General features: G+C 73.3%; 56 protein-coding genes (2 of these 56 cut by a window edge). 35 read left to right on the forward strand and 21 right to left on the reverse strand.

Features of this window, described 5'->3' with window-relative positions:
• Window positions 1-119, reverse strand: the 5' portion of a protein-coding gene (aroA, locus tag GA0070607_RS17340) for a 3-phosphoshikimate 1-carboxyvinyltransferase (RefSeq protein ID WP_089019134.1). 1,183 nt of this gene lie to the left of the window's left edge; the window shows 119 of its 1,302 coding nt (coding positions 1-119); the start codon lies at window positions 117-119; its stop codon lies beyond the left edge, outside the window.
• 101 nt (window positions 120-220) lie between these two features.
• Between aroA and GA0070607_RS17345 the strand changes: the two genes are divergently transcribed.
• The 5 genes from GA0070607_RS17345 to rsrA all read left to right on the forward strand — a co-directional run bounded on the left by GA0070607_RS17345 (window position 221) and on the right by rsrA (window position 3,536).
• The gene (locus GA0070607_RS17345) at window positions 221-931 is read left to right on the forward strand and encodes an SOS response-associated peptidase (RefSeq protein WP_089019135.1); all 711 of its coding nucleotides are present in this window, start codon (window positions 221-223) and stop codon (window positions 929-931) included.
• Between the two features lie 195 nt (window positions 932-1,126).
• A complete protein-coding gene (locus GA0070607_RS17350) occupies window positions 1,127-1,519 on the forward strand; it encodes a WhiB family transcriptional regulator (RefSeq protein ID WP_074314218.1) in 393 nt (130 codons plus the stop codon).
• 48 nt (window positions 1,520-1,567) lie between these two features.
• A complete protein-coding gene (locus GA0070607_RS17355; protein WP_089019136.1) occupies window positions 1,568-2,185 on the forward strand; it encodes an alpha/beta hydrolase family protein in 618 nt (205 codons plus the stop codon).
• Between the two features lie 234 nt (window positions 2,186-2,419).
• Window positions 2,420-3,247, forward strand: a complete 828-nt coding sequence (locus GA0070607_RS17360; protein ID WP_089019137.1) for a sigma-70 family RNA polymerase sigma factor — start codon at window positions 2,420-2,422, stop codon at window positions 3,245-3,247.
• 1 nt (window position 3,248) lies between these two features.
• Window positions 3,249-3,536 carry a mycothiol system anti-sigma-R factor gene (rsrA, locus tag GA0070607_RS17365; RefSeq protein ID WP_089019138.1) on the forward strand — a complete coding sequence of 96 codons (288 nt, stop codon included), beginning with the start codon at window positions 3,249-3,251 and terminating at the stop codon, window positions 3,534-3,536.
• Window positions 3,537-3,653: 117 nt separating this feature from the next.
• Here the strand turns inward: rsrA and GA0070607_RS34155 are convergent, their stop codons facing one another.
• The gene (locus GA0070607_RS34155) at window positions 3,654-3,728 is read right to left on the reverse strand and encodes a 50S ribosomal protein bL37 (protein WP_372433306.1); all 75 of its coding nucleotides are present in this window, start codon (window positions 3,726-3,728) and stop codon (window positions 3,654-3,656) included.
• 222 nt (window positions 3,729-3,950) lie between these two features.
• Between GA0070607_RS34155 and GA0070607_RS17375 the strand changes: the two genes are divergently transcribed.
• Both GA0070607_RS17375 and GA0070607_RS17380 read left to right on the forward strand, forming a co-directional pair.
• A complete protein-coding gene (locus GA0070607_RS17375) occupies window positions 3,951-4,172 on the forward strand; it encodes a biotin/lipoyl-binding carrier protein (protein ID WP_172899197.1) in 222 nt (73 codons plus the stop codon).
• The gene (locus tag GA0070607_RS17380) at window positions 4,169-4,678 is read left to right on the forward strand and encodes a GNAT family N-acetyltransferase (RefSeq protein ID WP_089019140.1); all 510 of its coding nucleotides are present in this window, start codon (window positions 4,169-4,171) and stop codon (window positions 4,676-4,678) included. Before GA0070607_RS17375 ends, GA0070607_RS17380 begins: the two co-directional genes overlap by 4 nt.
• Before the next feature lie 12 nt (window positions 4,679-4,690).
• Here GA0070607_RS17380 and GA0070607_RS17385 read toward each other — a convergent pair whose 3' ends face one another.
• A complete protein-coding gene (locus GA0070607_RS17385; RefSeq protein WP_089019141.1) occupies window positions 4,691-5,302 on the reverse strand; it encodes a TetR/AcrR family transcriptional regulator in 612 nt (203 codons plus the stop codon).
• A 112-nt stretch (window positions 5,303-5,414) separates the two neighbouring features.
• On the opposite strand from GA0070607_RS17385, the gene GA0070607_RS17390 reads away from it, so the two are divergent.
• Window positions 5,415-6,992, forward strand: coding sequence for an MDR family MFS transporter (locus GA0070607_RS17390; RefSeq protein ID WP_089019142.1), 1,578 nt, complete (start codon window positions 5,415-5,417; stop codon window positions 6,990-6,992).
• Between the two features lie 78 nt (window positions 6,993-7,070).
• On the opposite strand, the gene GA0070607_RS17395 is transcribed toward GA0070607_RS17390, so the two are convergent.
• Complete coding sequence (locus GA0070607_RS17395) at window positions 7,071-8,906, reverse strand: tetratricopeptide repeat protein (RefSeq protein ID WP_231931169.1); 1,836 nt, start codon at window positions 8,904-8,906, stop codon at window positions 7,071-7,073.
• A 188-nt stretch (window positions 8,907-9,094) separates the two neighbouring features.
• Between GA0070607_RS17395 and GA0070607_RS17400 the strand changes: the two genes are divergently transcribed.
• Window positions 9,095-10,126: an SIS domain-containing protein gene (locus GA0070607_RS17400; protein ID WP_089019144.1), complete on the forward strand. Its 1,032-nt coding sequence runs from the start codon at window positions 9,095-9,097 to the stop codon at window positions 10,124-10,126.
• Window positions 10,127-10,151: 25 nt separating this feature from the next.
• Window positions 10,152-11,744 carry a PAS domain-containing sensor histidine kinase gene (locus tag GA0070607_RS17405; protein ID WP_089019145.1) on the forward strand — a complete coding sequence of 531 codons (1,593 nt, stop codon included), beginning with the start codon at window positions 10,152-10,154 and terminating at the stop codon, window positions 11,742-11,744.
• A gap of 172 nt (window positions 11,745-11,916) precedes the next feature.
• Here GA0070607_RS17405 and GA0070607_RS17410 read toward each other — a convergent pair whose 3' ends face one another.
• Window positions 11,917-13,401: a glycosyltransferase family 39 protein gene (locus tag GA0070607_RS17410; RefSeq protein ID WP_089019146.1), complete on the reverse strand. Its 1,485-nt coding sequence runs from the start codon at window positions 13,399-13,401 to the stop codon at window positions 11,917-11,919.
• 344 nt (window positions 13,402-13,745) lie between these two features.
• Between GA0070607_RS17410 and GA0070607_RS17415 the strand changes: the two genes are divergently transcribed.
• The 4 genes from GA0070607_RS17415 to GA0070607_RS17425 are packed head-to-tail and all read left to right on the forward strand — an operon-like array spanning window position 13,746 to window position 17,165.
• Window positions 13,746-15,461, forward strand: coding sequence for a nitrite/sulfite reductase (locus GA0070607_RS17415; RefSeq protein WP_089019147.1), 1,716 nt, complete (start codon window positions 13,746-13,748; stop codon window positions 15,459-15,461).
• A complete protein-coding gene (locus tag GA0070607_RS32775; protein ID WP_172899052.1) occupies window positions 15,458-15,619 on the forward strand; it encodes a hypothetical protein in 162 nt (53 codons plus the stop codon). The genes GA0070607_RS17415 and GA0070607_RS32775 overlap by 4 nt, the downstream gene beginning before the upstream one ends.
• The gene (locus GA0070607_RS17420; RefSeq protein WP_089019148.1) at window positions 15,616-16,377 is read left to right on the forward strand and encodes a phosphoadenylyl-sulfate reductase; all 762 of its coding nucleotides are present in this window, start codon (window positions 15,616-15,618) and stop codon (window positions 16,375-16,377) included. The genes GA0070607_RS32775 and GA0070607_RS17420 overlap by 4 nt, the downstream gene beginning before the upstream one ends.
• Window positions 16,378-16,382: 5 nt before the next feature.
• On the forward strand, window positions 16,383-17,165 hold the full coding sequence (locus GA0070607_RS17425) for a sirohydrochlorin chelatase (RefSeq protein ID WP_408630913.1): 783 nt from the start codon (window positions 16,383-16,385) through the stop codon (window positions 17,163-17,165).
• Between the two features lie 105 nt (window positions 17,166-17,270).
• On the opposite strand, the gene GA0070607_RS17430 is transcribed toward GA0070607_RS17425, so the two are convergent.
• Together GA0070607_RS17430 and GA0070607_RS17435 are read right to left on the reverse strand one after the other, a co-directional pair.
• A complete protein-coding gene (locus GA0070607_RS17430) occupies window positions 17,271-17,528 on the reverse strand; it encodes a WhiB family transcriptional regulator (protein WP_007072794.1) in 258 nt (85 codons plus the stop codon).
• 447 nt (window positions 17,529-17,975) lie between these two features.
• Entirely contained in the window at window positions 17,976-18,926 is a 951-nt protein-coding gene (locus GA0070607_RS17435; RefSeq protein WP_089019149.1) for a diacylglycerol/lipid kinase family protein, read from the reverse strand.
• A gap of 43 nt (window positions 18,927-18,969) precedes the next feature.
• On the opposite strand from GA0070607_RS17435, the gene GA0070607_RS17440 reads away from it, so the two are divergent.
• Window positions 18,970-19,359, forward strand: a complete 390-nt coding sequence (locus tag GA0070607_RS17440; protein ID WP_089019150.1) for a hypothetical protein — start codon at window positions 18,970-18,972, stop codon at window positions 19,357-19,359.
• Window positions 19,360-19,392: 33 nt separating this feature from the next.
• On the opposite strand, the gene GA0070607_RS17445 is transcribed toward GA0070607_RS17440, so the two are convergent.
• The 3 genes from GA0070607_RS17445 to sodN are packed head-to-tail and all read right to left on the reverse strand — an operon-like array spanning window position 19,393 to window position 20,755.
• Window positions 19,393-19,800: an ATP-binding protein gene (locus GA0070607_RS17445; protein ID WP_074314190.1), complete on the reverse strand. Its 408-nt coding sequence runs from the start codon at window positions 19,798-19,800 to the stop codon at window positions 19,393-19,395.
• Window positions 19,801-19,832: 32 nt separating this feature from the next.
• Window positions 19,833-20,354 (reverse strand): GNAT family N-acetyltransferase, encoded by a 522-nt coding sequence (locus GA0070607_RS17450; RefSeq protein ID WP_089019151.1) that lies wholly within the window; start codon window positions 20,352-20,354, stop codon window positions 19,833-19,835.
• Window positions 20,351-20,755 carry a superoxide dismutase, Ni gene (gene sodN / locus GA0070607_RS17455; protein WP_089019152.1) on the reverse strand — a complete coding sequence of 135 codons (405 nt, stop codon included), beginning with the start codon at window positions 20,753-20,755 and terminating at the stop codon, window positions 20,351-20,353. Before sodN ends, GA0070607_RS17450 begins: the two co-directional genes overlap by 4 nt.
• Window positions 20,756-20,839: 84 nt before the next feature.
• Between sodN and GA0070607_RS17460 the strand changes: the two genes are divergently transcribed.
• From GA0070607_RS17460 to GA0070607_RS17470, 3 genes are all read left to right on the forward strand, one after another.
• The gene (locus GA0070607_RS17460) at window positions 20,840-21,190 is read left to right on the forward strand and encodes a S24/S26 family peptidase (protein ID WP_231929967.1); all 351 of its coding nucleotides are present in this window, start codon (window positions 20,840-20,842) and stop codon (window positions 21,188-21,190) included.
• A 143-nt stretch (window positions 21,191-21,333) separates the two neighbouring features.
• Window positions 21,334-22,512: an NAD(P)-dependent malic enzyme gene (locus GA0070607_RS17465; RefSeq protein WP_089019153.1), complete on the forward strand. Its 1,179-nt coding sequence runs from the start codon at window positions 21,334-21,336 to the stop codon at window positions 22,510-22,512.
• Window positions 22,513-22,611: 99 nt separating this feature from the next.
• Window positions 22,612-23,574: a zinc-binding dehydrogenase gene (locus tag GA0070607_RS17470; RefSeq protein ID WP_089019154.1), complete on the forward strand. Its 963-nt coding sequence runs from the start codon at window positions 22,612-22,614 to the stop codon at window positions 23,572-23,574.
• 44 nt (window positions 23,575-23,618) lie between these two features.
• Here the strand turns inward: GA0070607_RS17470 and GA0070607_RS17475 are convergent, their stop codons facing one another.
• The 3 genes from GA0070607_RS17475 to GA0070607_RS17485 all read right to left on the reverse strand — a co-directional run bounded on the left by GA0070607_RS17475 (window position 23,619) and on the right by GA0070607_RS17485 (window position 26,180).
• The gene (locus GA0070607_RS17475) at window positions 23,619-24,584 is read right to left on the reverse strand and encodes an alpha/beta hydrolase family protein (RefSeq protein ID WP_089019155.1); all 966 of its coding nucleotides are present in this window, start codon (window positions 24,582-24,584) and stop codon (window positions 23,619-23,621) included.
• Between the two features lie 75 nt (window positions 24,585-24,659).
• Window positions 24,660-25,193, reverse strand: a complete 534-nt coding sequence (locus GA0070607_RS17480; RefSeq protein ID WP_089019156.1) for a nucleotidyltransferase domain-containing protein — start codon at window positions 25,191-25,193, stop codon at window positions 24,660-24,662.
• 81 nt (window positions 25,194-25,274) lie between these two features.
• Window positions 25,275-26,180, reverse strand: a complete 906-nt coding sequence (locus GA0070607_RS17485) for an alpha/beta hydrolase family protein (RefSeq protein ID WP_089019157.1) — start codon at window positions 26,178-26,180, stop codon at window positions 25,275-25,277.
• A gap of 159 nt (window positions 26,181-26,339) precedes the next feature.
• Here GA0070607_RS17485 and GA0070607_RS32780 point away from each other — a divergent pair, with 159 nt between their 5' ends.
• Window positions 26,340-26,513 carry a hypothetical protein gene (locus GA0070607_RS32780; RefSeq protein WP_172899053.1) on the forward strand — a complete coding sequence of 58 codons (174 nt, stop codon included), beginning with the start codon at window positions 26,340-26,342 and terminating at the stop codon, window positions 26,511-26,513.
• Window positions 26,514-26,579: 66 nt separating this feature from the next.
• Here GA0070607_RS32780 and GA0070607_RS17495 read toward each other — a convergent pair whose 3' ends face one another.
• From GA0070607_RS17495 to GA0070607_RS17510, 4 genes are all read right to left on the reverse strand, one after another.
• Window positions 26,580-27,695, reverse strand: coding sequence for an acetate/propionate family kinase (locus GA0070607_RS17495; protein WP_089019159.1), 1,116 nt, complete (start codon window positions 27,693-27,695; stop codon window positions 26,580-26,582).
• Window positions 27,692-29,761 carry a phosphate acetyltransferase gene (gene pta / locus GA0070607_RS17500; protein WP_089019160.1) on the reverse strand — a complete coding sequence of 690 codons (2,070 nt, stop codon included), beginning with the start codon at window positions 29,759-29,761 and terminating at the stop codon, window positions 27,692-27,694. Before pta ends, GA0070607_RS17495 begins: the two co-directional genes overlap by 4 nt.
• 148 nt (window positions 29,762-29,909) lie before the next feature.
• Window positions 29,910-30,089, reverse strand: a complete 180-nt coding sequence (locus GA0070607_RS17505; RefSeq protein ID WP_074314166.1) for a DUF6104 family protein — start codon at window positions 30,087-30,089, stop codon at window positions 29,910-29,912.
• A gap of 206 nt (window positions 30,090-30,295) precedes the next feature.
• Window positions 30,296-34,042: a multifunctional oxoglutarate decarboxylase/oxoglutarate dehydrogenase thiamine pyrophosphate-binding subunit/dihydrolipoyllysine-residue succinyltransferase subunit gene (locus GA0070607_RS17510; RefSeq protein ID WP_089019161.1), complete on the reverse strand. Its 3,747-nt coding sequence runs from the start codon at window positions 34,040-34,042 to the stop codon at window positions 30,296-30,298.
• Window positions 34,043-34,307: 265 nt separating this feature from the next.
• On the opposite strand from GA0070607_RS17510, the gene GA0070607_RS17515 reads away from it, so the two are divergent.
• A complete protein-coding gene (locus tag GA0070607_RS17515) occupies window positions 34,308-34,655 on the forward strand; it encodes a hypothetical protein (protein ID WP_157743174.1) in 348 nt (115 codons plus the stop codon).
• The gene (locus GA0070607_RS17520; protein WP_089019163.1) at window positions 34,652-35,059 is read left to right on the forward strand and encodes a hypothetical protein; all 408 of its coding nucleotides are present in this window, start codon (window positions 34,652-34,654) and stop codon (window positions 35,057-35,059) included. The genes GA0070607_RS17515 and GA0070607_RS17520 overlap by 4 nt, the downstream gene beginning before the upstream one ends.
• Before the next feature lie 87 nt (window positions 35,060-35,146).
• On the opposite strand, the gene GA0070607_RS17525 is transcribed toward GA0070607_RS17520, so the two are convergent.
• The 3 genes from GA0070607_RS17525 to GA0070607_RS17535 all read right to left on the reverse strand — a co-directional run bounded on the left by GA0070607_RS17525 (window position 35,147) and on the right by GA0070607_RS17535 (window position 37,692).
• Window positions 35,147-35,971 (reverse strand): ABC transporter permease subunit, encoded by an 825-nt coding sequence (locus tag GA0070607_RS17525; protein WP_089019164.1) that lies wholly within the window; start codon window positions 35,969-35,971, stop codon window positions 35,147-35,149.
• Entirely contained in the window at window positions 35,968-36,903 is a 936-nt protein-coding gene (locus tag GA0070607_RS17530) for an ABC transporter ATP-binding protein (protein WP_089019165.1), read from the reverse strand. The genes GA0070607_RS17525 and GA0070607_RS17530 overlap by 4 nt, the downstream gene beginning before the upstream one ends.
• Before the next feature lie 141 nt (window positions 36,904-37,044).
• On the reverse strand, window positions 37,045-37,692 hold the full coding sequence (locus GA0070607_RS17535; protein ID WP_089019166.1) for a hypothetical protein: 648 nt from the start codon (window positions 37,690-37,692) through the stop codon (window positions 37,045-37,047).
• A 151-nt stretch (window positions 37,693-37,843) separates the two neighbouring features.
• On the opposite strand from GA0070607_RS17535, the gene GA0070607_RS17540 reads away from it, so the two are divergent.
• The 9 genes from GA0070607_RS17540 (at window position 37,844) to GA0070607_RS17580 (ending at window position 47,245) form a co-directional block, all read left to right on the forward strand.
• Window positions 37,844-38,623: a GNAT family N-acetyltransferase gene (locus GA0070607_RS17540; RefSeq protein WP_089019167.1), complete on the forward strand. Its 780-nt coding sequence runs from the start codon at window positions 37,844-37,846 to the stop codon at window positions 38,621-38,623.
• The gene (locus tag GA0070607_RS17545) at window positions 38,620-39,558 is read left to right on the forward strand and encodes a lysophospholipid acyltransferase family protein (RefSeq protein WP_089019168.1); all 939 of its coding nucleotides are present in this window, start codon (window positions 38,620-38,622) and stop codon (window positions 39,556-39,558) included. The genes GA0070607_RS17540 and GA0070607_RS17545 overlap by 4 nt, the downstream gene beginning before the upstream one ends.
• A 106-nt stretch (window positions 39,559-39,664) precedes the next feature.
• Complete coding sequence (locus tag GA0070607_RS17550; RefSeq protein ID WP_089019169.1) at window positions 39,665-40,489, forward strand: DUF4097 family beta strand repeat-containing protein; 825 nt, start codon at window positions 39,665-39,667, stop codon at window positions 40,487-40,489.
• Window positions 40,486-41,115 carry a PadR family transcriptional regulator gene (locus tag GA0070607_RS17555; RefSeq protein WP_089019170.1) on the forward strand — a complete coding sequence of 210 codons (630 nt, stop codon included), beginning with the start codon at window positions 40,486-40,488 and terminating at the stop codon, window positions 41,113-41,115. The genes GA0070607_RS17550 and GA0070607_RS17555 overlap by 4 nt, the downstream gene beginning before the upstream one ends.
• Before the next feature lie 96 nt (window positions 41,116-41,211).
• Window positions 41,212-41,913, forward strand: a complete 702-nt coding sequence (locus GA0070607_RS17560; RefSeq protein ID WP_089019171.1) for a response regulator transcription factor — start codon at window positions 41,212-41,214, stop codon at window positions 41,911-41,913.
• A complete protein-coding gene (locus GA0070607_RS17565; RefSeq protein ID WP_089019172.1) occupies window positions 41,910-43,466 on the forward strand; it encodes a sensor histidine kinase in 1,557 nt (518 codons plus the stop codon). The genes GA0070607_RS17560 and GA0070607_RS17565 overlap by 4 nt, the downstream gene beginning before the upstream one ends.
• Before the next feature lie 63 nt (window positions 43,467-43,529).
• Window positions 43,530-45,182, forward strand: coding sequence for a trypsin-like peptidase domain-containing protein (locus GA0070607_RS17570; RefSeq protein WP_089019173.1), 1,653 nt, complete (start codon window positions 43,530-43,532; stop codon window positions 45,180-45,182).
• A gap of 178 nt (window positions 45,183-45,360) precedes the next feature.
• Entirely contained in the window at window positions 45,361-46,032 is a 672-nt protein-coding gene (locus GA0070607_RS17575; RefSeq protein ID WP_089019174.1) for a BON domain-containing protein, read from the forward strand.
• Between the two features lie 157 nt (window positions 46,033-46,189).
• Window positions 46,190-47,245, forward strand: coding sequence for a glycosyltransferase family 4 protein (locus GA0070607_RS17580; protein ID WP_231931170.1), 1,056 nt, complete (start codon window positions 46,190-46,192; stop codon window positions 47,243-47,245).
• Between the two features lie 30 nt (window positions 47,246-47,275).
• Here the strand turns inward: GA0070607_RS17580 and GA0070607_RS17585 are convergent, their stop codons facing one another.
• On the reverse strand, window positions 47,276-48,721 hold the full coding sequence (locus GA0070607_RS17585) for a serine/threonine-protein kinase (RefSeq protein WP_089019176.1): 1,446 nt from the start codon (window positions 48,719-48,721) through the stop codon (window positions 47,276-47,278).
• Between the two features lie 165 nt (window positions 48,722-48,886).
• Here GA0070607_RS17585 and GA0070607_RS17590 point away from each other — a divergent pair, with 165 nt between their 5' ends.
• The 5 genes from GA0070607_RS17590 to GA0070607_RS17610 form a co-directional block, all read left to right on the forward strand.
• Complete coding sequence (locus GA0070607_RS17590) at window positions 48,887-49,720, forward strand: patatin-like phospholipase family protein (RefSeq protein ID WP_089019177.1); 834 nt, start codon at window positions 48,887-48,889, stop codon at window positions 49,718-49,720.
• On the forward strand, window positions 49,720-50,736 hold the full coding sequence (locus tag GA0070607_RS17595) for a 1-acyl-sn-glycerol-3-phosphate acyltransferase (RefSeq protein WP_089019178.1): 1,017 nt from the start codon (window positions 49,720-49,722) through the stop codon (window positions 50,734-50,736). Before GA0070607_RS17590 ends, GA0070607_RS17595 begins: the two co-directional genes overlap by 1 nt.
• 9 nt (window positions 50,737-50,745) lie before the next feature.
• Window positions 50,746-51,066, forward strand: a complete 321-nt coding sequence (cutA, locus tag GA0070607_RS17600; protein ID WP_089019179.1) for a divalent-cation tolerance protein CutA — start codon at window positions 50,746-50,748, stop codon at window positions 51,064-51,066.
• Between the two features lie 48 nt (window positions 51,067-51,114).
• The gene (locus GA0070607_RS17605) at window positions 51,115-54,666 is read left to right on the forward strand and encodes an SCO7613 C-terminal domain-containing membrane protein (protein ID WP_089019180.1); all 3,552 of its coding nucleotides are present in this window, start codon (window positions 51,115-51,117) and stop codon (window positions 54,664-54,666) included.
• A gap of 134 nt (window positions 54,667-54,800) precedes the next feature.
• A protein-coding gene (locus tag GA0070607_RS17610) for a fatty acid desaturase family protein (RefSeq protein WP_089019181.1) crosses the window boundary here: on the forward strand, window positions 54,801-55,507 show its 5' portion. The gene runs 346 nt beyond the window's last position; 707 of the gene's 1,053 nt are visible here — the first part of the coding sequence; the start codon lies at window positions 54,801-54,803; its stop codon lies beyond the right edge, outside the window.

The raw sequence follows: 55,507 nt of genomic DNA on the forward strand, positions 1-55,507 counted from the left end.
ACCAGGGCGCGCGCGGTCATCGACTTGGACCCGGGCAGGCGCAGCGTGGCCGCCACCGGATCGGAGGCGGTCGGTGCGGTCCACGGCTGAGGCGGCCGGGTCGCTGTCAGGTTCCCCACGGTTACATTCTGCCGTGTCGGCCGGTGGGCGGCGGTGACCGGCGGTCCTACTCCCGGTTGGCGGGACAGCCGGCGGGTCGCAGACGGGTTAGCGTGTGCCCATGTGCGGCAGGTACGCGACGACCCGGAGCTCCGGCGAGCTGAGCGCGCTGTTCGAGTCCTCCGACGACACCGACGGCCGGATCCGGCCGGACCACAACGTCGCGCCGACCGACCCGGTGCCGCTGGTCCGGGTCACTCCCGAGGGGCACCGCAGTCTCTGCGTAGGCCGCTGGGGCCTCCTGCCGCACTGGTCGCGGTCGGCCGCCGGCGCGGCCCGCATGATCAACGCGCGGGCGGAGACGGTCGCCACCAGCCGGGCGTACGCCGGGTCGTTCGCCCGTCGCCGCTGCCTGGTTCCGGCCGACGGCTGGTACGAGTGGGTCCGCCAACCCAACGGGGGGCGGCAGGCGTACTACATGACCCCCGCCGACGGCTCGGTGCTCGCCCTGGCCGGGATCTGGTCGGTCTGGGAGTCCGAGGCCGAAACCCGGCTCACCTTCAGCGTGCTGACCACCGCGGCGCTCGGTGAGCTGGCCGAGGTGCACGACCGGATGCCGGTGCTGCTGCCGCCCGAGCGCTGGTCGTCGTGGCTGGCGCCGACCGGGGAGCCGGACCGGTTGCTCGCCCCGCCGGCGACCGGTCAGCTGTCCCGGTTGGAGATCCGTCCGGTCGGGCCGGCGGTGGGTGACGTCCGCAACGACGGGCCGCAGTTGATCGCCCGGGTGCCGCTGGCGCCGACGGTGGCAGCGCAGGAGCTGACCCTGTTCTGAGGCGGTCCGCATCGTCGAGCGCCGATTTGGCGGGGTTGCGCGCGATTCGTCGCCTGGCTGTTCAGTCATCTTCCCGGCAGGCCCTTGTCTCGGTGTCCGTAAGTGCGATAGAACACAGCGCCGGTAGTGGGTGTCGATTCGCACGGGGCGGACGACATCCACCGATCTTGCCGGTCCCACGGGGGAGGTGGGTGGATGACACGGGCGCGTATGCCCCGCCCGCATGAGGTGGCCGCGGCGCGGCGAGATCCGCGACTGCTGCGGGCCTTGCGCGAACGCCGAGAGGATGACGCGTGGCGCACCAGAGGGACATGTCAGAGCGTCGATCCGGAAACGTTCTTTCCGGCGCCGAACGAGCCGGCGGACGCCGCAGTCGCGCTGTGCCGCAGCTGCGACGTCCAGGGGTCCTGCCTGGCCTGGGCGCTGGAGGTGGGTGACTGCCATGGCGTGTGGGGCGCCACGACGCCCCGCGAGCGACGGGCGATGCTGGTGGCCTGGCGTGGCCAGGTCGAACCGGATCCGGACGCCGTGGACGAGGCGGGCCCGCCGGTGCGGGACCGTCTGCTCACCCTGGTCCCGCTGAGCTGACCACCGGTCCCGTCCCGGGTGCCGACCGGGGCGGCGCAGAATGGATCGGTGCTGCCCAGCGACGAGATCGGGACCCCGCGCGGTCCGGCGCGGATCGACACGGACCTGCCGGTCGGGCCGGCCGCCGCCCTGCTGGTGCTCGGGCACGGGGCGGGCGGCAGCGTGGACGCCCCCGACCTGCTGGCGGTGCGCGACGCGGCCGTCGCCGCCGGTCTGGCGGTGGTGCGGGTGACCCAGCCCTACCGGGTCGCCGGCCGCCGCGCCCCAGCTCCCGCCGGGCATCTCGACGAGGCCTGGACGGCGGTGCTCGGCGGGCTGCGCGACCGGCAGCCCGACGTCCCGACGCTGCTGGTCGGCGGTCGCTCCAGCGGCGCTCGGGTGGCCTGTCGGACGGCCCGCGCGGTGGGCGCGGCCGGTGTCGTCGCGCTGGCCTTTCCGCTGCACCCGCCCGGGCGGCCGGAGCGCTCCCGGGCCGCCGAGCTGGCCACCGGGCTGCCAACGCTTGTGGTCAACGGCGACCGGGATCCGTTCGGGGTGCCGGAGCCGGGGCCGGCCGTGCGGGTGGTGACCCGGCCGGGGGAGACGCACGACCTGCGCAAGGATCCGGCCGGCACGGCAGCCGTGGTACGGGACTGGCTGCGCGCCCAGGGCTGGGCGGCCGGCTGAACGGCGGCCCGGGTCGGCCGGGCGAACCGTGTCCGGTGGCGGGCGCGGGTCGTTGCATCCGATGGTGCCACCTACCGGATTCGGACGGGCGGGGCCAAATCCTCCCAGGCCCTTCCTGGTCCCAGCGCCGGCCGCCGCCGGGGCCGGGACCAGGAACGGGAGGGCCGGCCGGAATGCCCCACCCGTCTTCTCGCGTTACTACCCGCGGACGACTTTTCTGCGAGGGGGTGGCCGGTGCCGACCGAAACACGGAGCCGGGAACGGGACGAGCGGAACGCCCGGCAGCTGAAGCAGCTGCTGGATGGCCCGGACTGGCCCGCGACGGCGGGACCGGGCGGGGTGGGTGTGGTGAGCACGGGCACACCGGCCGGAAGTGAATCTGTGGGCAGGTCCGTGCGCGTATCCTCGGCGGGAAAGCATCCGACGCGAGGGGATGTGCGGTTGACCACCGAGAAGACGGACGAGCGCAGGGCCCGCTTCGAGCGGGACGCGATGCCATTCGTCGATCAGCTCTACGCTGCTGGGCTGCGGATGACACGTAACCCGGCGGATGCCGAGGATCTGGTCCAGGAGACCTACCTGAAGGCGTACGCCGCCTTCCACCAGTTCGAGCAGGGCACAAACCTGAAGGCCTGGCTCTACCGGATCCTGACCAACACCTACATCAACTCCTACCGCAAGCGGCAGCGCCAGCCGATCCAGGCGCCCACCGAGGAGATCACCGACTGGCAGCTCGCCGAGGCCGAGTCGCACACCTCCAGTGGGCTGCGCTCGGCGGAGACCGAGGCGCTGGACCGGCTGCCGGACAGCGACGTCAAGGAGGCCCTCCAGCAGTTGCCGGAGGAGTTCCGGCTCGCCGTCTACCTCACGGACGTCGAGGGCTTCTCCTACAAGGAGGTCGCCGACATCATGGGTACGCCGATCGGCACGGTGATGTCGCGCCTGCACCGGGGCCGTCGTAATCTGCGCAAGCTGCTCGAGCAGTACGCCGCGGAACGGGGCTTCAGTGCGGCCCGCTCCTCGAAGGGTTCGACCGCTGCCGCTGCCGGCCGGGAGGTGTGACGTGAGCTGTGGGGAGCCGCACGAGACGGACTGCCGTGAGGTGCTCGCGGAGGTCTACCTCTACCTGGATCTGGAGTGCGCCGACGAGCGGCGCACGCTGATCCGGCACCACCTGGACGAGTGCGGGCCGTGCCTGCGCGAGTACGGGCTCGAGCAGGAGGTGCGGGCGCTGGTGGCGCGTTGCTGCGGCAACGAGACCGCGCCGGACGAGCTGCGCGAGCGGCTGCGGGTCAAGCTCACCGAGCTGGTGGTCTTCGAGACCAGCGATTCCCGCGAACTGGCCGACTGACCGTCGGCGTGACGAACGAAACCGGTGGCCCGGGTCGATCTCGACCCGGGCCACCGGCGTTCCCGGCGTCCGCCGGGTGGGGCTGACCGGTGACGGGCCGTCGGCCCGTCGGCCCGTTCAGGAGTTGGGACGCTTGCCGTGGTTGGCGGCGTTCTTCTTCCGTGCCTTCTTCTTCCGGGACTTCTTCGCCATGCTGACCTCCTCGTGATGGGTCGGATCCGCCCTGCGCGCGGCCTCGGCGCCGGTGTACCCACCGGCCGCCCGGCGTCGGGTCCGACCCGCTGATGGTAGTGCGGCCGGCACCCGACGCCTTCCGCCGGGGCGGTCGCGGCACCCGGGCCGCACCGCTCCGGGCCCGCCGTCGGCCGCCGCATGATTGGATACGTCGGCAGGCACATCGGGAAAAGGGAGGGCCTGGACATGGCCGAGGAGATCCGCGCCGAGATGGTGGCGAACGTCTGGAAGGTCGTCGCGTCGACCGGCGACACCGTGTCCGAGGGCGACACCCTGGTGATCCTGGAGTCGATGAAGATGGAGATCCCGGTCATCGCCGAGTCCGACGGTGTGGTCAAGCAACTCGCCGTCAACGAGGGTGACGTCGTGCAGGACGGCGACCTCATCGCGGTGATCGATTGAGCGGCCTGCTGGTCCGGCGCGCCGACCCCTGTGACTTCCCGGCGGTGGCCCGGCTGACGGTGGCCGCGTACGAGGCGGACGGCCAGCTCAAGGGCGAGCACGGGTACGGCGCGGTGCTGGCCGACGTGTCGACCCGGGCCACCAGTGGTGAGGTGCTGGTCGCGGTGGACGAGGCGACCGGCGCGGTGCTCGGCTCGGTCACCTTCGTGCTGCCGGGCACCCCGTTCGCCGAGCTGTCCGGCCCGGGTGAGGCGGAGTTCCGGATGCTCGCGGTCGACCCGGCCGCGCAGGGCCGGGGCGTCGGCGCGGCGCTGGCCGAGGCGTGCGTCGACCGCGCGGCCGAGCTGGGCTGCACGGCCGTGGTGATCTGCGTCCGTGCGGGGATGGCCGTCTCGGCCCACCGGCTGTACGAGCGGCTCGGCTTCGTCCGGTTTCCCGAGAAGGACTGGGCGCCGGTGCCGGGTGTGGACCTGCTCGGCCTGCGGTTGGAGCTGCCCCGGGGCTGAGCCGCCGGCCGGTCAGCCCTGCGAGCTTGCCGAGGCGATCGCCGTCCCACTCTCGTCGGGCTCCGCGCCGATCGCGGCCAGCAGCTCGTCGGCCACCTCCAGCGCGATCCGGCGGCGTTCGTCGTCGGTGATGTTCGGCGCCCGGACGGCGAACCAGCTGCTGTGCACAGCGAACAGCGACAGCACGGCGCGCAGCTGGGCGGTGGGCGAGTCGTCGCCCCGGCAGAGCGCGTTGGCCAGCTGCATCATCCGGCCGCGCATCTGCTGGCCGGAGGCGAGGCTCTTGAGCACGGTCTGGTTCTGTTCGAAGAAGCGCATCACCGACGGCTGGTCGCCGGCGAACATCGTGTCGGCGTACCGGGAGATCAGCGCGCGCCGGGTGGCCAGGGTCGCCGGCTGCGACTCGGCCCAGGTGGTCAGCGCGTCCATCCGCTCCAGCCGGTCCTCGACGAAGCTGGCGACGATGTCGTCCTTGCTCTTGAAGTGGTAGTAGAGCGCGGCCTTGGTGACGTTGAGCCGCTCGGCGATCTCGCGCAGCGAGGTCTTCTCGTACCCCTGCTCGGTGAAGAGCTCCAGCGCGACGGCCTTGATCCGCTCACGGGTGCCGCCTGTGCTCTCCCTCACCCACGCCCCCCAATTGGCTTGACCGTCACTTGCCGCCCAACTTACCGTGCGGCTAGTAAGGTGACTAGCCGGGCGGCAAGTAAGTATGGCAATCCTCGGGGGGAGCTTACCCATGACTCAGGCAACCCAGGCCGGCGCGCGACCCAACGTACGGGTCGTGCTGTTCGGGCTGATGATCGCGATGATGCTCGCAATGCTCGACAACATGATCGTCAGCACCGCGCTGCCACGCATCGTGGGCGAGTTCGGCGGTCTCGACCACTTCACGTGGGTGGTCACCGCGTACGTCCTCGGCACCACCGTCTCCACCCCCATCTGGGGCAAGCTCGGTGACCTCTACGGGCGCAAGTCCGTCTTCCTGACCTCTGTCGGCATCTTCCTGCTCGGCTCGGCGCTCTGCGGCATGGCCGGCTCCGGAATGCTGGGCGGTCCCCAGGACGGCATGGTCCAGCTCATCGCCTTCCGGGCCGTGCAGGGTCTGGGCGCCGGTGGCCTCATGGTCGGCGTGATGGCGATCATCGGTGACCTGGTCCCGCCCCGCGAGCGCGGGCGCTACCAGGGCATGATCGCCGGGATCATGGCCATCGCCATGGTGGCCGGCCCGCTGGTCGGCGGCTTCATCACCGACCACCTCTCCTGGCGCTGGGCGTTCTACGTCAACCTGCCGCTGGGCGGTGTCGCGCTACTTCTGCTGATCACCACCATGCACCTGCCGAAGTACCGCACCGAGCACCGGATCGACTGGCTCGGCGCCGGGCTGCTCTCGGTAGGCATCACCGCGATCGTGCTGATCACCACCTGGGGCGGCAACGAGTACGACTGGTCGTCACCGCAGATCCTCGGCCTGGCCGTGCTGTCCGTGCTCGCGCTTGTGGCATTCGGCCTGGTCGAACGCCGTGTCGCCGAGCCGATCCTCCCGCTGGCCCTCTTCGCCAACCGCAACTTCGCACTGATCTCGCTGATCGGCTTCCTGCTCGGCTTCGCGATGTTCGGCGCGATGAACTTCCTGCCGCTCTACCAGCAGACCGTGCAGGGAGCCTCGGCCACCAACAGCGGCCTGCTGCTGCTGCCGCTGATGTTCGGCATGCTGGTCGTCTCGCTGGTCATCGGGCGGGCGATCACGAAGACCGGCAGGTACCGCGCGTACCCGATCGTCGGTGGCGTGGTGATGACCACGGGCATGGGGCTGCTGACCATGCTCGACACCGACACGAGCAAGCTGCAGTCCTCGCTGTACATGGTCGTGCTGGGTGCCGGCATGGGCTTCCTCATGCAGACCTCCATGCTGATCGCGCAGAACAGCGTGGAGCAGAAGGACCTCGGCGCGGCCAGCGGCGCGGCCACCTTCTTCCGGTCGATCGGCGGCTCGTTCGGCATCTCCCTGTTCGGCGCGATCTTCGCCAGTCGGCTGGCCGGCTCCAGCGCGGGCGGCGCCTTCGGCGGCGAGGGCGGCGGGATGGACCTGGAGAAGCTCAAGGAACTGCCCGCCCAGGCGCGCGAACTGGTGCTCGGCGGTCTCGCCGACGCGATCTCGCACGTCTTCCTCTGGGCGGTGCTGTTCACCATCGTGATCCCGGTGCTCGCCTGGTTCATCAAGGAGATCCCACTGCGCACCGCGAACGAGGCGCCGGCGCAGGCCACCCCGGAGGAGGAGGCCGAGATCGCTCTCGGCAAGGCCCCGGTCGCCTGACCCCGACACCCACCCACGCCGCGCCGTCCCTCCAGGGACGGCGCGGCGCGTCGTCGTACCGGATCGCGGGGGTGAAGCTCAGGGACGGCGGCGCGCGGTGAGGCGTCGCCAGAGGCGGCGGAGCGGGTTGCGGGGACGCGGGAGCCGGGGCGGCGGGTCGCCGAGCAACTCGATGGCGAGCGCGGCGGTGGCCGGGTCCAGTGCCGGAGCGGCCAGCGCCAGGTGGGCCAGTGAGACGGCGATTGGGACCGGCCGGGACCGGGCCACCGCGGCCGCGTCGGCCAGCCGCTCGGCCACCACCCGGGCCACGTCCGATCGCACCCCCGGGTCCACCCAGGCGGCGGTGACCAGGGCGAACAGTGCCGCCTCGGTCACCCAGTCCTCGACGCCCCAGACCAGGTCCAGCAGCACCCGGCGCCGGGTCGAGTCCTCCCAGGGCTCGTCGGTGCTGTGGTGCAGCAGCCCCAGGCAGGCCCACACCTGCACGCCGCGTACCCAGACCGACGGGTCCTGGGCGGCCAGGAGCCGGCCCAGCGCGTTGGCCGGCGCTGCCGGCGGATGCACCAGCAGCCCGAGCAGGTCGGCCACGTCCAGGCCGGCCAGGCCCACCGCCGCGTCGTAGGCCGCCGGTGGGTGCGGCCACGCCGGGTGGGCAACCTGACGGATCCGCTCGACCGCCGCCGCCGAGGGTGCCGGCAGCGCCGGCGTCGGGAGCGTGTCCGCGTAGTGCCACAGGCGTCGGGTGGACGCCCGTCGCGGTTCTCGTGGGTCCGGCTCCACCGTGCCGGTGACCTCGATCCGCAGCCCGGGTGCTGCCGACGTGGCCGTCCGCACGGCGCTCGGCGGGGCCGCCGCCGGCAGGCGTACGGCAGTGCCGAGACCGTTGTCGTCGTCGGCCACCGCCTGGCGCAGAGCGTCGACCAGCGGGCCGCCGGCCGGCGTCAGCTGGCCGAGCCACGGCCGGCCCCGGCAGCACTGGGCCAGGTCGCCGTGCTCGTGGCTGTCGTCCGGGTGGTCACGCACGAAGTCGGCGAGCGCGACCAGGTGGGCGAGGTCGCCGTCGCGCTGGTGCCGCAGGCGGTGGGCGGTGTGCACCGCGCAGTCGAACGACGGGTCCCGGGCGAGCGCCCGCTCGGTCCACTCCAACGCCTCGTCCAGCCGGCCGGTCTCGGCCAGGGTGCCGGCGATGTCGGCGTAGATGGCCAGGTCGTCGGGGTCCAGCGCGACGGCCCGGCCGAGCGCCGCGAGGGCCTCGCGGGTGCGGCCCGCGCTGCGGTACGCGTACCCCAGCCAGACCTCGCCCATCTTCGACGGCTGGGACCGTACGCCGCGGGTGGCCCAGCGGATCGCCAGCGTGACCTCGCCGAGCCGTCTGGCCAGCGCGGACGCCGCGCCCAGCAGCAGACCGTGCTCGGGGCGGACGGTGACCGCGTTGCGGGCCAGCGTGAGGTACGGCGCCAGCGCGCCCCGGCCGGCGCGTGGCACCGGGTCGGGCAACGCGCCGCAGACCTGCATGAGGATCCGGGCGATGTGCTCCGGGTCCAGTCGCTCGGCCAGTTCGGGTGCGATCACCCACGGCACGCCGGCCCACTCCGTGCCGGGCGCGTACCCGGTGGCCGCGGCCAGCAGGTCGAGCCCCTCGGCCGGTCGGCCGGCGGCGGCCAGCAGGTGGGCGCGGGCGACGACCGCGCCGACGAAGGTGTGGTGGTTGATCGGGAAGAGGTCGAGCCCGCCCCCGCCGACCGCGGCCAGCAGGGCCAACGTCTCGTGCACCTCGGGCAGGGTCGGCGCCCGGGCCAGCGCGCCGGCGAGGTGGCCGGCGGCGTGGTGGAGGTCACCCTCGTCCAGTGCCAGCCGGGCCAGGGCCAGCTCCTCCGTCGCGGAGAGCGCGTGGTCGTCCCTTCCCTCGGGCACATCGTCCTTCCGTCGCAGCGACACCTGTTGAAGCGGGACAAGCCTAGTTGATATTGAGATCATTCGGTGATCAACTGCGCAGTGCTGCTCGTTCGGTTGTTCAGATACTTTGAAAGCTGCAAGACTGAGCAGGAAACGCGCGGGAACCGCGCAAGAGGGGAGTGTCCGTGACGCGTGCAGGGGCCGGGATGGCCGCCGACATCGAGGAGCAGCCGGCCGGCTACACGCGCCTGCTCTCCACCGCCAACGCCGGGGAGATCGCCCGGGTGGCGGCTGCCGTCGCCGAGCGCCGGCCGCGGCACGTGGTCTTCACCGCCCGGGGCACCTCCGACCACGCGGCCCTCTACGGGGCGTACCTGGCCGAGATCCGGCTCGGGCTGCCCGCCGGGCTCGCCTCGCCCAGCGTCGTCACCCTGTTCGGCGCCCGCCCCGACCTGTCCGACGCGCTGGTCGTCGGGGTCAGCCAGAGCGGCGGCTCACCCGACCTGGCCGAGGTGCTGCGCGCGGCGCGGGCCTCCGGCGCGCTGACCCTCGCGGTGACCAACGCCCCGGAGTCCCCGCTGGTCGAGGTCGCCGAGCTGAGCATCGACATCGCCGCCGGGCACGAGCGGGCGGTGGCCGCCACCAAGACGTACACCGCCGAGCTGCTCGCTCTGCTGATGCTCGTCGAGGGAATCCGTGCCGGCGACGGCGTGCTCCCGGCGGCCGAGCGGGAGGCGCTCGACGCGCTGCCCGAGCTGGCCGCCCGCACCCTGGCCGACGACACCCCGGCCCAGCTCGCTCCGCGCTACCGCTTCGCCCGCCAGCTGGTCACCACCGGGCGCGGGTACGCCTACCCGACCGCGCGGGAGGCCGCTCTCAAGCTGATGGAGACCTCGTACCTGCCGGCGCTCGCCTTCTCCGGCGCCGACCTGCTGCACGGCCCGCTCGCGATGACCGACCCGGAGGTCCCGGTGCTCGCCGTGGTCGGCTCCGGCCCCGGCGGCCGGTCGATGGGCGAGGTGCTGCCCCGCCTCGGCGAACGCCGCGCCGACGTCGTGGTGGTCGGCTCCGCCGACGTGCCGGGCGCCACCCGACTCGCCGTCCCCGAGGTCGACGAGCGGTACGCCCCGCTGCTGGACATCCTGCCGTTGCAGCGGCTGGCGTTGGCGTTGGCGCTGACCCGGGGCGAAGATCCGGACGCGCCGCGCGGGCTGAAGAAGGTCACCGCGACGATGTGAGACGCGGCGTGGCACGCTGGTCACCGTGTCCACGCTGCGCGACCTCGCCGAGGAGCACACCCGTCTCCGTCCGGCCGACATCGACCACCTGCACCGGATCGCCGGCGACTGGCAGCTGCTGTCCGACCTGTCCTTCGCCGACCTGCTGCTCTGGGTGCCGGTCGACACGGACGGCACGTTCCTCTGCGTCGCCCAGGTCCGCCCGACGACCGCGCCCACCGCGTACCAGGACGACCAGGTGGGACGGATCGTCGGCGGGCCGGAGGTCGCCCACCTGGGTGTCGCCTACTCCCAGGGCCGGATCTGGCGGGAGGGCGACCCGGTCTGGTACGGCGACGTACCGGCCCGGCACGAGGCGATCCCGGTCCGGCTGCGCACCGCCGAGGGGGAGGCCGGCGAGGTGATCGCCGTGGTCGGCCGGGACACCAACCTCTCCACCGCGCGTACCCCCAGCCAGCTGGAGCTCAACTACCTGACCACGGCCGACGACCTGGCCCAGATGATCGCGGACGGCACCTTCCCGCCGCCGCGGCACCCGGGCGAGACCACCTCCGCGCCCCGGGTCGGCGACGGCCTGGTCCGGCTCGACGCCGGCGGCAAGGTCACCTACGCCAGCCCGAACGCGCAGTCCGCGTACCGCCGGTTGGGCTACGCCTCCCACCTGGTGGGGGAGGATCTGGCCGCGCTGCACCGCCGACTGGCCGGCGACCCGCTGGACGGCACCGAGGCGGCGAACGGGATCCTGGCCGCGCTGCGCGGCGAGGCGCCGCCCCGGCGGGAGATCGACGCGCGGGGCGCCACGATGCTCACCCGGGCGCTGCCGCTGATGCCCGCCGGGGTGCCGATCGGCGCGCTGGTGCTGGTCCGGGACATCACCGAGGTCCGCCGCCGGGACCGGGCACTGATCACCAAGGACGCCACCATCCGGGAGATCCACCACCGGGTGAAGAACAACCTCCAGACGGTGGCCGCGCTGCTGCGGTTGCAGGCCCGCCGGGTGGCCATGCCGGAGGCCCGGGTCGCTCTGGAGGAGTCGGTCCGCCGGGTCGCCTCGATCGCCCTGGTGCACGAGACGCTCTCCATGTCCAGCGACGAGGCGGTCGAGTTCGACGGCATCGTCGACCGCGTGGCGAGCGCGGCGACCGAGGTCGCGGCGACCGAGGTGAGCGTCGGCATGCGCCGGCGGGGCAGCTTCGGCGTGCTGCCGGCGGAGATCGCCACCTCACTGGTGATGGTCCTCAACGAGTTGCTGCTCAACGCCGTCGAGCACGGCTTCCCACCGGCCGACGAGGCGGACGAGGTTCCGGTACCGGCGGCCTCCGGCATGGTGCCGGTCGCCGCGCCTGAGGTCGACCCGTCGCTGCGACCCGAGGTGGTGGTCTCGGCGCACCGGTTCCGCAAGATGCTGCACGTCTCGGTGGCGGACAACGGGCGCGGGCTGCCACCCGACTTCGACGCCGAGAGCGGCAGCCGGCTCGGCCTCCAGATCGTCCGGGCGCTGGTCACCGGCGAGCTGCGCGGCACCATCGAGTTGCGCGCCGGCGTCAACGGTGGCACCGAGGCGGTGCTCGTCGTACCGCTGGCCCGCAGCGGGCCCGACGGCCGCTCGCAACCCTGACCTACCAGCCCCTGCCGCCGCGGCGGGTGTTCCGGGCCCGGGCGGGTCGGCTCCGGGCGCGGACGTGCGGACGAGCGCGATACCTGTGAGTCATAAATATTCCTCAGAGGTATCACGCTCACCAGGGTGAGACGACCCGACGACCCACAGCCGGCGCGCGCCGGCGGCCAGGTCAGCGGCCGGGGAGGCCGGTGAGCAGGGCGACGGTCAGGCCGGGGCGCTGCCAGACCCGCGCGATGGTGAAGTCCGCGCGCAACGCCTCGCCCTTGGCGCCGGCCACCGTGGCCAGCGGGTCGGCGTGCCGCCCGGCGACCACCAGCCAGACCCGTGGCGTGCCGGCCAGGCACTGCGCAGGTCGCGGGCACTCGGCCGCCCACAGATCGCCCCGGCGGACCTCGTCCTCGGTGACCAGCACGTCCCGCGGCGGGTTCCCCAGGTGGTAATCGACGCCGAGATCGAGGAAGAGCCAACTGTCCCGGGGCGAATAGACCACGGCGTCCCCGGGCCGTTGCCCGTCGGCGATCACCCGGGCGGCGCCCGCGTAGTCCACCGGGGCGGTGCGCGGCCACTCGTGGGTCCGGCGCAGCGCCGCCTGGTCGGGCAGGCCGAGCAGCCCGGCGAGGACAACCACGGCCAGCGCGGCCGGGACGGCCACACCGGCAAGCGCCGCGCCGGCCAGCAGGCAGGCGAAGGGCACCACGAAGACCAGATACCGGGGTACCCACAGCGGCACGGCCGTGCCGGCGGCGAAGAGCAGCAGCACGGGCAGCAGCACCGCGCCCACCGGCAGCAGCGCCCGCCGGCCGAGGCGGGCCGCACCCAGCGCGGCGATCCCGACCAGCAACCCACCCACCACGGAACTCTGGGCCACCCCACCGGGCAGCGCGCTCAGGTCGTCCAGGCGGGCCGACGCGACCCAGTCCAACTGTCGGGAACGCTGCGTGCCGGCCTTCAGCAGCAGCGGGCTCACCAGCAGCGCGGCCGGCACCAGCGCGACCACCCACCGCCACACCCGTCGGTCCGACCGACCCGCCTCGCCGGTCCCGTCCGACTCGATCACCCCGGCTGCGGCGGAGCCGCGCCACCAGGTGACCAGCACGACCAGCGCGTGCGCGGCGAGCAGGGTGAGCGCGATCAGGTGGGTGAGCCCGAGCGCGGCCACGGCGGCGGCGTACCCGGCCCACCGCGCCCAGCCGGGCCGGCGCAGCGCGGTCACCAGCAGCAGGGTGGCGAGGACCGCGAGCGCGGTCGCCAGGGCGTACGGGCGGGCTTCCTGGCCATAGCGGGAGGTGCCGGGGAGCAGCGCGAAGAGCAGCCCGGCGAACAGACCGGTACGTCCGTCGACCAGCCGCGCGCCGAGCAGGGCGAGCAGTCCGGCGGCGGCGGCCATCGCCAGCGCCGCCGGCGCGCGCAGGGCCACCGTGGAGTCGCCGACGAGCGCGAGCCAGCCGTGCATCAGCAGGTAGTACGGGCCGGTGGCGGCGTCGATGGTGCCGGCCAGCCGGGCCAGGTCGCCGGGTGACCGGGTGGCGGCGCTCCAGGTGGCCAGTTCGTCGCGCCAGAGCTGGGCCGAGCCCAGTCCGGTGCCGGTGACCACCAGGGTCAGCCCCGCCGGAGGAAGCCAGACCGGTACGCGGTGCAGCCGACTCCGCACCACCCCGGGTGACTTTTCGGACAATATGCCCACGGCCCGAGCCTGTCACGGCCGGCCCGGCCCGTGATGTGGGATCCGGCACGCGCTCATTGGCCGGCCCCCGTGCGGTGTGGCAGCATGAGCCCATGACCGCCGCTGTCGTCCGCCGCTTCGTGGCTCGTCGCCACGTTGATTACGGCCGCGTGCGCAGCGCGATCTGTCCGGCCAACTGACGACGCCCGACCCATCTGTCTCGGGCGCGCTCCGCGCCGGCTGTCTCAGACACCGTTGTCCCGCCCGCTCTCGACGGGCCGGCCGCCGCGCCCCGCGCCCGCCCCGAGGCACAGCAGACAACGGAGGACGCCGCGATGGCGGTCAGCAGCATGCCGGCCCGTTCCGAGGACCCGACGACCCGCCCCGCCCGGGCGGTGACGCGCCGGCCACGGGGTGAGGGTCAGTGGGCGCTCGGGCACCGCGAGCCGCTCAACCCCAACGAGCGGATCAAGAAGGACGACGACCCGCTCAACGTCCGGGCCCGGATCGAGACCATCTACGCGCACCGCGGCTTCGCCTCCATCGACCCCCAGGACCTGCGCGGCCGGTTCCGCTGGTGGGGCCTCTACACCCAGCGCAGGGCCGGCATCGACGGTGGGCGCACCGCCGTGCTGGAGCCGCACGAGCTGGAGGACGAGTTCTTCATGCTCCGGGTCCGCATCGACGGCGGTCAGCTCAGCCTGGCCCAGCTGCGGGTCATCGCGGACATCTCCCGGGAGTTCGCCCGGGACACCGCCGACATCACCGACCGGCAGAACATCCAGTACCACTGGATCCGGGTCGAGGACATGCCGGAGATCTGGCGCCGACTGGAGTCGGTCGGCCTGCAGACCACCGAGGCGTGCGGCGACTGCCCCCGGATCATGCTGGGCAGCCCGGTCGCCGGGGTGGCCCGCGACGAGCTGCTCGACCCCACGCCGGCGATCGACGAGATCGTCGCCCGGTACGTCGGGGACAAGCAGTTCTCCAACCTGCCCCGCAAGTTCAAGACGTCGATCTCCTGGCTGGTGGACACCCCGTACGAGTCGAACGACATCGCCTTCCTCGGCGTCGACCATCCCGAACACGGCCCCGGCTTCGACGTCTGGGTCGGTGGTGGCCTCTCCACCAACCCCATGCTGGCGCAGCGACTCGGCGTCTGGGTGCCGCTGGCCGAGGTGCCGGACGTGTGGGCCGGCGTGGTCGGGATCTTCCGCGACTACGGCTACCGGCGGCTGCGTAACCGTGCCCGGTTGAAGTTCCTGGTGGCCGACTGGGGCATCGAGCGTTTCCGCGAGGTCCTGGAGAAGGACTACCTCGGCCGGACGCTGCTCGACGGCCCGGCGCCGGACCTGCCGGCGAAGCCGATCGACCACGTCGGCGTGCATGAGCAGGCCGATGGGCGGCACTACGTCGGGGCCGCCCCGGTGGTCGGGCGGGTCTCCGGCGGGCAGCTCGCCCAGCTGGCCGACGTGGTCGAGGCGCACGGCAGTGACCGGGTGCGGCTCACCCCGTACCAGAAGCTGCTGGTGCTCGACGTGCCGTCGGAGCGAACCGAGTCGTTGGTCGACGCCCTGCGCGCGATCGGCCTGGAGGCCCGGCCGTCGGCCTGGCGGCGCGGCACCATGGCGTGCACCGGCATCGAGTACTGCAAGCTCGCCATCGTCGAGACGAAGGCTCGCGGCGAGGAGCTGGTGGCCCGGCTGGAGCAGCGGCTGCGCGACTTCGACGCCGACATCTCGATCCACATCAACGGCTGCCCGAACGCCTGCGCCCGCACACAGGTGGCCGACATCGGGCTCAAGGGCCAGCTGGTGGTCGGCCCGGACGGTCGGCAGGTCGAGGGCTTCCAGGTGCACCTGGGTGGCGGCCTGGGCATGGCGCAGGGGCAGACCGCCGGCTTCGGGCGCAAGCTGCGTGGCCTGAAGACCACCGCCGAGGAGCTTCCGGAGTACGTGGAACGACTGGCCCTGCGCTACCTGGCCGGTCGCAGCGAGGGCGAGACGTTCGCCAACTGGGTGATCAGAGTCGACGAGGAGGAACTGCGATGAGCAGCGAGAACCGAGCGGCACCTCTGTACTGCCCGTACTGCGGCGAGGAGGATCTACGGCCGCACGAGGCGGGGCACGGCGCCTGGGAGTGCCACGCCTGCGCCCGGGTCTTCTCGGTGAAGTTCACCGGGCTGCTCTCGCGGGCGGTGAACCGGTGAGCCTTGTCTCCGCCGCCGGCCTGGGCCTGGTGGGTCCGGGCGGTCCGACCCCGGCCGATCCGGCCCGTCGCAGCCCCGACGAGCTGCGGGCGCTGGCCGAGCAGGCTGCTCGGGAGCTGGAGGGCGCTCCGGCGCTGGAGATCGCCCGCTGGGCGGCGCAGACCTTCGACGACCGGTTCTGCGTCACCAGCTCGATGGCCGACGCCGTGCTGGCCCACCTGGTGTCCCGGGTGGCCCCGGGGGTGGACGTGGTCTTCCTCGACACCGGCCTGCACTTCCCGGAGACCCTCCGGGTGCGGGACGAGGTGGCGCGGACGCTGCCGGTGAACGTCCGGTCGATCCGCCCTCGACTCACCGTCGGTCAGCAGGACGGCCAGTACGGTCCTCGGCTGTTCAACAAGTCACCCGACGACTGCTGCCAGCTGCGCAAGGTGGAGCCGCTGGAGCGGGCGCTGACCGGGTACGACGCCTGGGCCGCGGGCCTGCGCCGGGACGAGTCGCCGACCCGGGCCAACACGCCGGTGGTGACCTTCGACGGGCGGCGGGGCAAGGTCAAGGTCAACCCGATCGCGGCCTGGTCGCAGGGCGACGTGGACGCCTACATCGCCCGCTGGAACGTGCCGGTCAACGAGCTGTTCAAGCAGGGCTACGGCTCGATCGGCTGCTGGCCGTGCACCCGCCGGACCAAGGCCGGCGAGGACGCGCGGGCCGGCCGGTGGGCCATGTTCGAGAAGACCGAGTGCGGACTGCACGGCTGACCTCGGTGACGACCCCGACCGGCCGCCGTGCGGCCGGCGGGGCGGATCCGGTGGTGCTGGTCGCGCACGGCAGCCGTGATCCCCGAGCGGCCGAGGCCACCCGGGCGCTGGGCCGGGCGGTGTCGGCCGCCCGTCCGGACACCCCGGTGTGGACGAGTTGGCTGGACCACACCGAGCCGGGGCCGACCGAGGTGCTGCGCGGGCTGGCGGCGGCCGGCCACCGCCGCGCGGTGCTGGTGCCGCTGCTGCTGACCGCCGCGTACCACCATCGGGTCGACATCCCGGCGGCCGTCGCCGCCGCGACGCGGGCCGGGCCTTCGCTGGAGGTACGGGTGACCGACGTGCTCGGCCCGGCGGACGGCACGGTGGAGACGACTCTGCTGGCCGGGCTGCGGCGCCGGCTCGGCGAGTCCTGGACGGGTCGCTTCGACGCGCTGGTGCTGGCGGCGGCGGGCACCCGGGACGCGCGGGCGCGTGGCTCGGTGGGCCTGGTGGCGGACGCGCTCGGCGCGGAGTTCGGGGTGCCCTGCCGGGTGTCGTACGCCTCGGCGGCCCCGCCGGAGACCGGTGTCGCGGTGGCCCGGCTACGGGCGGCCGGCGCTCGCCGGGTGGCGGTCGCCGGATACTTCCTGGCGCCGGGCCTCTTTCACGACGCGGTGGCCGAGGCGGCCCGGACGGCCGGCGCGGTGGCGGTGGCCGATCCGTTGACCGACGCCCCGGAGCTGGTCGAGCTGGTGCTGCGACGGGTCGACGAGCGGTCCGGCAGAGTCCTGGCGCCGGCGGTGTGATCGAGGTCGCCGGCTGCGCATGATCAGCGGTGCGGGCCAGCGGGGGTGGGAAAGCGGAACGCCCCGGCGGGCGGACCCGCCAGGGCGTTCAGCTGTGTCGTGGGATCAGGCGGAGTGAGCGCGCAGGACCCGGAGGCCGCCGCGACGCTTGACAGCACGCCGCTCCTCTTCGCTCATTCCGCCCCAGACGCCGGCGTCCTGACCCGACTCGAGCGCCCACTGCAGGCACTGGTCGGTCACGGAGCAGCGCCTGCAGACGGCCTTGGCCTGCTCGACCTGCAGGAGAGCCGGTCCGGACGTCCCGATAGGGAAGAACAGCTCCGGGTCCTCGTCGCGGCAGACAGCATGGTGACGCCAGTCCATGGCGGCAACACTCCTCATTCTGGATGGGGTGGCAATTATTGCTTGTAGTGCTTTTCCTATATGCATCCGCAGTGCCGATGGTGACAGTTCGCGTCGGTCCATTCGGCAGTGCGTGAGCAGGCGGTTAGCCCTGGGGACCTGCTGGAACAGCTCAACCTGACGAGCATATCCAGGCAATGTCCCGGTAACTCAAGTTCGCTTGTGAATACTTTCACGAACACTCGCGATGTCAAGGGTGACGCTCGGAAAAACTCCGGGCGGTGAGCAAGCCCACAACCTATTTGTCCGGGTTCCAGTGCCTTCCTGGTTACCCGCCGTGCCACAGCCGAGGATCAATATAGTACAGTCCGCGTGACATTGCTGACATTTCCGGCACCTGCCCCTCGGTGTGGCGGCGACCGCGTCGATGCAGTGGTGGCCGCGTCGACCTAGGGCAGTACCCGAGACCTAGCAGATTACTCTCAGTGCGGCGGGAACGGATGTGAATCTGACTTTCTCCCGCTCGCCCAGGTAGTCACCGTCCAGCTGGAACGCCTGCGGACGGTTGGAGAGCAGCGTGAACTCCGCCGTGTCATGGAGTCGTAACACCTGCCGGCCGCGTGGATCCGGCCGGCGGGACAGGAACTGCGTCACCGTCCGTGTCGTGCTGGCCACCCGCAGCTGACGCAGCGCCAGCACGTCCAGCCCGAGGTCGAACGACGCCTCCGGGTTCGGGTTGATCTCCCGGTCGCCGAGGTACGTCCAGGGCGCCGTGTTCTGGATGATGACGGTGGCCAGCTCACCCTCCGCGGACTCACCGGGACGCTCCAACCTGATCGCCGGGTGCCGTCGGTCCGAGGCGAGGAAGTACTGGTTCATGATCGAGCGCAGGTAGAGACCCGGAGTGGAGACGCGACCCCGACGGCGTGCCTGCTCCACGCGGTGGATCACGGCGGCATCCAGGCCGAACCCGGCGCAGAAGGTGAAGTAGCGGTCGTCCGCACGCCCCAGCCCGATCGTCCGGTGCCGACCCAGACGCAGCCCTTCGAGGATCATGCTGGTCCCCTCCGGCCACTCCCGGGGAAGGCCCAGCGCGCGGGCGAACACGTTGGTCGAGCCACCCGGAACGGTCGCCAGCGCGGGCAGCCGCTCCGCCAGCGTGGCCCCATCGGCGCTGGCCGGCGGCTCGGCCGTCATCAGGCCGTTCACCACCTCGTTGACGGTGCCGTCGCCACCCAGGGTGACGACCAGATCGACCCCCTCCGCAGCGGCCTCCCGGGCCAGCGCCATGGCGTGCCCACGCCGGCGGGTGTAGCGCACGCTGAGGTCGACTTCGCTGCGCAGTGCCCGGACAAGCACGTCCCGGCTGCGTTCGCTGGTGGTGGTGGCCTTCGGATTGACCACCAGGACGGCCCGCATGGGCGGCACTGTACCTCCCGGTAGCCCGGGTATCGTGGCGCGCGTGACCATCGACTCGGCCCCGATTCCCGTCACGCTCCGCTGGGCGGTGCGTCTGCTGTGGGCGGAGGCGGTCGCCGTCGGGCTGATCGCCGTCTGGCTGGTCTGGGCCGATCTCACCGCCCCCACCCGCGATCTGCTGTCCGGTCTGCTGGTGACCGCGTTCGCCCTCGGCGCGGCCGTCGCGCTGTGGGCGCTGGGCCGCGCGCTGCTGCGCCGCCAGGCCGGCGCGCGCGCCCCCGCGATCGTGCTTCAGCTGATGCTGCTGCCGATCGGGTGGTTCATGATCCAGGCCGGGATGGGCTGGCTCGGCGTGCCGCTGATGGCACTGGGCCTGGGCGTCAGCTGGCTGTTGGTGAGCCCCCCGACGACCCGGGCGCTCGGCTTCGAGTGACCTGGCTCCGCGCCCGACCGGGCGACGGATCGGTCAGTAGCCGCTGGAGCGGCGGGTCAGCAACGAGATCGTCGCCCGGCCGTCGGCGGCCGTGGCGGACGCCGACGTGGTCAGCGCGGTGAGCACCTTCCAGGCGAAGGACGACTCGGCGGGCAGGGTGGCGCCGCGCACGGTCGGCACGGTCACCTCGACGGTCAGGGCGTCCTCGGTGACCGAGAACCGGCACTCCAGCTCAGCGTCGCGGGTGGCGATGGCGAGCAGCATGGCGCACGCCTCGTCGACCGCGATCCGCAGATCCTCGATCTCGTCGAGCGCGAACTGCAACCGGGCCGCGAGACCGGCGGTGGCGGTACGGAGCACGCCGAGGTAACCGCCGTCGGCGGGCACCGTGAGGTGCACCACGTCGTCGTCGGTCGCTGGCTGGCCGGTCAGTTGAGTCACGCCTCATCCCCCCGGTCGGGGACTCTACCCGGTCAGTCGCCCGGACGCGTGCCGGCGGCGGCGGCCTGGCTGGCGAGGTCGCGCAGCGCGTCGCCGCTGAGCCGATAGGGGACCCACTCGCTCATCTGCTCCGCGCCGATCGAGGCGTAGAACCCGGCGGCCGGATTCCAGTCGATCATCCACCACTCCAGCCGCCGGTAGCCGCGTCGTACGCAGATGTCGGCCAGGGTGGCGAGCAGCAGCCGGCCCGCGCCGGTGCCCCGGGCGGACGGTCGGACGTAGAGGTCCTCCAGGTAGATGCCGTGCACGCCGGCCCAGGTGGAGAAGTTGAGGAACCACAGCGCGAAGCCGATCGGCTGGTCGTGCTCGTCGACCGCGACGTGGCCGAAGAGCGCCGGCGCAGTCGAAAACAGGGCCGAGGTCAACTGTTCGGTGGTGAGGTGGCACTGGTCGGGGGCGCGTTCGTACTCCGCCAGCTCGTGAACCATGGCGACGACGGCCGGCACATCCTCGGGACGTGCCGGCCGGATCGTCGGGGTGACGGGTGAGGTCACGCCTTCTTGGTCTCCCAGAAGATCTTCGAGATCTCGTCGATCTTCGCGAGCAGCTTGTCGGCGGTCGCCGGGTCGAGGCTGCCCTTGACGCCACCGGCGCCGGCGAGCTTGGTGGCCTCGTTGAACATCTGGTGCAGCTGCGGGTACTTCTCGAAGTGCGTGGCCTTGAAGTAGTCGGTCCAGAGCACCCACAGGTGGTGCTTGACCAGCTCGGCGCGCTGCTCCTTGATGATGACCGCCCGGGTGCGGAACTCCGGGTCGGTGTTCGCCTGGTACTTCTCGCAGATCATTTTGACCGACTCGGCCTCGATCCGGGCCTGGGCCGGGTCGTAGACGCCGCACGGCAGGTCGCAGTGAGCGCTCGCGGTGACGCGGGGCGCAAGGATGCGTGGAAGTCGCATCGGGATCCTCCATGGGAAGTTTGCGATGATCAAAGGCGACATTACTCCTGGGAATGCTCCCCGAAGCGGGTGGAGGTGAAACCAGTGCGGGCCGATCACTCGGCGGGGGCTCCCCGGCTGCGCGGGCCGCTGACCGCCGTCCTGGTGACCGGTCCGTCCATGGCGCCGACGCTGCGGCACGGCGACGCGGTGCTGGTCCGCCCCCACGGTCGCCCGATCCGCCCCGGTGACGTGGTGGTCGCGGTCTTCCGTAGCCGCCCCGAGCTGCTGGTGGTGAAGCGGGTGGTCCGGGCGCAGGACGGCGGCTGGTGGCTTCGGGGGGACAACGACCTGGTCACCGACGACTCCCGCGCGTACGGGGTGGCCGACGTGCGGGGGCGGGTGGTGGCCCGCTACTGGCCGCGCCCCGGACGGGTCCCGCGTCGGCCGTTATGACCCTGCTCACATCCGAGGGGCAGTGTCGACACTATGCTCGGAAAGTGCCCGGGTGACCCCCCGCACCGCGTGCCACCGCTCGCCGCCCACCTCGCGGCCGGGCCGGCCGCCCCGTCTGCTCGACAGATCCTGGAGTCACCGCCATGCCTTCGTCCACCGTGGACCCCGCTGATCCCGTCTTCCAGCTGCACCGGGGCGGCAAGATGGCCGTCACCTCGACGGTGCCGCTCACCAGCCGGGAGGACCTCTCCCTCGCGTACACCCCGGGGGTGGCCCGGGTGTGTGAGGCGATCGCCGCCGACCCCGACCTGGCCGACGACTACACCTGGGTGTCGCACGCCGTCGCGGTGGTCACCGACGGCTCGGCGGTGCTCGGGCTCGGCAACATCGGCCCGCGTGCCGCGCTGCCGGTGATGGAGGGCAAGGCGGTGCTGTTCAAGCAGTTCGCCGGGGTCGACGCGGTGCCGGTCTGTCTGGACACCCAGGACGTGGACGAGATCGTCGCCGTGGTGCGGGCGCTGGCCCCCTCGTTCGGCGGGATCAACCTGGAGGACATCAGCGCGCCGCGCTGCTTCGAGGTGGAGCGCCGGCTCGACGAGGCGCTGGACATCCCGGTCTTCCACGACGACCAGCACGGCACCGCGATCGTGGTGCTCGCCGCGCTGCGCAACGCCGCCACCCTGCTCAACCGCAAGCTCGGTGACCTGCGGGTCGCGGTGAGCGGCGCCGGTGCGGCCGGCGTGGCCGTGACGAAGATGCTGGTCGCCGGGGGCGTCAACCCCGACCAGGTGGTGGTCTGCGACTCCAAGGGGATCATCGGCCGGCACCGTACCGAGCTGACCGGCACCAAGGCCGAACTGGCCGCGAGCACCAACGCCGACGGTCGGCAGGGCGACATCACCGAGGCGCTGCGCGGCGCGGACGTGCTGATCGGCGTCTCCGGCGGGCAGATCCCGGAGGCCGCGGTCGCCGGCATGGCGCCCGGCGGGATCGTGTTCGCGTTGGCCAACCCGACTCCGGAGGTGCACCCCGAGGTGGCCGCCCGGCACGTCGCGGTGGTCGCCACCGGGCGCAGCGACTACCCCAACCAGATCAACAACGTGCTCGCCTTCCCCGGTGTCTTCCGGGGCGCGCTGGACGCGCGGGCCACCCGGATCACCGAGGGCATGAAGGTCGCCGCCGCGGACGCGATCGCCGGCGTGGTGGCCGAGTCGCTGACCGCCGAGGCGATCGTCCCGTCGCCGCTGGACCCCCGGGTCGCCCCGGCGGTGGCCGAGGCGGTCGCCGAGGCGGCCCGCCGTGACGGCGTCGCCCGCCGGTAAGGAAGGGCACCTTTTTAACGCCTGGTGCATAGGAAGGGTCCCTTCCTAACGCTGGGTGTGTGGAAGGGTCTCTTCTTAACCGGCGCTCGGCTTGTTACCGTGCCGATCATGCGTGCTGCCTTCGCCTCCCGCTTCGACGACGCCGATCCGCTCGCCGCGCTCACTGTCGGTGAGCGGCCCGAGCCGACCCACCCGGCCGACGACTGGGTGACCGTGCAGCTGCGCGCCACCTCGCTCAACCACCACGACCTCTGGTCACTGCGGGGGGTGGGGCTCACCGAGGCCCAGCTGCCGATGATCCTCGGCTGCGACGCGGTCGGCGTGGACCCGGAGGGCAACCAGGTGGTCGTCTACCCGGTGGTGGTCACCCGGGGTGACCCGCGCGGCGTCTCCATCCTCTCCGAGCACTTCCCCGGCACCCTCGCCGAGCGGGTCGCCGTACCCCGGTCGAACCTGGTCCCGCTGCCCGACGGGATGGCGGCGACCGACGCGGCCTGCCTGCCGACGGCCTGGCTGACCGCGTGGCGGATGTTGACCACCAAGGGCCGCGTCGAGGACGCCGACAGCGTGCTCGTGCAGGGCGCGGGCGGCGGCGTGGCCACCGCGGCCGTCGCGCTCGCCGTCGCGATGGGCAAGCGGGTGTACGCGACCAGCCGCGACGCGATCAAGCGGGAGCGGATCACCGCCCTCGGCGCCACCGCCGTGGAACCCGGTGCCCGGCTGCCGGAACGGGTCGACGTGGTGATCGAGACGGTCGGCGCGGCCACCTTCGAACATTCGATGAAGTCGGCCGCGCCGATGGCCCGGATCGTGGTCTCCGGCGCCACCGCCGGTCACGAACCGTCGGTCAACCTGCGCCGGATCTTCGCCATGCAGCTGGAGATCCTGGGCACCTCGATGGGCACCCCCGGCGAGCTGTACGAGCTGCTGGCGTTCTGCGCGGACAGCGACGTGCGCCCGGTGGTGGACAGCGTGGTCCCGTTCAGCCGGGTCGAGGACGCCTTCGCCCGGCTGCACTCCGGTGACGCCTTCGGCAAGGTCGTCGTCGACCACACCGCCTGACCCGTCCGCGGCGTCGCTTTCATGATCCGCCTTCGCCCGGCCACCTACAGGTGGTCGTCGAAGGTGGCGATGTCGCCGCGGGTCGCGTCGGTGGAGATGCGCTTCTTGGCCGCCGGGTCGCCGTAGAGCGTCCAGCGGAGGAACTCGACGGAGGTGTCCGAGACCACCCGCAGCGCCGCGCCGTCGCTGAGCAGCGCCCGCCCGTGGTCACCCTTCGGCAGGCTCAGCATCGCCTTCGGCCAGGGCACCTTGTCGTACGCGGCCCGGCCCGCCGCGTAGTCGACCACCTCGTCCAGCTCGCCGTGCACGAACAGTTGGGGCGCGGCCGCGCCGGCGAACGCCGTACCCACGCCGAGGGCCGTGCCGGCGAACACCACGCCGGCGTCCAGCCGTTCGTCCCGGCTGGCGGTGAACAGGCCGATGGTGGTCACCCCGCCGGCCGAGTGCCCGGCCGCGGCCACCCGCTCGGCGTCCAGCCGGCCGCGCAGCGGGTCGCCCGCCGCGCCGTCGAGCGCCAGCACCTTGGTCAGCGCGTAGGACACGTCGGCCGGCTGGTTGAGCACGTCGAGGACATTGCCGTCGGCACCCCGGGAGGTGTGCGGGAAGGCCGGCGCGGCCACCACGAAGCCCGCCGCCGCCCACCGGGTCAGCAGCGTGGCGTAGTCGTCCGGCCGCCCGCCCAGGCCGTGACTGAACATCACCACGGGGAACCGGCCAGCCGCTGCCGCCGCCGACCGCTTGGCCGCCCCACCGGCCTCCCCGGCCGCCGGATACCAGAGCGTCACCGGCAGCGCCCGGCCGTCCCGGTTCAGCTTGAGCTGGCGTACGCCGACGGCGAAGGCTCGCTGTGGCGCGGTCCCGGCGGGTACCCGCGGCGTCGCCGAGGCGACGGCGGAGGGCTCGACCGGTGCCGGCCCGCTCTCGGCCTTCCGGGCGTCCGCGGAGCAGCCGACCAGGCCGGCAGTGAGCAGGGCGCCGGCCAGCAGCGCGGGGGTGACGCGACGGGACATGAATCCAATTGTGCCCTGCCCGGCTGACCCGATCGGCCGGGTTCGGCGTGGCGTGGTCACCCGCTCACCCAGCGCTCAGCCTTCCGGAGGCGGCGGGACGGTGGCACGCAGCCGGGCCAGGTCGTCGGCGTCCTTCGGCCGGCGCTGACGCTCCGGCATCCAGATCGGGTACATCTGCTTGAACTCGATCTGGGCTGCCACCGAGATCGTCGGCACGGTGAGCGCGCCGATCCGGCCTGGCGGCGCGTCCAGCATCCCGGCCGGCAGCGGCGTGCCGGCCCACGATCCGGCTCCCACCGTCGGCCGACCGGCCCGATCCCGACCCAGGTACGCGAAACTGACCTCCACGTCGCCGGCGTACAGGTCGAGCTGTTGCTCCACCGGCATCCGGGGATCGGGCCGCCAGTCTCGGGCCAGCAGCAGGGTGGCCAGCCGCTCCGCGTCGCCCCGCCAGCAGTACCAGTCGACGTCGACGTGCGGGCGGGTCACCGAGCCGAGGTGGAAGTCCATCGCCCAGCCGCCCCGTAGCCACACCGGTATCGCGGCCGACCCGGTCACCGCGATCACCTCGGCGATGCTCGCCAACTGGCGGCGCGCGAGTTCGTCCACCGCGCCACCGTACCGGCGTCGTCCCCGCTGGCATCCGGGCTGCCCGCTCCGACATCCGGGCGGGCGGGTGTGGCGGGGTCGTCAGCGGGCCGGGCGGGATTCGTAGCTGGTCAGGGTGGGGGCGCGGGCGTCGGCGGGGAGGCGGGCGCCGGCCGCGCTGTCGTCGTAGAGGGTCCAGCGGAGGAAGTCGGTGGTGGTGGCGAGAACCGGGGCGAACCCCGGACTGCTTGGGACGAGGTACGCACCGTGGTCCTGGCCGAGCAGGCTGAGAAAGGCGGCCGGCCCGGGGGTACGCCGGTACGCGGCCCGGCCGACCGCCACCGGCACCACCGGGTCGGCCGTGCCGTGCACGAAGAGCAGGGGCGCGGCCGGCCCGGCGAAGCTGCCGGGCAGTCCGCCCCCGGCGATCACGATCCCGGCGCGCAGCCGGGCCGGATGGCCTTCGCTGAACATGCCGGCCGTGGTGAAGCCGCCGGCCGAGTGACCGGCGGCGGCGATCGATGCCAGGGCCAGGTGACCGGCGAGCGGATCAGCGGGATCGGTGTCGAGGCGGCTCAGGTGCCGGATGAGCCGCCAGCAGTCGGCCGGCTGGTTGCGGACGTCGGCCCGGGTGAACCGGGCGGCACCGCGCCGGGTGTGCGGGAACGCGGGAGCCGCCACCACGAAGCCGGCCGCCGCCCAGCGGCTGGTCAGCCCTGCGTGCAGCCCGGGCCGGCTGTCCAGGCCGTGGCTGTAGATGATCACCGGGAACCGCCCGGCGGCCACCCCGTCGGGTGACGCCGGGTACCAGATGGTCACCGGCAGGGGGCGCGCCGAGCGGGGATCGAGGGTGAGCGTACGCACGCCGACGACGTACGACCCCTCGGGCGCCCGGCGCGCCGACGGCCCGTCCGGGGCGGCGGTGGGCCCGCCCGCCACGGCCGTGGCCGGCGCGCAACCGGCCAGCAGCGCTGTCACCAGCACGGCGATCAGCCGCCCCGACCCCATCGTTCCACGGTAGGTGCCCGGGTGTGGGCAGCGACCCCGCCGTCCGGTCCGGCTGCACCCGCCGGCCGGGTCGGGTCAGCTCCGCCGGCCGGGTCGACACCACCGGGTGCCATGGGCGGGGGGCGGTGCGCCGCGACCGGCTTCGCTAGGGTCACCGGCATGCCTGAGAACTACACCGACCCCAGCGGTAACACCGAGGCGTTCCGCGCGTTCACCCAGACGCCGGAGGCCAGCGCGCCGGCGGAGTCCCCGTCCCGCCTGCCGCTGATCATCGGTGCGGCGGTGGTCGTCGTGCTGCTGGTTGCCCTCGTCGCCTGGCTGGCGCTGGGCTGAGCCTGCCGGTCCGGCCGGGTGTGACCGGCGGGCGAGGCGCCCGCGTGACGAGCGGCCGGAGTGGCGTCAGCCGGCCTCGACCACGGCCCGTGCCTGCCGGGCGATCTCCCGTTCCTCGTCGGTGCGAATGACGCAGACGGTCACCTCGGCGCCCTCGGGCGAGATCACCCGGTCACCGTTCCCGGCGTTGCGGGCCGGGTCCACGACGATGCCGAGCCGGTCCAGCCCGGCCAGCGCGGCGGCCCGCACCGGCGCCGCGTGCTCGCCCACCCCGGCGGTGAAGGTGATCGCGTCGACCCGGCCGAGCAGCGCGTAGTACGCGCCCACGTAGCCGGTGATCCGCCGGCAGTACACGTCGAAGGCCAGCTCCGCCGCCTGGTCCCCGGCCGCCCGGCGCTGGAGCACCTCGCGCATGTCGTTGACGCCGGTCAGCCCGAGCAGGCCGCTGCGGTGGTTGAGCAGGTCGTCGATCTCGTCCACCGACAGCCCACCCTCCCGGCGCAGGTGGAAGATCACGGCCGGGTCCAGGTCGCCGCTGCGGGTGCCCATCACCAGCCCCTGCAACGGGGACATGCCCATCGAGGTGGCGACGCTGCGGCCGTCCGCCACCGCGCAGGCGCTGGCCCCGTTGCCGAGGTGCAGGGTGATCGTGTTGAGCTGCTCGTACGGGCGGCCCAGCAGCTCGGCCGTGCGCCGGGAGACGTACGCGTGTGAGGTGCCGTGGAAGCCGTACCGGCGGATGGCGTACCGCTCGGCGGTGTCCCGGTCGATCGCGTAGGTGGCGGCGGCCTCCGGCAGGGTGTGGTGGAACGCGGTGTCGAAGACGGCGACCTGCGGAACGTCCGGCAGCGTCTCGCGGGCCATCTCGATGCCGGCCAGGTTGGCCGGGTTGTGCAGCGGGGCGAGCGGGACCAGGTCCCGGATCGCGGCCAGCACCGCGTCGTCGACCAGGACCGGCGCGGTGAACGTCCGCCCGCCGTGCACCACCCGGTGCCCGACCGCCGCCAGTCCGCTCAGGTCCTGCCCGGCCAGGATCTGCCGGACGGCGCTGGTGTGGTCCGCCGGGCCGCCACCGGGTTCACCGACCCGCTCGACGGTGCCCTGGCCGAGCACCCGGTCACCGTCGTAGCGGCGCCACTTGACCGACGACGACCCGCAGTTGAGCACCAGCACCCGACTCACGAGGCCTCCTCGGTGGCCGCCTGGATGGCGGTGATCGCCACCGTGTTGACGATGTCCGGCACGGTCGCGCCCCGGGACAGGTCGTTCACCGGCCGGCGCAGGCCCTGCATCACCGGGCCGACGGCGACCGCCCCGGCGGAGCGCTGCACCGCCTTGTACGTGTTGTTGCCGGTGTTGAGGTCGGGAAAAATGAAGACCGTGGCGTGGCCGGCGACCGGGCTGCCCGGCAGCTTGGCCGCCGCCACCGCCGGGTCGATCGCGGCGTCGTACTGGATCGGCCCCTCGACCAGCAGGTCGGGCCGGCGCTCCCGGACCAGCGCGGTGGCCGCGGCGACCTTCTCCACGTCCGCGCCGGCGCCCGAGCTGCCCGTGGAGTACGACAGCATCGCCACCCGGGGTTCGATGCCGAACCGGGCGGCGGTGTCGGCGGACGAGATCGCGATGTCGGCGAGCTGGGCGGCGTCCGGGTCGCGGTTGACCGCGCAGTCGCCGTAGACCAGCACCCGGTCGGCGAGCAGCATGAAGAAGACACTGGAGGCCACCGAGACCTCCGGCACGGTTCGGATGATCTCGAACGCCGGCCGGATGGTGGCGGCGGTGGTGTGTGTCGCGCCGGAGACCATGCCGTCGGCCCGTCCGGTGGCCACCATCAGGGTGCCGAAGTAGTTCGGTTGGGCGACGATGTCGTGCGCCAACTCGGCGGTGACGCCCCGGTGGGCGCGCAGTTGGGCGTACTCGACAGCGAACTCGTCCCGCCACCCGCTGGTGACCGGATCGACCACGTGCGCGTCGCCGAGGTCGACGCCCAGCTCACGCGTACGCCGGGCGACGTCGTCCGGCCGGCCGAGCAGGGTCAGCTCGACCACCCCGCGACGGAGCAGGATCTCCGCCGCGCGCAGGATCCGCTCGTCGGCGGCCTCCGGCAGCACGAGGTGCCGGCGCTGCGACCGGGCCCGGTCGATCAGCTCGTTCTCGAACATCAGGGGGGTGACCCGGGTCGACCGGCTGACGCGCAGCCGGCGGGCCAGGTCGTCGGTGTCCACACAGCGCTCGAACGCGCCGAGCGCGGCCTCCACCTTGCGCGGGTTGGCCGCGCTGGGCCGGCCCTCGATCCGGCTGGACGCGGCCACCGTGTCGTAGCTGTCACTGCGCACGGAGAGCACCGCCAAGCCGGTGTTCAGCCCCTCCACCAGCCGCATCGCCCGGGGGTCGGGCTGCTCGCCGAGGGTCAGCACCAGCCCGGCCACCGACACCTGCCCGGCCACGTGCGCGGCGCTGGCGGCGACGAGCAGGTCGGCGCGGTCTCCGGGGGTGATCACCAGGGCGCCCTCGGTGAGGTGGTCCAGCAGGGTGGGCACGTGTGCGGCGCCGACCACGAAGTCCAGCACGTCCCGCCCGAGCGCGGCGTCGTCCCCGGCGAGCAGGGTGGCGTCGAGGGCCGCGGCCACCTCGGCCACCGTCGGCGCCGACACGCTCGGCACCTCAGGGATGGCGTACGCCGGCACGGGCAACTCGGGCAGGCTCATCGGCCCGGGCACCCGGTTGGCGATCACCGCGAGCACTGTCGCGCCCAGGTCGGCCAGATCGTGGTACGCCCCCCGCACGGCGGCCGCGACGGCCGCCGGCTCCTGCCCGAAGCCGTCCACCACCGGCACCACCACGCTGCCGAACTCGGTGGCCAGCCGGGCGTTGAAGGCCAGTTCCCGGGGACGGGCCGGGTCGCCCGGGTCGTCGAAGTCGCTGCCCACCACGACCACCGCCGGGCACTGCCGCTCCACGGCCCGGTAGCGCTCGACGATGGCGGAGATCAGCTCCTCCCGCCGGCCGTCGGCGACCAGTGCGGTGGCCTCGGTGTAGCTCATCCCGGCCAGCTCGGCCAGCGGCTGCTCGATCCGGTAACGCTCGCTGAGCAGGGCGAGGATCGGGTCCGGGCCGGAGTCGGCGACCAACGGCCGGAACGCGCCGATCCGCCCGACCTGGCGGGACAGCAACTCGGCCAGCCCGAGGGCGACTGTCGACTTACCCCCGCCCGATCCCACACTCGTCAGATACACGCTCCGGGCCACGTCCCCACCCTAGAAGATCGCGCACCCCCCGACCCGGGCCCTCCGCCCCCTCCACCCCCGCGGCTTTCTCGGTTGATCATGAAGTTATTGCCCGTGTTGCCGGCGAGTCGTGGCAATAACTTCATGATCAACGCGCGGGGGGGGGGCGTTACTCGTCGTCGGGGTCGTCGAGGCGGGCCAGGTAGGTGGCCAGGCGCTCGATGGGGGTTTCGAAGTCGGGGTTGAGGTCCACGAAATCACGCAGGCGCTCGCCGAGCCATTCCAGGGTCACCTGCTCGTCACCCCGGCGCTCAACCAGTTCCTCGATACCGCGGTCGGTGAAGTACATCGGAACGTCCTCGCTCCTCGCTGATGCGTGCGTCTCTGGTGCGTGCGTCTCTGCTGCGTCGATCTCTGCTGCGTCGATCTAGGGCTTATCGTCGCGATTCGAGATCGACTCACGACGATAAGCCCTAGATCGCGGCGGTGGGAAAGGGCGCCGGTCCCGCCCGCGGGGAGCGGGCGGGACCGGGGTGTCGCAGGGATGGGTGGAGCTCAGGGGCGGGGGAGTGCCGCCTCGATCAGGGCGTTCTGCTCGACCTCGTGGGTCTTCGCCGAGCCGACCGCCGGGGCGGCCGCAGCCGGGCGGGAGATCCGCCGAAGCCGGACGTCCGTGAGGTGCTCCAGCAGGTTGAGCGCGACGAACGACCAGGCGCCCTGGTTGGCCGGCTCCTCCTGCACCCAGGCGAAGTCCTCAGCGTTCGGGTACTGCGCCAGGGCGGCCCGGATCTCCTCCACCGGCAGCGGGTACAGCTGCTCGATCCGGACGATCGCGGTGTCGGTGACGCCGCGCTCCTGCCGGGCCTGGAACAGGTCGTAGTAGATCTTGCCCGAGCAGAGCAGCACCCGCTTCACCGCCTCCGGCGCCGGGGCTGCCGTGTCGCGCAGCACCGGCTGGAAGGTGCCGGTGGTGAAGTCCTCCACCGACGAGACGCAGAGCTTGTGCCGCAGCAGCGACTTCGGGGTGAAGACCACCAGCGGCTTGCGCTTCGGCGACAGGGCCTGGCGGCGCAGCAGGTGGAAGTAGTTCGCCGGGGTGGTCGGGATGGAGACCCGCATGTTGTCCTCGGCGCACATCTGCAGGAACCGCTCGGGGCGGCCGGAGGTGTGGTCCGGGCCCTGGCCCTCGTGGCCGTGCGGCAGCAGCAGGGTGACCGCGGAGCGCTGACCCCACTTCACCTCGCCGGAGGAGATGAACTCGTCGATCACCGACTGGGCACCGTTGACGAAGTCGCCGAACTGGGCCTCCCAGGCGACAAGCGCGTTGATGTTCTCCACCGAGTAGCCGTACTCGAAGCCCATCGCGGCGTACTCGCTGAGCAGCGAGTCGTGCACGAAGAAGCGGGAGCGTTCGCCATCGCCGGTGAGCGACTTCAGCGGCAGGTAGTCGTCGCCGGTGCGGGCGTCCACCACCGAGGCGTGCCGCTGGACGAAGGTGCCGCGACGTGAATCCTGACCGGCGAGCCGGACGGTGATCCCGTCGTGCAGCAGCGCGCCGAGCGCGATGATCTCGCCGAAGCCCCAGTCGATGTTGCCCTCGACGGACATCTTGGCCCGCCTGTCGAGCAGCTGCTGGATCCGCTTGTGCGGGGTGAAGCCCTCCGGCAGGTTGATGTGCGCCTCGCCGATCGCCTTCACCACGGAGGCGTCGGTGGCGGTGTCGACCTGCGGCTCCGGCTCCTCCTCGCGGCGCGGCCGGTTGAGCTGGCGCGGCGCGGACGCGGCGTCCCGGGTGGCCTTGAAGACCTTCTCCAGCTGCGCCTGGTAGTCGCGCAGCAGCTCCTCCGCGTCCTCCACGGTGATGTCGCCGCGACCGATCAGCTCCTCGGTGTAGAGCTTGCGGACCGAGCGCTTCGAGTCAATGATCTTGTACATCTGGGGGTTGGACATCGACGGGTCGTCGCCCTCGTTGTGCCCGCGCCGGCGGTAGCAGACCATGTCGATCACGACGTCCTTGTTGAACGCCTGCCGGTACTCGAAGGCCAGCCGGGCCACCCGGACCACGGCCTCCGGGTCGTCGCCGTTGACGTGGAAGATCGGCGCCTGGATCATCCGGGCCACGTCGGTGCTGTAGAGGCTGGACCGGCTGTACTCCGGGGCGGTGGTGAAGCCGACCTGGTTGTTGACCACCACGTGCACGGTGCCGCCGGTGCGGTAGCCGCGCAACTGCGAGAGGTTGAGCGTCTCGGCGACCACGCCCTGCCCGGCGAACGCGGCGTCACCGTGCACCGCCAGCGGCAGCACGGTGTAGCCCTCCAGCTTGAGGTCGATCCGGTCCTGCTTGGCCCGGACGATGCCCTCCAGCACCGGGTCGACGGCTTCCAGGTGCGACGGGTTGGCCACCACCGACACCTTGACCGCGTGCTCGCCGTTGGGGGTGGTGAACTTGCCGTTCTGGCCCAGGTGGTACTTCACGTCGCCGGAGCCCTGCGTCGAGCGCGGGTCCAGGTGACCCTCGAACTCGGAGAAGATCTTCTCGTACGGCTTGCCGACGATGTTGGCCAGCACGTTGAGCCGACCCCGGTGCGCCATGCCGATGACGACCTCGTCCAGCCCGTTCTCGGCGGAGGACTCCAGCACCTCGCCGAGCAGCGGGATCAGCGACTCGCCACCCTCCAGCGAGAAGCGCTTCTGGCCGACGTACTTGGTCTGCAGGAAGGTCTCGAACGCCTCGGCGGCGTTGAGCCGGTTGAGCACGTGCTTCTGCTCGTCCGGGGAGGGCTTCTCGTACTTGCGCTCGATCCGCTCCTGGATCCAGCGCCGCTCCTCCGGGTCCTGGATGTGCATGTACTCGATGCCGACCCGGCGGCAGTACGAGTCGCGCAGCACGCCGAGGATCTCGCGCAGCTTCATCCGCTGCCGGCCGGCGAAGCCGTTCACCGGGAACTCGCGGTCGAGGTCCCACAGGGTCAGCCCGTGCTGAAGTACGTCGAGGTCCGGGTGCTTGCGGATCTTGAACTCGAGCGGGTCGGTGTCGGCCATCAGGTGCCCGCGCACCCGGTAGGCGTGGATCAGTTCGTGCACCCGCGCGGTCTTGTTGATCTGGCCCTCGGAGTTGACCGCGACGTCGCGTACCCAGCGGACCGGCTCGTACGGGATCCGCAGCGAGGTGAAGATCTCGTCGTAGAAGCCGTGCTCGCCCAGGATCAGCTCGTGCATCACCTTGAGGAACTCGCCGGACTGCGCGCCCTGGATGATCCGGTGGTCGTACGTGCTGGTCAGCGTGATGATCTTGCTGACCGCCAGCTCGGCCAGGGTGGCCTCGGACATGCCCTGGTAGGGCGCCGGGTACTCCATGGCGCCGACGCCGATGATCGCGCTCTGCCCCTGCATCAGCCGCGGCATCGAGTGCACTGTGCCGATGCCGCCCGGGTTGGTCAGCGAGATCGTGGTGCCGGAGTAGTCCTCCATGGTCAGCTCGTTGCGCCGCGCCCGCCGGACCACGTCCTCGTACGCCTGCCAGAACTGCCGGAAGTCCATCTGCTCGCAGCCCTTGATGGAGGGGACCACCAGGTTGCGGGTGCCGTCCGGCTTGGCCAGGTCGATGGCGATGCCGAGGTTGACGTGCGCCGGGCGGACCACGGCCGGCTTGCCGTTGGCCTCGGCGAAGGAGTTGTTCATCTCCGGGTGCTGGACCAGCGCCCGGACCATCGCGTAGCCGACCAGGTGGGTGAAGCTGACCTTGCCACCGCGCCCACGGGCGAGGTGGTTGTTGATCACGATGCGGTTGTCCACCAGCAGCTTGGCCGGGACCGCGCGCACGCTTGTCGCGGTGGGCACGCTCAGCGAGGCGTCCATGTTCTGGACGATCTTCGCGGCGACCCCGCGCAGCGGCGTGGTCTGCGGGCCCTCGGCGGTCGGCGCGGCAGCCTTCTCGGCCGGCTTGGCCGGTGCGGCCTTCGCCGGCGCGGCGGCCTTCGCCGGTGCGGGCTTGGCCGGCGCCGGCTGGGCGACGGCCGGCTTGCTGGCGGCCGCCGGCTTCGCCGGGGCGCTGGGCTGGCTGACCGACGCGGCCGCCTCGGGCTGGCCGTCCGGCTCCGGTGCTGCCGGCGTGCCCGTCGACTCACCGCCGCGCGGGGTGGCGGCACCCGGCGCCGGTCGGTAGTCGGCGAAGAAGTCGTGCCAGGCCGAATCGACACTCGTTGGGTCGGCGAGGTAGCGCTGGTACATGTCCTCGACGATCCACTCGTTCGGGCCGAAACCCGCCAGTGGGTTATCCTGCGAAGTCTGCTGGGTCGACACGGCCGGTAATCGCCTCTTTCACGCGGGTTTGTGTGTCACGCGGTGTCCGTCGCGCCCGGTTCGGAGCACGGACAGGACGGCTCCCAGGCTACGCCGTACCGATCGCGCAGGCATTTCCGCCTCGGTGGCGTGGTCCGATTCACAGAAGATGCCAGAAGTCCAGCAAGCGCTGCGGGTCGCTCCGACGGCTGCTAGGGCGGCCGGCGTCGGCGCCTGAGTACCTGTACGGATGTCCGCCACGGCGCTCCCCGGCAGGATCGGCCGCGTGGATGGCACGGGGGTACGGGAGCGGTACGGCAGGAGCATGGCGGTCGCGTTCGGCTGGTATGCCACCGTGATCGCGGCGGTGGTGGTGGGCACGACCAGCGTGCCGAGCGCCCCGCGGCAGGACTGTTCGGCGATGTTCAGCTGCCTCTCTCCGGCGGAGTCACTGGCGCTGGCCGGACTGGTCTGGGGCGGGCCGGTGCTCTTCGGGCTGCTGATCGTCACGGCGGTGGTTGACGCGCTGGTCGTCCGCCGGATCACCTCGGCTGTGCTGGCCGGCACCCTGTCCGTGGCGGTCAGCGTCGCGATCTGCGCGGTCGTGGCCGCCGCGTACCTGGGCCGCTCGTGAAGCGCCTGGGCCTCGGTGGGCTCTTCTTCGCCTGGCTCTACGGGGTGCCGTTCCTGCTCGTGGTGGGGCTGATCCGGCGGACGTCCACGCCGTACACGCCGACCCAGGACATGGCGCGGGCGTTCGGCGCGACGACCGACGCCCTGCTGACCGCCGGGCTCGTGCTGAACGCGGCGCTGCCGCTGGTCGGCCTGGTGCTCGCCGGGTGGGCGGGGGAGCAGGGCTGGCGGCGGCACTTCGGCTGGTCGCTCGGCGGGATGGCGCTGCTCTATCTGGCGGTCGCGCTCGCCGGCAGCATGGCGACCAGCAGCCTGGTCGGGCACACCCCGGCCGACCAGGAGCCGGACCCGCCGGTCGGCCACTGCGTTCCGGTCAGCGGCGGCCGGGGCTGCCCGGGCGGGTGAAGTCGACCGGGCCCCGAGCCGCGGTGGCGGGGGACCGAGACGCCCCGGGGTGGCGACCGAGCCGCCGCCATCCCGGGACGGTCCGGGTCAGGAGATGTCGCGCCGGCGCATCAGCAGGGTGCCGACCAGGCCGGTGATCACCGCGTACCCGACCAGCACGAGGGCGCCGGCCCAGCGCGGCGGGTTGCCGGGGATGTCCGCCCCGGTGACCATCAGCGACGAGGCGAGCGACGGCACCAGCAGTTGCAGGTTGTTGATCCAGTCACCCCAGCGGGCGGCCAGGATGCTGATCACCACGATCGCGCCGATCGAGCCACCCAGGTAGAGCAGGATGCCGGTCACGGTGGCGCCGATCTGGCTGCGGATCAGCACCCCGATGCCGACGCCGAACACGGCCCAGAGCAGGTACGCGAGCAGGTTCAACCCGATCGCCCGCCAGGCCGCGTCGTTGCCCAGTTGCGAGCCCACCCCCACGGCGTTCAGCACCGCCGCGCCGGCGATCAGGTTCAGCGCGGTGGTGACCAGCCAGAACAGCAGCGCCAGCACACCGGCCGCGGCCAGCTTGGCGCTCATCACCGCGGTGCGGTGCGGCGTGGTGAGGAACGTGGTGGTCACCGTCTGGTGGAAGAACTCGCTGGTCACCACGATGATGCCGAGCAGCATCACGATCAGCAGGCCGAAGAACTGCCCGGTGGTGAACAGGTTCGACGAGAGTGCGTCCGGACTGGCCGCGGCCTCGAACTGGGCCGCCTGCTCGGACGACAGGTCGCCGATGTTGTTGCTGGTCAGGGCGTCGGCCTGCAACCAGTTGATGAGCAGGGTGAGCGCCCAGAGCGGCAGGCTGATGAGCGCGAAGATCCACCAGGTGTTGGTGGTGCGGATCTTGAGCAACTCGGCTCGGATCAGGTTCATCGGATGCCCGCCTTTCCGGCCGTCAGCTCCAGGAAGACCCGTTCCAGGTCGGGCCGTTCGGTGGTCAGTTCGTGCAGCTCGACCCCGGCGGCCAGGGCGGCGCGGCCGATCGTCGGGGCGTCCACCCCGCCGACCAGCAGGACGCCCTGCTCGTCGGTGTCGACGGTGGCCGACAGCGCCTTCAGCGCGGTGATCAGCGTCTCGGCCTGCGGGGTGCGGACCCGGACCCGGGCGCCCTGCGCCATCGACCCGAGGACCTGGTCGACCGGTCCCTGGCGGACCAGTTGCCCGGCCGCGATGATCACCACGTCGTCGGCGAGCAACTGCATCTCCGACAGCAGGTGGCTGGAGACCAGCACGGTGCGGCCCTCGTGGGCGAGGTTCTTGAGGAACCCCCGCATCCACCGGATGCCCTCCGGGTCGAGCCCGTTGGCCGGCTCGTCCAGGATCAGCACCCGGGGGTCGCCGAGCATCGCGGCGGCGATGCCGAGCCGCTGCTTCATGCCGAGCGAGTAGCCCTTGAACTTGCGCTTCGCCGCCGGGGTCAACCCGACCAGGGCCAGCGCCTCGTCGGCCCGCTGCTTGGGCAGCCCCGCCGCCGCGCAGATCACCCGCAGGTGGTTGATGCCGGTGCGGCCCTTGTGCGCGCTCGACGCCTCCAGGATCGCGCCGACGTGCCGCAGCGGGTCGGTGAGGTCGGCGTACCGGTGACCGCTGATGGTGGCCGTACCGGCGGTCGGCGTGACCAGGTTCAGCAACATGCGCAGCGTGGTGGTCTTGCCGGCGCCGTTCGGGCCGAGGAAGCCGGTCACCCGCCCTGGCGCGACGGTGAAGGACAGGTTGTTCACCGCCCGGACGTTCTTGTACTGCTTCGTCAGACCGGACACCACGATCTGACCGTCACTGGTGGGGCTTCGCTGCCCGTCAGTCATCGTTCTCCTCCCGTGTGCGGCGTCGAGGTACGCCGTGGCACAGCGTGACGGCCCCGGGCAACAAGGTCAATCAGGCGCGGTCCGTACGGCGTGGTCCGCCTGGGGGTGGAGGCGGGTCCTCCCTGCGGACGACGGAGCGGGTCAGCGGGCGATCCAGGTGGCCCGGGCCGCGCCGAGCAGCGCGCCGTCCGGTCCGTACAGGCTGGTGTGCACGAGGGCCTTGCGCCCCTCGGCGCGGATCAGCGCGCCGGTCACCACGCACTCGTCACCGGGCGACGGCAACGCGGTGACCACGGCGGCGATCCGGCCCAGCAGGTACGGGCGACCGGGCGTCAGCACCGTCCAGCCGCCCGGACAGTCCAGCGCCGCCCAGACCGTGGCGTCGCTGACCTGCTCGGGCGCCCGGAACGGCGCGGCGGTCCGGCCGTCCGGCAGGCGGCCGGGGAAGATCCGCAGCCCGTCGGCCCGGTGCGGACCGCAGACGTAGCAGTCGGGGAACGGGTGCTCGACCAGGCCGGGGTAGCGGGTCGAGGCGTCGATCGCGGTGTCCCTGTCGACCGGCGGTACGACGGCGTCCACCGTTCCGACCGGGCGCACCTCGGCCACCAGTTCGCCGGCCGGGTCACGGACCTCGCCGTCGACCATCGTCAGCGCCGTCTCCAACGGCGGTGGCCGGCGCAGCGTCACCTCGACCGGGCCGGGCCCGCCCGCCGAGGCGGCGAAGACCCCGGCGCTCCAGCCGCCGTTGCCGGAGCCGGACGGCCCGTTGTAGCGAGACTCGATGCGCATCGTCGACCTCCGGTGGGGCGTGCCGGCGACGTCGCCGGGTCCGTCCGGCAGCCTCGCACGGCCGCCGTCGGGCGCATCCGCCGGCCGGCGTTCACCCGATCGACACCGGTGGTCACCGCCGATGGCAACCCCGGGCACCTACACAGGTCCCATGGCTGTTCTGCATGCCGCTGGCGCACCCCTGACGACCAGCGGATACACCCTGCTGATCGCCGACGACCCGACCCAGGTCGCGGCCGCGCAACGCCTGCGTCACGAGGTGTTCGCCACCGAGCTCGGCGCCACCCTCCGCCCGGGCGGGGCCGGGATGGACGTGGACCCCTTCGACGCCCACTGCGACCACCTGATCGTCCGCCAGGAGAGCACCGGCGAGGTGGTCGGTACGTACCGGCTGCTGCCGCCCGGCCGCACCGACCGGCGGTACGCCGAGGGCGAGTTCGACCTCGCCGCGCTCGATCCACTCCGCGACGATCTGGTCGAGGCGGGGCGGTCCTGTGTGCACCCGGTCCACCGCTCGGGCGCGGTGATCAATCTGATGTGGGCCGGCATCACCCGGTACCTGCACCTGCGCGGCTCACGCTGGCTCGGCGGCTGCGCCTCGGTGCCGGTGGCCGACGGCGGCCGGGCGGTGGCCGAGGTATGGGGGCAGGCCCGGGCCCGGCACCTGGCGCCGCCCCCGCTGCGGGTCCGCCCGCTGCGGCCCTGGTTCGCCGAGCCGGCCGCCGCCGCGGCTCCGATGATGACCGTCGATCCGGTCGGCCGCGCAGCGGTGCCGCCGCTGCTGCGTGGCTACCTGCGGCTCGGCGCATGGATCTGCGGCGAGCCGTCGTACGACCCCGACTTCGAGGTCGCGGACTTCTACGTCTTGTTCTCCCTGGACCGGATGAACCCGCGCTACCTGCGGCACTTCCTGGGCGGGGCGGAGCGGTGACCGCCGCGCCGCACGACCTCTGGCGGCCCTCGTCCGGCTGCGACGACGAGTGCCTGCCGGTGGCCGGCGAGGTGCCCACGGTGCCGGTCGCCCGCCGGGTGCTCCGGTTGGTCGCGGCGGCCGGCATGCTGCTGGCCGGGGTGGGCCTGGTGGTACTGCTGCCCCTGTTGCCGGCACCGGAGCGGCAGGCGGCGGTCCGCGGCTGGGCCCGGGGCACCGCGCGCGCCTTCGGCGTCCGACTGGTGATCCGGGGCCGACCGCCCCGGCGGCGCGCGCTACTGGTCGCCAACCACGTCTCGTGGCTGGACATCCTCGCGGTGCTGGCGGTCGCGCCGACGCGGATGGTGGCCAAGCGGGAGATCCGCTCCTGGCCGGTGGTGGGCCTGCTCGCGGCGGCGGCCGGCACCGTCTTCGTGGACCGGTCCCGGCCGCGGGCGCTGCCGGGCACCGTGCGCCGGGTCGGCGACGCGCTGCGCGCCGGCCGGTCGGTCGCGGTCTTTCCGGAGGGTACGACCTGGTGCGCCGGGGACCGCGCGGTTGACTGCCGCCCCGGCGGCGGGTTCCGACCCGCCACGTTCCAGGCGGCCATCGACACCGGCAGCCCGGTGGTGCCGCTGCGACTCGTTCACCTGTGCGAGGCCACCGGGACGGCCACCACGGCCGGCGCCTTCCTCGGTGCGGACACCCTGCTGCGCTCGGTCGCCCGGGTGGTGGCGGCGCGGGAGCTGGTGGTGATGGTGACGGTCGGTGCCGCGCTGCATCCGGCCCGCGACACCGACCGGCGGTTGCTGGCGCGGGCCGCCGAGTCGGCCGTACACCTGCTTCCCCCGACCGGTGCCGGGGCGTGGGCCCGGCGGCGTCCGGTGCGCACCACGAGCCCGACGGCTCCCGTGTCGTCGCCGGCCGACGGCCGGGGGCCGGACCTGGCGGCCTGAGGGGAGCGGCCGCGCGGACTCGCGACAGTCTTGTGCTGTCGCGATGTATCGCGTTACTGTTCCTCTCGTCGGACGCGCGTCGGCGCGTCGTCGAGGGGAGGACGCCATGACCGGATGGACGGTCGACAGCCCGCAGCGGCTCACCGTGGACGGCCCGGTCACCCGGCTCGACGTCCGCCTGGTGAGCGGGCGGCTCAACGTGGTCGCCACCGACGGCCCGGCCCGGATCGACGTCACCCGTGTCGGCCGCCGCCCCGTCCTGGTCACCCACTCCGATGGTCGGCTCACCATCCGCCAGGAACGCGGCCGGGGCTGGGCGGACGCCCTGCGCTGGCTCCGGTCGATCACGCGGTACCCGCGGGTGGACGTCTCCGTCGCGGTGCCCGCCGACGTCGTCGCCGACCTGGGTCTGGTCGCGGGCTCGCTGGTCGCCTCCGGGCTGCGCCAGCAGACCACGGTCGATGTGACCGCCGGCCAGATCACCCTGATGGGGCTGCGGGGCAGCACCTTCGCGAAGATCACTTCGGGCCCGGTGGAGGCGCTCGGCGTGGGCGGCGACCTCAGTCTCGAGACGGTCTCCGGTGAGGTGATCCTCGCCGACAGCGCCGCCGACCGGGTGCGGGCGCAGACCGTGTCGGGAGCGATCACCTGCGACCTGGACAACCCCCGCCGTAGCGAGATCCGGCTCACCACCATCTCGGGCAGCATCACCGTCCGGATCCGGCAGGACAGCGACCTCGACGTACGGCTGCACACCGCGTCGGGCCGGATCACCAGCGGGTTCCCCCAGCTGCGCACCTCGACGTTCCCGCTGGCCAACAGTGCGGGGGTGCTCGGCGCGGGCGAGGGTAAGCTCTGGGCGTCCGCGACCTCGGGGAGCATCGCGCTACTCGCCCGGCCGGTGGACGACGACCAGGAGGAGCTGCCGTGACCGCCGTGTTCAGCCACGGCCGGCTCCGGCTCTACCTGCTCAAACTCCTCGACGACGGTCCGAAGCACGGCTACGAGCTGATCCGCCTGCTGGAGGACCGGTTCCTCGGGCTCTACGCGCCCAGCGCCGGCACCATCTACCCCCGTCTGCAACGGCTGGAGGCCGAAGGGCTGGTCAGCCACACCGCCGCCGGAGGCCGCAAGACGTACGGCATCACCGACCTCGGCCGCGATGAGCTGCGCCAACGGGCCGGCGAACTGAGCACCCTGGAGGCGGACATCGCCGCCTCGGTGGCGGACCTCTCCACCCTGGCCGGTGAAATACGCAGCGAGGTGAGCGGCTCGGTGCGCGACCTCAAGCGGGAGCTGAGTGCGGCGGCCCGGCAGACCCGCCGGACCCGTTGGGAGCCTCCGCCCGCGACGCCCGGTCCGGCCCCGACGCCCGGCCCGGCGGCGGCGAACGGCACCCGCGCGGGACTGCTCGACGAGCTCGACCAGCGGCTGGCCGCGTTCACCACGGAGGTCGGCCGGCTGGCGCGGGCCCGGCAGTTCAGCGACACCCAGCTGCGCACCGCGATCCGACTGCTCGACGGCGCGCTGGACGGGCTGCGCCGACTGCTGCGCTGACCGGCGCCGCCCGCACGATCGGGGCGGCCGGCGACTCACAGGATTTTTGCAGGAAGCATCCAGCGCCGGTGCAGTGAGGTCACCGATGATTGGCACATGCCCGCTACCCAGACCGAGGCGCGACTGCTCGTCGTCGAGGACGACCCGAACATCCTCGAACTGCTCTCCGCGAGCCTGCGCTTCGCGGGCTTCGACGTGGCCACCGCGACCAGCGGCAGCGCGGCCCTGAACGCCGCGAAGGACCACCGACCCGACCTGGTCGTGCTCGACGTGATGCTGCCGGACCTCGACGGCTTCGAGGTCATCCGGATCCTCCGCGAGGGCGGTACGCGTACCCCGGTGGTCTTCCTGACCGCCCGGGACGCCACCGACGACAAGATCCGTGGGCTGACCCTGGGCGGCGACGATTACGTCACCAAGCCGTTCAGCCTGGAGGAGCTGACCGCCCGGATCCGCGCGGTGCTACGCCGCACCACCACCGGCGAGCAGGCCCCGTCCCGGCTCACCTTCGCTGACCTGGAGCTGGACGAGGAGACCCACGAGGTGCACCGGGCCGGGCAGCGGGTGCAGCTCTCGCCGACCGAGTTCAAACTGCTGCGCTACCTGATGCTCAACGCCAACCGGGTGCTGTCCAAGGCGCAGATCCTCGACCACGTCTGGAACTACGACTTCCGCGGCGACGACAACATCGTCGAGTCCTACATCTCGTACCTGCGGCGCAAGGTCGACACCACCCAGCCCCGGCTGATCCACACCCTTCGTGGCGTCGGGTACGTGCTGCGCAAGCCGGCGGCGTGAACGCGGTCCAGCAGGCGAAGGGACGGGTTCGCAGCGTTCCGCTGCGGGTGAAGCTGGTCACCTCGGTGCTTGCGCTGGTCGCCGTCGCACTGCTGGTGATCAGCTCGCTGACCGCCTATTTCCTTCGCAATTACCTGCAGGGCCAGGTGGACGGGCAGATCAGGTCGACCGCCCAGGGCCTCGGACAGTTGCTCCCGAAGCTGCGCAGCGGGCAGATCAACGCCATGCTGCCCAGCGACTACGTCGTGTCGCTGGCCGACGAGCAGCGGGTCTACCGGGCGATCTACGACGACATCAGTCTCGATCCCGAGCAGCTGCCGACCTTCCCCGACAGCCGTGACGGCTTCGAGGACCTGGAGGGGGAGCCGCGGACCGTCCTGTCTCATGACGGCTTCACCCGGTGGCGGGTCTACTACGCGGCCCAGCCGGACGGCTCGGTGCTCGCCGTGGGTCAGCCGCTGACCGAGGTGGATCGGGCGGTGAAGCAGCTCGTCTGGATAGACCTTCTGGTCGGCGGCGCGGTGCTGATCATGCTGGCCTCGGTCGGCGCGGCGATCGTGCGGACCAGCCTCAAACCGCTGGTGGAGATCGAACGGACCGCCGGCGCCATCGCCGGCGGCGATCTGACCCGCCGGGTGCCCGACCCGGAGGAGGGGCAGGAGCATCCCACCTCCGAGCTGGGCCGGCTCTCCCGCGCCCTGAACGCGATGCTCACGCAGATCGAGGCGGCGTTCACCGCCCGGGCCGCCTCAGAGACCGCCGCGCGTTCGGCCGAGAGCGCCGCCCGGGACGCGGCGTTCGCCGCGCAGGCGTCCGAGGCGCGTGCCCGGCGCTCCGAGGAACGGATGCGGCAGTTCGTCGCGGACGCCTCGCACGAGCTGCGAACCCCGCTGACCACCATCCGTGGCTTCGCCGAGCTGTACCGGCAGGGCGCGGCCCGGGCGCCGGAGCAGACCGCCGGCCTGCTGCGCCGGATCGAGGACGAGGCGGCCCGGATGGGACTGCTGGTGGAGGATCTGCTGCTGCTCGCCCGGCTGGACCGGGAACGGCCGCTCTCACTGGCCCCGGTCGAGCTGCCGGTGCTGGCCTCCGACGCGGTGCAGGCCGCCCGGGCGATCGACCCGGACCGGCGGATCGAGCTGGAGATCGAGCCCGGCTCGGGTCCTCTCGTCGTCTTCGCCGACGATGCCCGGCTGCGTCAGGTGATCGGCAACCTGGTCACCAACGCGCTGACCCACACCCCACCGGACGCCGAGATCACGCTGCGGCTGCGTGCCGAGCCGGGAAACCTCGCCGTGGTGGAGGTGTCCGACACCGGCCCGGGGCTCTCCCCGGAGCAGGCGGAACGGGTCTTCGAGAGGTTCTACCGGGCCGACGCGGCGCGGACGCGGCGGGCCGACGGCAACACCGGCACAGGCCTGGGCCTGGCCATCGTGGCGGCGTTGGTCGCCGCCCACCACGGCGCGGTCGAGGTGGTGGAGACTCCGGGCGGCGGCGCGACCTTCCGGGTCCGGCTGCCGCAGGTGCCTCAGGCGGACGACGCGGGCGAATGATTTTTCAGGCAACTTCCAGGACGGTTCCAGGTTGGTCGCAGTGGCCGGGGAGAAGGTAGTTCCATGACCGAGTTCGAGTCCGACCCGCAGCGCCGGCCGGCCCCCACCGACGCCGAGCCGTCGCACCCCACCGCCGAGTTGCCGCGCGACGAGCGCGCGCAGTCCGACTCCCCGACCACCCCTGTACCGGTCGTCTCGACCAGCGACGACGCGGCGACCACCGCCGCCAACCCGGCCGTGCCCGCCGAGCCGACGGTGTCCTCCGGGTACGCCGGCCAGCAGGCCAGCGCTCCGCCGGCCGCCGCGCAGCCGACCGGGTACGAGCCCCCCGCCGGCACCCACTCCGCGCCGCCGTACCCGGTCTCCGGCCACCCGGCGACCGGCCACCCGGCGACCGGCCAGCCGGGCTACCCGCAGCCGACCGCCGCCGGGTACCCCGGTGCGCCGTGGTACCCGGGGCAGCAGTCCGGCTGGGCCGCCGGGGGTCAGCCGGGCGTGGCGTACCAGCAGCAGCACCCGGGGCACCAGCAGCACCCGGGGCACCAGCAGCACCCGGGGCACCAGCAGCACCCGGGGCAGCACCAGCAGCACCCGGGGCAGCACCAGCAGCCCGTGCCGCCCTGGGGCCCGCAGGCCACGCCGCCCGGCACCGGGCCCCGGCCCGGTCGGATCGCCAAGTTCGCCGGCGCCGGCGTCGCGGTGTTCGCCCTCATGCTCGGCTCCGGTGTGGCCGGCGGCGCGCTCGCGCTCGCCCTCGACGGCGACGGTGGCGGCGTCACCCGCACCTACTCCGCGGCCCCGGTGCTCAACAGCGCCGACCTGCCGAAGATCGCCGCCGCCGTGCAGGACAGCGTCGTCTCCATCGCCACCACCAGCGGCGAGGGCTCCGGCGTGGTGCTCAGCGCCGACGGCTACGTGCTCACCAACAACCACGTGGTCGCCTCGGCCGCCGGTGACACAGTGCAGGTGGTCTTCGCCGACGGCAAGAACGCGCAAGCGAAGATCGTCGGTACCGACCCGAAGACCGACCTGGCCGTGGTGAAGGCCGACGGGGTGAGCGGCCTCAAGCCGGCCACCTTCGGCGACAGCGACGGCATGCAGGTCGGCGACCAGGTGCTCGCCCTGGGCAGCCCGCTCGGCCTGCAGGGTTCGGTGACCTCCGGCATTCTCAGCGCCCGCGACCGCACCATCCGGGCCGGCGAGGGCCAGCCGCAGGACCCGAACCAGCAGGGCCAGGCGGTCAGCTCGATCTCCGGCCTGCTCCAGACCGACGCCCCGATCAACCCCGGCAACTCCGGCGGCGCCCTGGTCAACACCCGTGGCGAGGTGATCGGCATCAACACCGCCATCGCCACCTCCGGGCAGAGCACCGGCAACATCGGCGTCGGCTTCGCCATCCCCAGCAACAAGGCCAAGGACGTCGCGGGCAAGCTCCAGCGCGGCGAGAAGGTCAGCCACCCGTCGCTCGGGGTCGGCGTCAACCAGGCCGAGGGCGGCGGTGCCCTGGTCGCGTCGGTCACTCCGGGCAGCGCCGCCGAGAAGGCCGGCCTCCAGCGTGGCGACGTGATCACCCGGTTCGGCGACAAGGCCGTCAACGACTCCGACGACCTGGTCGGCGCGGTGCAGGCCGGCAAGGTCGGCGACCGGGTCCAGGTGCAGTTCAAGCGCAACGGCACCGAGAAGACCGCGACCGTGACGCTCGCCGAGACGTCCTGACCGTCATCTGAACCTGCCTCCTCCCTCCGGCGGCGGGTGGCGGGGCCAAGGGGGTTGGCTCCGTCACCCGCCGCTCTTTTCCGCCCTGACGGCGGTTCACCCGATCCGGGTGAGCCGCCGTCACCCGTACGCCAGGCACGTTCGGCAGGCGAGCCGGCGACGTACGGGGGGTGAAGCCATGAGCACGGCGACGGATGTCCGCGACGACCAGCGGATCCAGCGCGACGTCCTGGCCGAGCTGGCCTGGGACGCGCGGCTGCAACCGAACGAGATCGGCGTGACCGTCGACCAGGGTGTGGTCACCCTCACCGGGTTCGTGGACGGGGCCGCCCGCGGTTGGGCGGCGGTCCGCTGCGCGCAGCGGGTCCGCGGGGTCCGGGTGGTGGCCGACGAGATCGAGGTGCGGCTGCCGGGGACACCGGGGCGTACCGACGCGGAGATCGCCATCGCCGCCAGCCGCGCGCTGGAGTGGGACAGCTTCGTGCCGGCCGAGCGGCTGGACGTGACCGTCGCCAACGGCTGGCTGATGCTCCGCGGTGAGGTCGAGTTCGGGTGGCAGCGCCGCACCGCCGAGGGGGAGCTACGCCGGTTGGACGGCGTGCGGGGGATCACCAACCTGGTCGAGGTGCGTCCGCCGACGCCACCGGCCGCTGACCGGCTACGACGGGACGTGCAGCGCGCGCTGCGGCGGACGCTCGGCGCCGACCGGGTGACGGTCGAGGTCGACGGCGACACGCTGGTCCTCGCCGGGGTGGTCCGCTCGTGGTGGGAACGCGACCAGGTCGAGCGGGTGGCCTGGTCCGCGCCCGGGGTGCGGATCGTCCACGACCAGCTCCTGGTCGGCGGGTGATCGTCCGTCCTGTCCGGTTTACCGCCGACGACACGGGGAAACCGCCGCGGACCATTCCGACCGGCGGCGACACCGGACCGGGGAGCAACGGGGAGGACTCGTGGCCGTGAACCACCCGCCCGCCGCCCGTGCCTCGGAGCGGCCGTTGCGCATCGCGATGGTGGTGCCGCCATGGCTGTCCGTGCCGCCGCCCGGCTACGGCGGCCTCGAGCAGGTGGTCGCCGGGCTGGTGGACGCGCTGACCGGGCACGGGCACGAGGTGACCCTGTTCGGTGCCGGCGTACACCACGGCACCGCCGCCGGCGGCTTCGTCTCCACCGTTCCCGAGGTCCAGTACGCGCGACTCGGCGAGTCGTTGCCCGAACTGGCCCACCTGGCCCGGGTGAATCGGATGATCACGGCAGGCGACTTCGACGTGATCCACGACCACACCACCATCGGCCCGCTCGTGGCCGGCCGCCGGTCCGTGCCGACCGTGGCGACGGTGCACGGTAACCCGGTGGGGGAGTACGGCGACGTGCTCAGCGAGGTCGACCGGGGGGTCGCCCTGGTGGCCATCTCGCACGCCCAGCGCCGGCTCAACCCGGTCCTGCCCTGGGCCGGCACGGTGCACAACGCACTGGACCCGCGCGGGTTTCCGCGCAAGACGGCGCCCGGCCCAGGGCCGGTGCTGTGGTTGGCCCGGTTCAGCCCGGACAAGGGCCCGGACGTCGCCATCCGGGCGTGCCGGGCGGCCGGGCTGCCGCTGCTGCTGGCCGGCAAGTGCAACGAGCCGGCCGAGCGCCGGTACTACGAGCAGGTAGTCGCGCCGCTCGTCGGCGACGACGTGACAGTCGTGTTGAACGCCGACCGCGCGGAAACCCTTCGGATGCTGGTCGACGCCCGCTGCCTGATCATGCCGATCCAGTGGGAGGAGCCGTTCGGCATGGTGATGTTGGAGGCGATGGCCACCGGTACTCCGGTGGTCGCCTTCGACCGTGGTGCGGTGCCGGAGCTGGTCCGGCCCGGAGTGACCGGCCTGGTCTGCGAGCAGCCGGAGGAGCTGCCCGCGGCGTTGCTTGCGGCGAAGGGACTCGACCCGGCGGCCTGCGTGGCGCACGTCGCGGAGAACTTCTCGGTCGAGCGGTTGGCGTACGGCTACGAGGAGATCTTCCGACGCTTCCTCGCCGGCCGGCACGACGTCCGCGAGTCGGTCCGGGTGGCGGCCCGCTGACCGGCGCGCTCCGTGTCGGCGGAGCCCGGATCAGACCCGGGCGGCACCCAGCTCGGCGATGGCGGCGTCCAGCCGCTCCGCGTACGCCTGGCTGATGCCGCCCTCGCCCCGCCGGACCGTGACCTTCTCGCGCAGCCGGGCCACCGGCGGCGCCAGGTCGTTCCGGCCGGAGCCGACAGTGGCGGTCAGGTTATGCAGCTCGTTGCGCAGGTCGAGGCCGACGTCGGCGCGGATCTCCCCGGAGGTCAACCCGGCGCCGATCAGCCCGTCGACCCGGTTGGCGGCCTCCATCAGCGTGCCCGGCCCGGCGGGGGGCGAGCCGGTGCTTCCCGGTGCCGACGGTGCCGCGGCTGGACGGGATGACTCGGTGACCGTCGGGCCACTCGACGCGGTCGGCGCCGGACCGGCGGTGGGCTGCGTCCGCGGTGTCGCCCGCTGTTCGGGCAGCAGGGCCGCGACGGTCAGCGCCACGCCGACCGCCAGGACCGCCGCGATCAGCAGCAGCGGCCGTCGGCGGCGGTCGGGCCCGGCGTCGGCCGGTACGGCTGCTCCGCCACCCGGTCCCGCCGCCCCTTCGCCGCCGGCAGCCGGGACGGGGGTGGCCGGCGGCCGGGGCGGCGGGGGCACCGGGGTGGTGTCGGCAGGCAGCAGGTGCGCACGCAGCACAGTGGCGACCTGCCGGGCGGTCGGCCGGTCGGCCGGATCCCTGGCCAGGCTGCGCAGGCAGATCCGGGCCACCGCAGGGGGCAGCTCCGGCAGCCCGGCCAGCGTCGGCGGTGGGCCGCTGGTCAGCGCGTCGCTGAGCTGCTCCCAGGTGTCCGCGGGGTAGGGGACCCGGCCGGTCAGCGCCTCGTGCAGCAGCACGCCGAGCGAGTACACGTCGGTCGCCGGCTGGGCGGGCGCGCCGTCGAGCCGCTCCGGGGCCACGTACGCCGGGGTGCCGAAGGTGCCGCCGTCCTCGTCCTCGTCGGGAGCGCCGATCCGGGTGGCGATGCCGAAGTCGAGCACCTTGACGCCCACCCCGGTCATCATCACGTTGGCCGGCGTGATGTCCCGGTGCACGATGCCGAGCCGGTGGGCGGCGGCCAGCGCGTCCGCGACCTGCGCGCCGACCTGGACCGCCTCGGCCCACGGCAGCGGGCCCTCGGTGAGCCGCAGCTTCAACTCCTCACCGCTGAGCAGCTCCATCACCACGAAGGAGGTGGTGGCGCCGTCCGGGGCGACCGTCTCGCCGTAGTCGTGCACCGATGTCACGTGCGGGTGCACCAGCTGGGCGGCGGCTCTGGCCTCCTCGCGCACCATGTCCCGGAAGCGGGCGTCGGCGGCCAGCGACGGTGCGAGCACCTTGAGCGCGACGACCCGGTCCAGCACCTCGTCCCGTGCACGCCAGATGACCGACATGCCGCCCGCGCCGATCTGGTCGAGAAGTCGGTACCTGCGGGCCAGCAACCGGCCCGCGTGCAGTGCTGCCGTCACGGATCGCACCTGCCTCGGGGTGGGAGCGGTATCAGGTTGCGCGAATGTGTCGTGGCTGTCAACGGTCGTCACTGTCCGCCCCTCGATCCGCGGCGGTCGGGCGCGTCCACCATCGCCCGGCGGTGGCCGACCGGTCGGCGGCACGCCCGTGCCAGGATGGGTGGCATGGCGGGGGGACCGGTAGCGTTCGTGCTCGGGGGCGGGGGAGTGCTCGGCGCGGTCGAGGTGGGCATGTTGCGTGCCCTGTTCCGCGCCGGGATCCAACCCGACATGGTGCTCGGCACCTCGATCGGCGCCGTCAACGGCGCGCTGGTCGCGGCCGACCCGTCGGAGGCGGTGACCGACCGGCTGGTCCGGCTCTGGGCCTCGCCGGAGGCCAGCGAGGTGTACGGCGACTCGGTCGCCCGGCAGCTGCGCCGCTTCGCCGCCCGGACCCACCTGCACTCGCCAAGGCCGCTGCGCCGGGTGCTCGAATCCGAGCTGGGTGTGGACACCACCTTCGCCGACCTGCGGGTGCCGTTCCGCTGCTGCGCCGCGCACATCGAGCGCGCCGCCGAGCACTGGTTCGACAGCGGCCCCGTGGTGCCGGCCGTGCTGGCGTCGGCCTCGGTGCCGGGCCTGCTCCCGCCCACCGAGATCGACGGCGCGCACTATGTGGACGGTGGCATCGTCAACTCGATACCGATCGGCGAGGCGGTGGCCGTGGGCGCGAAGCGGATCTTCGTCCTTCAGGTCGGCCGGATCGAACGGGAGCTGACGCCGCCCCGGCGGCCGTGGGAGATCGCGCAGGTCGCGTTCGAGATCTCCCGCCGGCACCGGTTCTTCCGGGAGTTGGCGGCGCTGCCCGAGGGGGTGGAGGTGCACGTCCTGCCGACGGGTGGGCTGAACCCGCGTGACGACACCCCGTGGGCGTACCGCGACATGGCGGCGGTGGGGCGGCGGATCAGCCGCGCGTACACCGCCTCCCGGCGCTACCTCGCGACCCACGTGGAGCGGTGATGCCGCTGCCGCCCAGGTGGCTGCGCCGGTTGCTGCTCGCCCCCGGCGTGGTGCTGCTCGCATTCACCGTGGTGACCACCCTGCCGGTCTGGGCGCTGCTCGCGGTGGCCGCCTCGCCGCTGGTTCCGGGCCGGCTGCGTCCGCTGCGACTGCTCTGGATCGGCTGCGTCTACCTGGTCTGGGACGCCGTCGCGCTGCTCGCGCTCTTCGTGCTCTGGGTCGCCTCCGGCTTCGGCTGGCGGAGCCGGTCGCCGGCCTTCCAGCGCGCCCACTACCTGCTGGCCGGCTGGTTCCTGCGGGTGCTGTTCTGGCAGGCACGCTGGACGCTGCGGCTGCGCATCGACGTGGTCGGCACCGACCCGGACACCGCGCTGCCCGGCCGGCCCGAGCTGGTGCTCTCCCGGCACGCCGGGCCAGGCGACTCGTTCATCCTGATCCACGGTCTGGTCAACTGGTTCAACCGCGAGCCCCGGATCGTGCTCAAGGACAGCCTCCAGTGGGACCCGGCGATCGACGTGCTGCTCAACCGGCTGCCCAACCGGTTCATCGCGCCGACGCCGGAGCGCGGCGAGGAGACGGTGCGCCAGGTCGGGCACCTGGCCACCGGCCTGGATGACAACGACGCCTTCGTGATCTTCCCGGAGGGCGGCAACTTCACCCCGAAGCGTCGGCTGCGTGCCATCGCCCGGCTGCGTTCCCTCGGGCTGGAGCGGATGGCGCTGCGCGCGGAGCGGATGCGGCACGTGCTCGCCCCGCAGCCGGGCGGCATGCTCGCCGCGTTGGACGCCGCCCCGGACGCCGGGGCCATCTTCGTCGCCCACACCGGACTGGACCGGATGCTCACCGTCGCCGACGTGTGGCGGGAACTGCCGATGGACAAGCGGATCGTGATGCGGTTCTGGTCGGTGCCACCGGAGGACGTGCCGACCGGACGGCAGGAACGCATCGACTGGCTCTACGACTGGTGGGCGAAGATCGACGCCTGGATCGCGGCCAATCGGGACGGCGCCGCGTAGGGTGCGATCGTGGACCAGATCTGCGTGGTGACGACGGTGGTGGATGCACGATCGGTCGCCGACGTGCTGGCGGCCGCGGCCGTCGCCGGACGGCTCGCCGCCTGCGCTCAGGTCGGCGGCCAGGTGGACAGCACCTACTGGTGGCGGTCCGGGGTGGAGACCAGCACCGAGTGGTCGGTCCAGTTCAAGACCGCACCCGACCGCCTCTCCGCGCTCGTGGACCAGATCCGGGCCAGCCACCCGTACGAGGTCCCGGAGATCCTGGTGTCCAGGGTGGAGAGTGGCGACCCCGGCTACGCCACCTGGGTGCACGAGCACACCCGCCCCTGAGTACGCGCACTCTGGGCCCCGTCGCGGTGCGGCTTCGAGAATGACCGCGTGGATGACACCGGCTATCCCTGCCCGGCCTGCGGCGCCCCGGCAGACCTGAGCTCCGGCTGCGGCGGCTGTCGCCGCCCGCCTGACCCGATCGCCGCCGAGGTGGTCCGGCTGGGCCGGGAGGTCGCGCGGCTCGGGCCCGAGGTGGAGCGGGCCCGACGGACGTACGCCGAGCTGGCCGGGCTGCTGGCGGCCAGTTCCCGGCGCCGGGACGAGTTGTCCGCGATCGTTCGTGCCGGAGTGGCCGCGTCCGTCACGGCGCGACCGGCGTCCTTCACGGCGGCGCGGAGCCCCAGCGGCTCGGGGCTGCTCAACGGGCCGGGGGTGGCGGCCCCGGCCGCTACGGGGGCCCCGGCGCCGGGCGCGGCGGAGACGTCGACCCGGACGGTCCAGGGCCTGCTCTTCGTCCTCGGTGGACTCCTGCTGGGCACGGCGGCGGTGGTCTTCACCGCGGTGGCCTGGGCGGCGGTGGGGGTCGGTGGCCGGGCGCTGATCCTGGCGGCGGTCACCGCGCTCGCCCTGGCCGCCCCGTTGCTGGCGGTGCGCCGGGGGCTGCGCGGCACGGCGGAGACGTTCGCCGCGGTGGGGTTGCTGCTGATGGTGCTGGACGGTTACGCGGCCTGGTCGGTGGACCTGGCGGGGGTGGCCGGCTGGCCGGGCAGCAGGTACGCCGCGCTGGTCGGGGGGGCCAGCGCGGCGGTCGCCGCGGCGTACGCCCGGTGGAGTCGGTTGACGGGCCCCTGGTTCGCCGCGCTGCTGGCCGCCCAACCGGTGCTGCCGCTGCTCGCCGTGGAGGCGCGGCCGGGCCCGGCCGGCTGGGCGCTGGTCCTGCTCGGGGTGGCGCTGCTGGACCTGGCTGTGCTGGCCCGGCTACGAGACGGGGAAGGGCGGGCGCGGTTGGCCGGTCGGGTGCTGTCCGGGGTCGGGCACGTCGCCGCGTTGGTCGGTGCCGCTGGGTGTGCCCTGGTGCCGCTGCTGCTCGGCCGGGCGGCGGATGCGCCGCTGCTGGCCGGGGTGCCGCTGGTGCTGGTCGCGCTGACCGGGCTCGGCGCGGCCGGGCTGGTCGGGGGACGGGTGCTGCGGACGGTGGCCGCCGGGCTGCTGGTGCCGGTGCTCGCCGCCGCGCTGTTGCGCCCGGTGGCCGAGCTGCGGCCGTCGTTGCTGCTGCTCGCGGCGGCCACGGTGGCCCTCGGGCTGGCCGGCGCGGTACGGCTGCCGCCGGTCGGCTGGCGGACCGGCCCGCGTGCCGGGGCGCTGCTGGTCGCGGCGGGCACGGCGCAGATCGCGGTGCTGATCACCGGTGGTCTGGCGGTCGCCGCCGCCGGCCGATCGCTGCCGCCGTGGCACGGTGCCGGGACGGGGCCGGAGCTCGACTGGGGCTGGCAGGTGGCGCCCGCGCTGGCGCTGGCGCTCGGCGCGACGGTCCTCCTGCTGCCCCGGGTCGCGCGGGTGCCGCTCGCCATGGCCGGCGCGGCGGTGGTGCTGCTCGCCCTGCCGGTCGGCTGGGCGGTCGCCTGGCCGGCCGTGGTGGCAGTGGACCTGGTCGGTGGGGCCGTGCTGCTGCTCGCCGTGCTGGCCCGACCGGCGCACCGGCCGACCACGCTGCGCACCGGCGCGCTCGGCGGCGTCGTCCTGCTCGGGCACGGCCTGCTGGTGGCCCTGGCCGCTCCCGCCGGTGCCCTGGTGGCGCTCGGGACGATCACCGTGCTCGGTCTGGCGCTGGCCGTGCGACGGGCCGCCGGGCCGTACCGGCGGGTGGCCGGCACCGGTCTGCTGGTCGGGCAGGTCGCGCTGCCCGGGGTCGCCGCGGTGGCGGCGTTCGCCGCGGGCGCGCCGCCCTGGTGGCAGGCCCGGGTCGCGCTGGTCGCCGCCGGGCTTGCGCTGGTCGCGGTGCTCGCGACGCGTCGGCACCGGGTGGAGCTGACCGGGTACGCGGTGAGCGGAGCCGTGGTCGCGGTGAGCGTCCCCGGGCTGGCGCCGCTGGTCGTGGCGGGCAACGAGCCGCTCGCGCCCTACGCCGCGCTGGCGGCGCTGTGCGTCGCGCTCGTCGCCCGCTGGGACCGCCCGGCGACCGGCGATCAACCGGACGGGTCGCGGGAACAGGTCACCGCGGGGGCGCCGGTAGCCGGCGACGGTGAGCCGGTCGAGCCGGCCAGCCCGGCGGCGTCGCCGGTGACCGGCCCGTCGAGCCTGCTGGGGGTGGCCGGCGTCGTGCTGGTGGCGGTCGCGGTGCTGGCCGCGCTGCCGGCGCTGCTGACCGCGCTCGCCGCGCCGTACGGCAGCCGGGGTCCGGTCTGGTCCGGAGTCCCCACGGTCGTCGCCGACCCGACGGCGCTCCCGGCCGCGCTGGCGCTGGTCGTGTTGGCGGCGGCCGCCGTGCTGACGGTTCGGGCGGTCCACCCGCCGCTGCTGCGCGCGCTGCCGTTCGGCGCGGCCGCGCTGCCGGTGCTGCTCGTCGCGGTCGGCGCGCCCTGGCCGCTGCTGCCGGCCGCCGTCCTGCTCGCCGGGGTGGCCGCGCTGCTGCTCGCCGCGCTGGCCGTGCCCCGCCCGGCGCTCGTGCCGATCGCCGTGCCGGCGGGGGTGGTGCTGGCCGCCTCCGGCGTGGTGGGGCTGCTGGTCACCCGCGCCGGCACCCTCGCCGCCGAGGGTGTGCTGCTGGCGGCGGCGGTGGTCGTCGCCGTCGGAGCGCGGAACGTCGAGGTGCGCCTCACTGGTTGCCTCGCCGCGGTGGGGGCCGCGTCGGCGCTGGCGGTGACCGCCCCGCTCGCGGCAGGGCTGCCGCTCCGGGCGGCGGCGTACCCGCTGCTGGCGGTGGCCGCGCTGGTCCTGGCGACCGCCGCCGCGACGAGCCCGCCGGAGGCGGCCAGTGGAGGTTCGTCGGCGCGGGCCCGGGCCGAGCGGGTGCTGGATGCCGCCGCGCAGGCCGTGGCGCTGGTGGCGGTGCTACTCGCCGTCGAGGTGGCGCGGCACGTCGCCACCATCTGCGTGCTCTGGGGTGTCGCCGTCGCGCTGCGGCTGCTGCGCCGGGGCGAGCCCGTCGCCCGGCGGTGGGCGTTCGCCGCCATCGCCGGCGGCAGCGAGTTGTTCGCGGCATGGGTGCTGCTGGCCGCCGGCGGGGTGACCGTGCTGGAGGCGTACACCCTGCCGGCCGCGGGGCTCGCCCTCGGCGCGGGCCTGCTGGCGATGCGCACCCGGTCCAATCTGACCAGCTGGCCGGCGCTCGGGCCGGGGCTGGTCGCGGCGCTGCTGCCGAGCCTGGTGTCGGTGCTGGCCGGGCCGGACCCGCAGCCGTGGCGGCGGCTGCTGCTCGGCGCGGCAGCGCTGGGCGCGGTGCTGGCCGGCGCCACCCGCCGCTGGCAGGCCCCGGTGCTGCTCGGCGGCGCGGTGCTGGCGGTGCTGGCGCTGCACGAGCTGGCCCGTGGCTGGGATCTGCTGCCCCGGTGGATCTACCTGGGTGTCGGCGGGCTGGCGTTGATCGGGCTCGCCGCGAGCTACGAGCGGCGGCGGCGCGACCTGGCCCGGCTGCGCGACGCGGTGGCCCGGCTCGGCTGAGTGGACCGGGGGGTAGGGCTCGCCCTACCCCCCATTCGGGGGTTGCCAGGGTTACTCAAAGCAACCCATACCGGGAGACTTGACAGTGAGCCCGGGCCACCCCGGTACGGGCGTGAGCGGGAACGGGAGCAGCAATGGCGCTCGGAGCGGTGGCGGAACCGCCGGTACGACGGCGAGGCAGTGACTACGCACAGTTGTCCCGACGGATCAGCCAGGCGGGTCTGCTCGAGCGGCGCCCCGGCTGGTACGTCGCCCGCATCCTGCTCACCCTCGGCGCCTTCGTGGCCGGCTGGGTCGCCGTGTTCCTCGTCGGCGACTCCTGGTGGCAGCTGCCGCTCGCGGCCGTGATGGCGGTCGCCACGACCCAGGTCGCGTTCCTCGGCCACGACGCCGGGCACCGCCAGATGTTCCGTCGACGCGGTCCCAGCGAGCTGGTGGGGCTGTTCGCCGGCAACATGGCGGTGGGGATCAGCTACGGCTGGTGGGTCGACAAGCACAACCGGCACCACGCCAACCCGAACCATGAGGACGAGGACCCGGACGTCGGCGCGGGAGCCCTGGTGTGGACGCCGGAGCAGGCGCTCGAGACCCGCGGGTTCGGCCGCTGGATGGCCAAGCGGCAGGCGTACTTCTTCTTCCCGATGCTGCTGCTCGAAGGGCTGAGCCTGCACGTGGCGAGCATCCGGGCGATCGTCGGCCGGGGACCGGACGGCCGGTACGCCACCCCGATGCGGCACCGGGCGGTCGAGGCCGGCCTGCTCCTCGTGCACACCGCCGGTTACGTGGCGCTGCTGCTGGCGGTCATGTCTCCGGGCAAGGCGTTGCTCTTCGCCGCCGTGCA

This window comes from Micromonospora coriariae (genome assembly GCF_900091455.1).
Classification (GTDB): Bacteria; Actinomycetota; Actinomycetes; order Mycobacteriales; family Micromonosporaceae; genus Micromonospora; species Micromonospora coriariae.

What these genes read in the sequence shown, in the direction of transcription:
- GA0070607_RS17345 (WP_089019135.1), top strand. Translation starts at nt 221, where the DNA reads ATGTGCGGCAGGTACGCGACGACCCGGAGCTCCGGCGAGCTGAGCGCG.
- GA0070607_RS17350 (WP_074314218.1), top strand. Translation starts at nt 1,127, where the DNA reads ATGACACGGGCGCGTATGCCCCGCCCGCATGAGGTGGCCGCGGCGCGG.
- GA0070607_RS17390 (WP_089019142.1), top strand. Translation starts at nt 5,415, where the DNA reads ATGACTCAGGCAACCCAGGCCGGCGCGCGACCCAACGTACGGGTCGTG.
- GA0070607_RS17400 (WP_089019144.1), top strand. Translation starts at nt 9,095, where the DNA reads ATGGCCGCCGACATCGAGGAGCAGCCGGCCGGCTACACGCGCCTGCTC.
- GA0070607_RS17415 (WP_089019147.1), top strand. Translation starts at nt 13,746, where the DNA reads ATGGCGGTCAGCAGCATGCCGGCCCGTTCCGAGGACCCGACGACCCGC.
- GA0070607_RS32775 (WP_172899052.1), top strand. Translation starts at nt 15,458, where the DNA reads ATGAGCAGCGAGAACCGAGCGGCACCTCTGTACTGCCCGTACTGCGGC.
- GA0070607_RS17430 (WP_007072794.1), bottom strand. Translation starts at nt 17,528, where the DNA reads ATGGACTGGCGTCACCATGCTGTCTGCCGCGACGAGGACCCGGAGCTG.
- GA0070607_RS17435 (WP_089019149.1), bottom strand. Translation starts at nt 18,926, where the DNA reads ATGCGGGCCGTCCTGGTGGTCAATCCGAAGGCCACCACCACCAGCGAA.
- sodN (WP_089019152.1), bottom strand. Translation starts at nt 20,755, where the DNA reads ATGCGACTTCCACGCATCCTTGCGCCCCGCGTCACCGCGAGCGCTCAC.
- GA0070607_RS17465 (WP_089019153.1), top strand. Translation starts at nt 21,334, where the DNA reads ATGCCTTCGTCCACCGTGGACCCCGCTGATCCCGTCTTCCAGCTGCAC.
- GA0070607_RS17475 (WP_089019155.1), bottom strand. Translation starts at nt 24,584, where the DNA reads ATGTCCCGTCGCGTCACCCCCGCGCTGCTGGCCGGCGCCCTGCTCACT.
- GA0070607_RS17485 (WP_089019157.1), bottom strand. Translation starts at nt 26,180, where the DNA reads ATGGGGTCGGGGCGGCTGATCGCCGTGCTGGTGACAGCGCTGCTGGCC.
- GA0070607_RS32780 (WP_172899053.1), top strand. Translation starts at nt 26,340, where the DNA reads ATGCCTGAGAACTACACCGACCCCAGCGGTAACACCGAGGCGTTCCGC.
- GA0070607_RS17505 (WP_074314166.1), bottom strand. Translation starts at nt 30,089, where the DNA reads ATGTACTTCACCGACCGCGGTATCGAGGAACTGGTTGAGCGCCGGGGT.
- GA0070607_RS17525 (WP_089019164.1), bottom strand. Translation starts at nt 35,971, where the DNA reads ATGAACCTGATCCGAGCCGAGTTGCTCAAGATCCGCACCACCAACACC.
- GA0070607_RS17530 (WP_089019165.1), bottom strand. Translation starts at nt 36,903, where the DNA reads ATGACTGACGGGCAGCGAAGCCCCACCAGTGACGGTCAGATCGTGGTG.
- GA0070607_RS17535 (WP_089019166.1), bottom strand. Translation starts at nt 37,692, where the DNA reads ATGCGCATCGAGTCTCGCTACAACGGGCCGTCCGGCTCCGGCAACGGC.
- GA0070607_RS17540 (WP_089019167.1), top strand. Translation starts at nt 37,844, where the DNA reads ATGGCTGTTCTGCATGCCGCTGGCGCACCCCTGACGACCAGCGGATAC.
- GA0070607_RS17550 (WP_089019169.1), top strand. Translation starts at nt 39,665, where the DNA reads ATGACCGGATGGACGGTCGACAGCCCGCAGCGGCTCACCGTGGACGGC.
- GA0070607_RS17560 (WP_089019171.1), top strand. Translation starts at nt 41,212, where the DNA reads ATGCCCGCTACCCAGACCGAGGCGCGACTGCTCGTCGTCGAGGACGAC.
- GA0070607_RS17570 (WP_089019173.1), top strand. Translation starts at nt 43,530, where the DNA reads ATGACCGAGTTCGAGTCCGACCCGCAGCGCCGGCCGGCCCCCACCGAC.
- GA0070607_RS17575 (WP_089019174.1), top strand. Translation starts at nt 45,361, where the DNA reads ATGAGCACGGCGACGGATGTCCGCGACGACCAGCGGATCCAGCGCGAC.
- GA0070607_RS17580 (WP_231931170.1), top strand. Translation starts at nt 46,190, where the DNA reads ATGGTGGTGCCGCCATGGCTGTCCGTGCCGCCGCCCGGCTACGGCGGC.
- GA0070607_RS17590 (WP_089019177.1), top strand. Translation starts at nt 48,887, where the DNA reads ATGGCGGGGGGACCGGTAGCGTTCGTGCTCGGGGGCGGGGGAGTGCTC.
- GA0070607_RS17595 (WP_089019178.1), top strand. Translation starts at nt 49,720, where the DNA reads ATGCCGCTGCCGCCCAGGTGGCTGCGCCGGTTGCTGCTCGCCCCCGGC.